Raw genomic sequence first — 57671 nt, forward strand, 5'->3', positions numbered from 1 at the left:
TGATGCGCATACAAGGCGTCAACGCCAACATCATGTCGCTGGGCGGCATCGCGATCGCCGTCGGGGCTATGGTCGATGCTGCCGTGGTCATGATCGAGAACGCGCACAAACATATCGAGCGATGGGAGCACGACCATCCCGATGAACGGCTGGCCGGTGAGGCCCGCTGGCGGGTGATTACCGAGGCGGCGGCGGAGGTGGGGCCGGCGCTATTTCTGAGCCTGGTGATCATCACCCTGTCGTTCATTCCGGTCTTTACGCTGCAGGCCCAGGAGGGGCGGCTGTTCGCGCCGCTGGCCTTCACCAAGAGCTACGCCATGGCGGCGGCGGCGATCCTGTCGATCACCCTGGTGCCGGTCCTGATGGGCTATCTGATCCGCGGGCGCATTCCGGCCGAGCAGAGCAATCCGATCAACCGCTGGCTGACGCATATCTACCGTCCACCGCTCGACTGGGTCCTGCGTCGCCCGCGCGCGACCCTGTTGATCGCCCTGGTCGTGTTCGCCAGCTCGGCCTGGCCGATCAGCCAGCTGGGCGGCGAGTTTATGCCACCAATGGATGAGGGCGACCTGCTCTATATGCCGTCGGCCCTGCCGGGCCTGTCGGCGGCCAAGGCGTCCGAACTTCTGCAACAGACGGACCGGATGATCCGCACCGTGCCCGAAGTCGAGACTGTGTTCGGCAAGGCCGGTCGCGCGGATACGGCGACCGATCCTGCGCCGCTGGTGATGTTCGAAACGATCATCCGCTTCAAGCCGCGTGACCAGTGGCGGCCCGGCATGACGCCGGACAAGCTGATCGAGGAACTGGATGCGGCAGTGCGCGTGCCCGGACTGGCCAATGTCTGGGTGCCGCCGATCCGCAACCGTATCGACATGCTGGCCACCGGCATCAAGAGCCCGATCGGGGTCAAGGTGTCCGGTGCCGATCTTCAGGCCCTCGACCGGATCGCCGCCCAGGTCGCCGAGGTGGCCAAGACCGTCCCGGGCGTCAGCTCGGCCCTGGCCGAACGGCTGACGGGGGGGCGCTATGTCAATGTCGACATCGATCGACAGGCGGCCGGGCGCTTCGGCCTGAATATCGCGGACGTTCAGAGCATCGTCTCCGGGGCCGTCGGGGGTGAGACCATTGGCCAGACGGTCGAGGGTCTGGCCCGCTATCCGATCAGTGTCCGTTATCCCCGCGAGATGCGTGACAGCCTGGCGGAGCTTCGCGCCCTGCCGGTCCTGACGCCATCGGGCCAGCAGATCACCCTCGGGACGGTCGCGACCCTTCAGGTCGCGGATGGTCCGCCAATGCTGAAATCCGAGAACGGGCGCCCGACGACCTGGGTCTATATCGATGTCCGCGGCCGCGATCTGGCCTCGGTCGTCGGCGATCTGCAGCAGGCGGTGGCCGATCAGGTCCAGCTGACCCCGGGGGTGACCATCGCCTACTCCGGGCAGTTCGAATATCTGACCCGCGCGGCCGAGCGCTTGAAGATTGTGGTTCCGGCGACCCTGCTGATCATCTTCTTCCTGCTGTATCTGACCTTCGGACGCTTCGACGAGGCGGCCCTGATCATGGCCACCCTGCCGTTCGCCCTGACCGGTGGGGTGTGGCTGCTGTATCTGCTGGGCTATCACCAGTCGGTCGCCACCGGCGTCGGCTTCATCGCCCTGGCCGGGCTGTCGGCCGAGTTCGGGGTGGTCATGCTGATCTATCTGAAGACCGCGCTCAACGAGCGGGGACCGAACCCGGAACCGGCGGCGGTCGAGACCGCCGTCCGCGAGGGTGCCCTGTTGCGGGTGCGACCCAAGGCCATGACCGTGGCGGTGATTCTTGCCGGTCTATTCCCCATCCTGATCGGCCACGGGGCCGGTTCAGAGGTGATGAGCCGCATTGCCGCCCCGGTCATCGGCGGCATGCTGACGGCACCTTTGCTGTCCATGCTCGTTATCCCTGCAGGCTATCTGCTGCTGCGGCGTCGCAGACGCCGCGTCCTGACATCGACCCAAGGAGAAACACCATGAACCATGCCCTGATCCTGTCGGCCGTCGCCGCCCTCGGCCTGAGCGCCTGCGGCCAGCCCGAAACAGCGCCTGCGGCCGATCCGACGTCCGCTTCTGAAATGCCGATGGCGTCGAACATGTCCGGCATGCCGATGGAGGGCCGTCAGGCCGCCATGATGGGAGCCGGCTCAGGCGTGATTACGGCGGTCGACGCCTCGGCCGGCACCGTCACCATCGATCATGGCGCGATCCCGGCCGTGGATTGGCCCGCCATGGCCATGACCTTCACCGCGCCGGCGGCTGTGCTGGCGGACGCCAGGGTTGGAGACCGGGTCGCCTTTGAAGTCTCGGTCCACGACGGGGTCAATGAGGTCACCGCCTTGCGCCCGCAATAGTCGGGCACCCGACGGACGCCAGCCGCAGCAGGATCGCGGGCCTGCCAGGCAACCAGAACCGCCGGGCGCACAGGTTCGGCTGTCAGGGTTGGCGTCAGCGCTCGAACCCTTGTTCCCCGCGCCTTGGGTCGGTCGCCTAAGCCATCGCCCGGTCCGGTCTCAGTGATCGGGTGCCGTCTGCGGTGCCAACCAGCGTGACAGATACATCCGTTCAAAGGCGAAGACCGCAGCGATGGCGACGCCTGCATAGAGTACAATGGTTGGATCGCTTTTCAGCTTCATGGCCGTGAAGGCCGCAAGCACCACGGCATCGAACGCAAGCGCAGCCAGGATCACGGCCCCTGTGGCACCGACCTCCTTGCGGCGGAAACGAAACACGCCCCAGTGCACGGTCATGTCCATGACCAGATAGAAAAAGGCCCCCAGTGAGGCGATCCGGCCGAGGTCAAAAAAGATCGCCAGGATCGAGGCGATGACCACGGTGTAGACCAGTGTGTGACGTTGAATGTTGCTGGGCATGCCGAAATGCCGATGCGGGATCATCTTCATCTCGGTCAGCATCGCCAGCATGCGCGACACCGCGAAAACGCTGGCCAGCACACCGGAAGCCGTCGCGACCGCAGCCAGAACGACCGTCAGATAAAAGCCCGTCTGGCCGAGCGCCGGCCGGGCCGCTTCCGCCAGGGAATAGTCCCGGGCGGTGACGATCTGGTCGATGGTCAGGCTCGATCCCACGCCGAAGGCCACGAGCAGATAAACGAGGACACAGAGCGCGATCGAAATCATGATCGCCCGGCCGACATTTTTGTGCGGGTCAGTGACCTCGGCTCCGCTGTTGGTGATGGTGGTGAAGCCCTTGAAGGCAAGGATCGCCAGCGCCATCGATGCGATGAAGCCCACCGGCGTCGCGTCCGGCATGGTCTCTGATGCCGCGGCGAACTGGAAGCCGCTGGCCCAGAGGGCGGTGATGCCGAACAGCGCGATGCCGCCGACCTTGATGGCCGCCATGACCAACGAGAAGCGTCCGACCGACTGGTTGCCTGCGATGTTGACGAGGAAGGCGAACATGATCACGGCGACGGCGAGGATCGGCACCAGTGGACCGCCGACGATATCGAAGGGCCGCAGGACATAGGTGGCGAAGGTCCGGGCCACGAGGCTCTCGGCGATGATCATGCTGAGCGCCATCAACAGCGCCGCGCCGGCGGCGACCGCGCCTGGGCCGTAGCATTTCTGCAGGATCGTCGCGATCCCGCCTGCCGAGGGCCAGGCGTTCGACATCTTGACGTAGCTGTAGGCACTGAAACTGGTGACGATCGCGCCCGCGATGAAGGCGAGCGGAAAGAGCGGCCCGGCCAGCTGCGCGACCTGGCCCGTCAGAGCAAAGATGCCGGCCCCTATCATCACGCCGGTGCCCATCGCCACCGCACCACCCAAGGTGATCGAGCCCTTTTTGTAGGTGCTGCCCTCTTGATAATGCTGCATGTCGTCTTGCCTTTGGTCGGTGTCGTTTTGCTACTACGGGGCTGGTCGGATCGCACCCCGTCGCGATCTGATAAATGCAAGCTAACATTCGCTTGCAGCCGGATTGCTATTTTTGGGCCTGGTGGAGCGGCGAAAGCCGCGCAAACGCCCCTATTCAGGCGTTACCGGGTCCAGCCGAAAGTCATCGGGCGGAGGCTCGGAGGTCTGGTCGCAAGCGGGCGCTGGTGGCGGGGGGGGGTGTTTACATGAGCCGGGATATTTTTATCTTTATCAGAAATGCAACTGAGGTCGCAATAATCACTCCTAATAGGAGTAATAGGGCAATACCGAAGGTGTGCCTGAAAAGCCGTTGTTGCAAGTTGGCTTTGATTCTTGAATATGACTGTTGTAAGCTCGCCAATCCCTGCGAAGTATTGGCTTCGATGGGGCGTTTTATCGATGCGGTGGCGCCGCTTGCCTCTTTCGTGCTGTTTAGCCGGTAGGCTTCACTGCTGTTGGCGGCAACCATGCTGTACCACTTGTGCACCCGCACGTGGTCCTGTGGTACACCATGGCCCATGTCGTAGTGATAGCCGAGGCCATTCAGCCCTGCGGTGTCCCCTTGCTCTGCCGCCTTACGGAACCAACCGGCTGCGGCACCATAGTCTAGAGGCACGCCATGGCCGTTCGCGTACATTACCCCGAGGTTTGTCTGCGCTCTGGCATTTCCTTTATCCGCCAGCGGCATCCATATTCTCAGGGCAGAGGCATAGTCGCCACGATCATGGGCTTGGTGTGCAGCATGCAGTTGCTCGGCGGAAATTTCCGTGGGTTGTGGTGTCCCAGCATTTGGGGTCTGTGCCCTTATACTCTCTGCAGAACCAAGGGTGAGGGCCATAGTCAAAACAAGCAATCGGCGGATCATGAGTCCCTCATTTTTCCGGCAGCGCCCACTCGATCTCTTGGACGTCGCCCATGATCGTGGTGCCGGCTTGTCCCTCGATGATCGAAGCGAGGTCTGCAAGCGCACCGATTGCGGCCTTCCGGCCTGTTACGGCTACAAACTGACATGCCGCAGCGACCTTCGGCCCCATCGATCCTGCCGCGAACGAGTATCGGGTAAATAAATCTGGGGACGCGCTCCGGATGGCGCGCTGGGTTGGCATCCCCCAATCAACAAATACAGCGGGAACGTCGGTAACCATGACAAGTAGATCGGCATCAAGCTCTCGAGCAAGAAATTCGCTAGCATAATCCTTGTCGATCACCGCCTCAACGCCGTGCAAGAGCCCGTGGTCGTCAAATGCGGTCGGTATCCCACCACCTCCGGTACAGATAACCAGTACGCCGCGTTCCATGAGCCACCTGATCGGCTGTATTTCAAATATCCGTTTGGGAAGTGGGGAGGCGACTACGCGACGCCAGTGCTTGCCGTCCTGCTTTACGGTCCAGCCTTTCTCGCGCGTCAGGCGTTGCGCCTCTTCTTTTACATAAACGGGTCCGACAAATTTTGATGGATCGGCAAAGGCAGGGTCGGCAGGGTCCACTTCGATCATCGTAAGAATGGTCGCCAAGGACTTTTCCTTCGGCAATAGATTGCCGAGTTCCTGTTCAATCATATAGCCGATCATACCTTCGGTTTCGGCACCGAGTACGTCCAAGGGGAAAGCCTCTTCCGGCTTGTATGCCGCACCCTGGAGGGCAAGCAATCCGACCTGCGGACCGTTGCCATGCGAGATGATCAGTTCATGATGATCGGCGAGCGGTGCTAGCGCGCGCGCCGCGATAGCGATGTTTGCTCGCTGGTTTTCCGAGGTCAGAGGTTCGCCTCGTTGCAGGAGCGCATTGCCTCCAAGCGCCACGACGATCCGCATCGCTCAACGCCCGATCGTGGCGACAAGAATCGCCTTGATCGTGTGCAGCCTGTTTTCTGCCTGGTCGAATTGGATGCCTGCCGGAGATTCGAAAACCTCATCGGTAACCTCCATCTCCGAGATGCCGAACTTCTCAGAGATCTTGCGGCCGACCTCAGTCTCGGCGTTGTGAAATGCGGGTAGACAGTGCATGAATTTTACCAACGGGTTGCCAGACGCCGCGAGCAGGTCGGCATTGACCTGATAGGGTTTCAGCAGCCGGATCCGCTCTTCCCAAACCTCGTCCGGCTCCCCCATTGAAACCCATACGTCCGTGCTTATGAAATCGCAGCCTTTAACAGCTTCGGCGGGGTCTTCTGTAATGGTCAAGGTCGCGCCATATCGGGCGGCCAGGTCGCGAGCTGGGCCGATGAATTCATCACTGGGCCAATTGGTCTTGGGAGCGCCAATCCTTACATCCATGCCCATCAGACAGCCGGCGATCATGAGGGAGTGACCCACGTTGCTGCGGCCGTCGCCGACGAAGGCGTAGGAAATTTTCTGTAAGGGCTTGTCCGCATGTTCGCGCATTGTCATCAGGTCAGCCAGCATCTGCGTCGGATGAAATTCGTCGGTCAGCCCATTGAACACCGGAACGCCGGCATACGATGCCAACTCCTCGACAACGGTTTGACCAAAACCGCGATACTCGATCGCATCGTACATGCGCCCGAGAACTCGCGCGGTGTCCTTCATGGACTCCTTGTGACCAATCTGTGTGCCCGACGGGCCGAGATAACTGTAACCCGCACCCTGATCCATCGCTGCCACTTCAAAGGCGCACATTGTGCGCGTGGAGGACTTTTCGAAGATCAGGCAAATATTCCTGCCCTTCAGATGCTGTTGCTCCGTACCGGCGTATTTGGCGCGTTTGAGATCGCGCGAAAGCTCAAGCAGGTGTCGTACCGCCTGCTGGTCGAAATCCAGCAGCTTCAGAAAGCTGCGCCCGTTTAGATTATAAGCCAACTGTCGTCTCCTTGCCGGCATTTGCTGTAATTAGTGTACTTAAAAGGCGACCGGATCGCGCCAGACTGGACAGGTCATGCAGTGTCCGCCACCGCGGCCGCGGCCAAGTTCCGAGCCCCGAATTGTGATGACTTCGATGCCCGCCTTGCGGAGCTGCGTGTTGGTCGAGGTGTTGCGGTCATAGGCGACCACCACTCCGGGCTCTAGAGCGACAACATTGTTGCCGTCGTCCCACTGTTCACGCTCCTGTTGATAGACGTCGCCGCCAGTCTCAACGACGTGAAGTTTTTTCAGCCCCAAGGCTTCAGCTGCGATGACGAAGAGGTGCTTGTCTTCTTTCCTCACATCGATCTGGTTCGGTGCGTCGCCCGGCCGAAGACTGTAACCCTGAATCTGGTCGCAAACCTCGGTAAACGCCGTAACGATGTCTCGGTCACAGTGAGAAAAAACAGTATCAAGATGCATTGCGCTACGAGCCCGGGGCATCTGACACGCCACGACGTGCTTGGCGGCACCGTTCTTGAAAAGCTCTCGGGCGACCTGGCCTACTGCCTGGGGGGTCGTTCGTTCACCCATACCGATGAGTACGGTGCCGTTACCCCATGGCATCACGTCGCCACCCTCGAGCGTGGCGGGTCCATGATCCGTATCGGGATCTCCCCACCACACCTTGTAGTCGCCGCCGGCGAATTCGGGATGGAACCTATAGACTGCCGCAACAAGCAGGGTCTCGGGGCGCCGCGCCGGCCAGTACATTGGATTTAGGGTTAGGCCTTGTCCGATCCAGCAGCTGTTGTCTCTCGGGAATTGCGTATTGGGCAAGGGTGGCAAGACGAAGCCGTGTACACCAAGATAGCTGCCAAACATGCTTCCGGTGGAGAACGGCAGGTCATGTACGGCGATCCCCCCGATGAGAAAGTTGGCAAGCTGATCGGGCGCGAGCTCGTCGAGCCAGCCGCGCAGTTCGTCCAACATGCCGATACCGACGTTGTCTTCGGTGACACGTCTGTCCAGGATCCATGCTCTGCCTTCCTTCTTGGCCACGACAGCACCGAGCAGGTCCTGAAATTCGTAAACCTTGACGCCGCGATTGCTCATCTTCATGCGAAAATCCGCATGGTCGGTGCGAGCCTCCTGCACCCATAGAACGTCGTCATACAGAAGCCGTTCGGCATTCGCAGGCGTCAGGCGAGCATGTGCAAGTCCCGGCTGACAGGTGATTACTTTGCGTAATTTGCCAATTTCAGAATGGACACCGAACTCGGTCATGAGAAAACTCCTTTTCTAGAAACGGGCTGTTGGAAACGGGTAGTGGGTTCACCGAGATCGGCGAGCCCCCGGAGGGAGGCGACTACCCCAAAAGCACTGCGACGCTCAGTCCGGCCATGATCAACACAGCGAGGGCGAGCAGAAGCGGCCACATGAAACGAATCCAGCGTTGATAGGGCACCCCTCCGATGGCGAGCGCTCCCATCACGACCGCAAAGGTCGGATTAATCAGGTTCACGAGGCCATTGGCGGATTGATAGGCGGTGACAACCAACGACCGTTCGACGCCCGCAAAGTCCGCCAGTGGTGCCATGATCGGCATGCTGAGGACGGCAAGACCTGACGAAGACGGCACAAAGAATGACATGGCGAGCTCAATGCCGAATGCGACGTTGACAAAGCCTAACGGCGGCAGTCCACCTAGTGCACCCTCTCCCGCGAAGAGCACCGTATCTGTGATGCGGCCGGCATCCATGATGACGACAATGCCACGGGCTATGCCGATGATAAGGGCCACTCCGAGGAGATTGCGGGCACCGTCGATGAAGGCGTCAACAAAGCCTTCCTCGCCCATCCAACCGACCAGCCCGACAAGCAGCGAGGCCCCCAGGAAAAGCGCCGACATCCGGTCCATCCACCAGCCTTGCGAGGACACCCCCCAAATCATCACGGCAAAGGTCAGAGCAAAGATGAGCAGTACTACTCCCTGGGCGCGCGTTAGCGGGCCATCATCAACAACTTCTGAGGTTCGCGCGAATTTGGCGACAATTTCCGCGTGCTTATCGGCGACGATTGACTTGGCGGGGTCTCGCTTGACCATTGAAGCATAGCGCATGACATAGGCCGTGCATGCAAACCAGCCGGTTCCCAGCAAGATTAGCCGCAGTGTGAGACCGTTGGTAAAGGGGATGCCTGCGGCGTCGGAGGCGATCACGGTTGCGAAGGGATTGATGGTCGAGCCGAGCACGCCGATCCCCGCACCAAGCAGAATGATAGCGACGGCGACGACTGCGTCATATCCTGCGGCGATCATGACTGGGATAAGTAGTGCGTAGAAGGCGAGCGATTCCTCAGCCATGCCATAAGTCGTCCCGCCGAAGGCGAATAGCGCCATCAGAATTGGGATCATCAAGTATTCATGGCCTTTGAGGCGTCGCATGGCGCGGGAGATTCCCTTGTCGATCGCGCCGGTTTTGGCGATTACGCCCAGAAAACCGCCGATTACCAATACGAAAAGGGCAACGTCGATGGCACGCGCTTCAGAGCTCTCGGGGTCATAAAATCCTGCAATCGGGGCGACAAGTACGTCCCCCAAGCCCTGCGGGTTAGAGTCCACGCGCTGATAGGTGCCGGGCACGGGCACATCCTTACCAATCGCTGCATTCTCGACCCGGTCATATTGGCCTGCGGGAACGATCCAGCTCGCGGCTGCGACCAGGGCGATCAGTGCAAACAGGATGCTATAGGCGGTCGGAAATTTGAATGACTTGCGGGCTGCGGGACTGTCTTTGGGATTTGTCATATCTCGGCCCATTCCTAGAACGAAAAGCTGGCGTAAAGCATGAGGTGGGCCCAGGTGTTGTTGCCTCCGGTGAACTCCCTGGCGGCTGCACCGGGGACCAACACGGCGACCGCGGCAGACAGGAAGAGCTGCTCGCTCGCCTCCCAATCCAGGATCACGTTGAACTCATTGCCGAAGTCGTCGTCTTCGACGCCCAATTGGCGGGGATCGTCGAGCGCGACATCAAGCCAGATCGACGTGATCGACACGGCTTGCGAGAGTGACGCGGTCCCCTTGACCAGATGTGTCTTCTGATTCGAGTTGCCGAAGATCCAGTTGCCAGTCAGTTCGCCCTGGTACCATTGAGCATAATCTGTGAATCCATAGGCAAGCGGAACAAATGCCTCGTTCTGCGACGTGCTCGGATCGTCTCCGGTAACAACCGCATAGCGATAGCTCAGCGTAGGTTCCAAAGGCAGGTCGGCGAACTTGTACGTAGCTTGTGCGTACCATCCGTCGCCTTCGTAGTGTTCTGCGCCGGTCTGCCGCGCATATTCGCCAGAAAATGTCAGCCGATCGGTAACAGAGACCGCTCCCCTGACGTCGTAGGTTTTCAACTGCTCGGCGACGCTCCATGAGACAAGGTCGTCGAAATGCGCGACCTCGATATAGGTCGCACCAATCGATGCCCGCTCAGAGAAGGTATATTCGGCATTGATGCCGCGAACATGCGCCTTGATACCGCCGCGCCCCGGATTGTTGCCGAGCCAAAACCCTTCCAGCAGAAGATTGCCCTTTTGGAGCCGCGCGAGCGCACTTCCGCGTGAGGCCGATCGCGCGCCAAGATAAAAGCCGCCCCGGTTTCCGCCGTCGCGGCCGCCATCCTTGATCAGGAAACCCGTGCCAATCTGATAGTCAAAATCGCCGCCCATTATCTCAACGAAATCATCGGCACCAAAGTTGGCTTTCCAACCAACGTAGAGTTTCTCAAGAGTTGCGGCACCCGGATCGTCGATTCCTGCCGCAAAACCTTCTGCGCTTTCGCCAAAAGTCTGCGAGGCAACTGCGGAAATTCCGGCGGTCAGCTCTCCGCCTAAAACATCCTTTATCGTCAGGTAAAGCTGCGGCTCGATCGCAAACTCGTTCCATGTGCCGCTTTCGACCCCGATGTTGGCCTGCGCCTCGCCGAACCAGGAATCGCGTTGAAAGAAGACGACGCTCGCTGCATCAAGACCGGCCTCGACTCGCACGCGGTCTGTTTCATAGATCACCTCCTGTGCAGCCGCTGCTGTCGCCAGCATAGACAGCGGTATCGCCAGAAGCGGCCACAGACGGAAGGCTGAACATTTGAGGTGTCTTGATCGTCCCGCACGGTAGTCAGGCGATTCGGGTGCGGTTTCCGAAGGGGGCATAAAACCAACTCTCAAGAAGATGCTGAAATGGCCACTGCCGATGTACGAACGCGCTGACATCGCTGGCGGGGTGATACCGACCCAGACGCACAGGCAGCTCAGCCATTACAGATCGGAAATTTCTTTCGTATCGCGCGATGGGCGGTTGGGAGAGCCAGACCTGTCGCGGGACTTGCAACGGCCGCTGAGCCAAACCCAGCCTTTTCCTACCGCCGCCTGGCCGCAGCCACGTGCCTGCGTCGGACCTGATGTGGACGCGGCAGGCTGAGCGTAGAGCTCCTCCAGCCTGAACTTGACGGCCAGGAGCCGGGATGGATCCGATAAAATTCAATGTCATTGGTGCCCTGGAGCCGCAATCTCCAGGAAGTTCGGCTCAAACGATCACCACTTAACGACAGGCTGAACCCTGGGCGGCGAGGATGCGGGCATGACGAGCTCGTGCCATGTGAGACAACCGTTTCGTCGAGCCCTGGAAGCTCTTGATCGGGGTTGAGAGTACTCCCGGCCCGCCTGCCGACCCGCGCTGATCAGGGCGTGATCGCAACCTTCAGAACACCATCTCTCTGGTCGGAAAACAGATCGTATGCGCGTTCGATATCGTCCAGCTTGAAGCGGTGGGTTACCATCATGCTCAGGTCGACCCGCCCGGACTCAATCACCGCGAGCAGTCGACGCATACGCTCCTTACCACCAGGGCAGAGAGTGGTAATGATCTTGTGATCGCCCAGGCCGGCCGCGAACGCGCTGAGCGGGATCGTCAAGTCGGTGGAATAGACGCCAAGGCTTGAGAGCACGCCCCCTGGGCGAAGCACTCGCAAGGCCGCCTCGAAGGTCGCCTGGGTTCCCAGAGCCTCGATCGCGACGTCTACGCCGCGACCATCGGTCAGCCGCATGATCTCCGCAACCGGGTCGACCTTGCTGGCGTCAATGATGTGATCTGCGCCCAGTCTGCGCGAAATCGCCAGTCGTTCAGGCAGGCGATCGACCGCGATGATGGTGGTGGCACCCATCAATCTTGCCCCCACTGTGGCGCAGAGACCAATGGGCCCCTGAGCGAGGATGGCCACCGCATCACCGATTTGTACGCCGCCGCTCTGCGCCCCGCTCAGGCCCGTGGACATGATGTCAGGACACATCAGGACCTGTTCGTCCGTAAGACCCTCGGGAACAACGGTCAGATTGGTCATCGCGTCCGGCACGAGGACATATTCGGCCTGGCAGCCGTCAATGGTGTTGCCCAACCTCCAGCCGCCCGCAGGTTTCCACCCGTGGCCGAACGCCCCACCATCCTGGGAATGATGGCCGCAGAGGCAGGCATTGCTGTAGCCACCGGGCGTGATCGCGCCTGCGATCACACGCTGCCCTTCGCTGAAGCCCTGGACGGCGGATCCCAGCTTGTCGATGATGCCGACCGGCTCGTGACCGATGATCAAACCTCTTTCGACCGGATACTCGCCTTTCAGGATGTGGACGTCTGTGCCGCAGATCGTGGTGGTGGTGATGCGCACGAGGGCATCCAGCGGGCCGACGTCGGGAACAGGCTTGTCATCCAGAACAATCCTGCCGGGTTCGACAAACACTGCCGCTTTCATCATGGCCATTGACGCGTTCCATTCTCAGATTGTGTCGGGGCGAGCCAGCCCAACCTAAGACGCGGGCGGCGGGCATGGCTTACATGCGAGCGGCCGCTGACGATCGGTGTAGCGCTGCCACGACGCCAGTCGTCAGAGCGAGCCTTGGCCTGGCTGCAAATCCCGCGGGACCTGCTTCGAGACGATCAAGGTTTCCGCGAAGTCTGCGCGGACCGCCGGACCGGCTCGCGACTCTGTAAGTTTTCGGATGGCCCGGCGTCATAACCAAAGCGCGCTGCGAGCCTTCGGGCCGTATGCGTCGAGGAGCGACTATGACCGAATACAATATGGCGACCGCGTGACCCGCCTCCGCGCCTGCCGCGTGGCAAGCACCGGCGCATTCGGCACGGTCGGGCTCTTCGGCCCCGGCTGGGCATGGCCGGCGTTCAACATTTCAGGCGCTGAGGCTTCCTTGGGACTGTTCAACACCCAGCCGGCCGGCTCCGGTAGCCGCTCTGGAGATCGACGGCCTGTGCGCCTCCCTCGTGGAACTTTCAACTCAATGACAAGCCGCATGTGCCCCGCCATTTTGATCGCGCCGACTTTTGAGGGGCCGCAATGCAGCTAGGCATCGTCGGATTGGGCCGCATGGGTGCCAATATCGCGCGCCGCCTGATGGCCGACGGCCACCAATGCGTCGTGCATGATCTTGATCCCTCAGCCATCGCTGTCTTGACCGAACAGGGTGCCATCGGGGCCGAAAGCCTGGCGGATCTGGTGCGCCAGCTCCCCCCTCCGCGACACGTGTGGATCATGCTTCCTGCCGGAGCGCCGACGGAGTCGGTGGTTGAGGCTCTGGCATCGGTTATGGCCCCTGGCGACACCATGATTGATGGCGGAAACACCTACTACCGAGATGATATTCGCCGCGCCAAGGCGCTGCGTGCCCGAGGTCTGAACTACATCGACGTCGGCACGTCGGGTGGCGTCTGGGGTCTGGCCCGCGGTTATTGCCTGATGGTGGGCGGTGATCGGAACGCGGTCGCGGCGCTCGATCCGGTCCTGCAATCGCTGGCGCCCGGACCCGGTGAGATATTGCCAACCCGGCGGCTTGAGGGTGCGGACCCGCGCCCCGGGCAGGGCTATGTTCACGCCGGACCGGTCGGCGCGGGCCATTTTGTCAAGATGGTCCACAACGGCATCGAATACGGGCTGATGCAGTCCTATGCTGAAGGCTTCAACATCCTCCAGGGAAGGGCCTCCGCCGACCTGCCCGAAGCGGAACGGTTCGACCTGAACCTGGCCGACATCGCGGAAGTCTGGCGGCGGGGCAGTGTGGTCTCCTCCTGGTTGCTGGATCTCGCCGCGCAGGCGCTGGCCGACCATCCGGCCCTGGACGGCTTCACAGGGGAGGTGGCGGATAGCGGTGAAGGCCGCTGGGTCGTCGAGGCCGCGATCGAGGAAGCTGTGCCGGCGGACGTACTGGCCACCGCACTGTTTGCCCGCTTCCGATCGCGAGAACAGCACACCTTCGGTGAGAAGCTCCTGTCGGCGATGCGCTTGGGGTTCGGCGGCCATCTTGAACCAGACCGGAACGCTGAACTGATGGAGGGGGCTCCTGAAGCTCCGAGTGGAATCCCCCTCCGGTCGCAGACATGATCGGCACCCCGAAATAGACGCGCGGCAACCCGCCCCTCAACACCAGCAGGTCAGCGTCCGGGCGAGGGGACCGCGTCGGGGCCGTCCTGTGAAATGCGACCCATCGCGGCCAGGGCCAAGGTGGGAATCAAGACCCATTGCAGCAGTGGCGACAGTCCCGTGCCGATCAGGGGTAAGGTCGGCATGAGATCGGAGTAGGCCCAGGTGCCCTTTATTCCAGTGTTAAACCATTCACTGAAGATCGTGTAGATCAAGCCGCCGAACACAGTCGGTCCGGCTACTCTCAGACGACCCCGGAACGGCCAGTCCCGATCGCCGATCAAGGCCAGGCTGCCCATGAGGGTGGCGAGGGCGATCAGGAGATCGCCGGCGGTGCAATGCAGGACCGCGAACGCCAGTTCGCGGGGGCTGGCGGTCGACCAGATGGTGTAGAGCGGAAGCTGGATTATTTCCCAGGTCAGATGGCTGATCAGGGTGATCACGAGATAGGTCCGCAGGGCACCAAGCCACCCTGAGGGCCGGTGGAATGGAAGCGGGGCCTGCAGATACCTAGGCGGCCTCATACGACCCGCCCGCGATGGGTATAGCTTGAACCTGGCCGGATAGCGGTTCCGTCGATCCGCGGTGGCCGAGCTGGCAACGTCGACCCGGCGAGGCCACCTGTAGCGCGCTGGGTCGGTCGAAGATGTAGAAGCCCCGATTGACCAGAGCTTTCGGAAGGTCGTCCGGGCACAGCGCGTCGCGAGTGACATGTTGCTCAGGCATCGCAGGAGTGATGACCTCGGTCATGGAATTTCCGTTCTGGTGCAAGTGTTGAGGAGTCCGCCTGTTTCTCCCCGCCGACATTGATCTCGATCAATGCAGGGTGCCCCATCCAAGGTCAGGCATGGTCCATGCCCGGCTTGGAGGACGTTTTGCGTTTAATCGCGATTACAGGCGCAATGGCGCTGATGGGATGCACGGCCGGTCCGGCATATCGTGAAGCTCCGGGCACTGCCGAAGCCGCCCGATACTATCCGGAAGAAGTAGTGGACGAGGCCGCCGTGGCGCGAGGCAGGGCGCTCGTGGACAACCGCTGCGCGGCGTGTCACGCCGTCGGCCCGACGGGCGACAGTCCGCGCCCAACAGCTCCCCCGCTGCGTCACCTCGGTGTCCGCTATCCCGTGACGGACCTTCAGGAAGCCTTTGCCGAAGGCATAACCAACGGACATCGGGAGATGCCGCAAATCACCCTGGAGGGGGAAGAGATCGCGGATCTAATCGCCTACCTGCGCGATGTTCAGAACCATTCGCGGCCCTAGCAGACTTGCCAGTCCGTCGGCCTGCGCGTGCCGTCTGCTGATCCGGTTCCGCAACATTGCGTTCGACGGCAGTCAGGCTGCCGTGGGCTAGACCCCCTCCGCAAGAGCCGAACGCCAGCCCCGGTAACGGTTTCCTGAAGAACGGCAACGCTTCTGATCGTCTGACCGGGATGAAGTCAGTCACCCGGATCGATGCCAGGACGGCAGTCCAAAGGGATGCGACCCTCAAGACATGTTGAGTCTCCAGCTGAGAAGCGCGGCTGAAACCTCGAGAGAGGCCGTGCGGTCATGGCCGGGACGATCCGAATCCCAGACACGAGCGCAATGCCTCGAAGCGCCCCCCAGCCGTGGTTCTTCGGAGGCCTTTCTGTCCTGCCACAACACCTTGGTCGAGCCCGCCAGCGGCGGCGTCCGGCGTGACCGCCTGGACTGACGGTGGGGCCTCATCAGCCTCGGGTGGGCTCGCGCCGCCCTCGTTGTCCCATCTCGACAGGGCCGTTCGGCGAAGCCACGAGCGGTCGCGGGGGAGTGGTCGAGGATCAGTCATTACGGTCGGGGAAGCAATCCGCGGCGGTGTCGGTCGTGTGAGCCACACCAGCGGCGTCGAAAGCGGCGACGCCGAGGACAACCTCCTCAATCCTGTCGCCGTGGAGCGCGGAGACCTGATGTTGGGCGGCGTCATCGCCATCGGTCACGCCCGCGCCGAAGGTTCTCCCAGCGACGGGGGGCGTCAGCACGACGAGGGGCAACGGGCACTCGATCCGGAGGCGGCGCGGCAGATCGACCGCAGAGCCGACGGTCTTGCGGTTGATGGTGTCGGCAAACTCCATTGGGCCGGCTCCGGCGCGGCATGGGACCCAAACGGTCGCATCCAACCTTGAAGCAGAAGTGTAGTCATATCGTCGATCCACGACGTTGACATGGATCAATGTCCGATGGGCGTGTGCTTTGGGCCCGGTAACGTGCTGCCGTTGAGGAACGGGCCAGGTCATCTCGCACACGGCCGTCGCACCGGCGGCACCGACCCGCGACCGGCCCTTGCTCATGACCCGGTCGTGAACTCACACCGAACCATTGGACGGGCCTGGAAATCTTCCTGTATCGGCGCAGAGTTGTTACACGCCGCCCGGCCCTACCGATCCGGCGGCTTCTGTGCGGCGGCGAGGGCGGCTCGTAATGTCGTCGCTGACGCCAACAAGCCCCTGGTTTCCTCCGCACTGAGGTCGGGAGACAGGACACGCTCGACGCCGATGGCTCCGAGCACGCACGGCAAGCTCAGGCAAACATCGGTGATGCCATACTGGCCGGTCAGCAGCGTCGAGACGGGCAAGACGGCATGCTCGTCGCGCAGGATGGCTTCGCAGATACGCACGATCGCCGTCGAGATGCCAAAAGAAGTGTACCCCTTGCCCTGGACAATCCGGTAGCCGGCCTCCCGGACCTCCCTCGCGATCTGGAGCCGTTCCAGGTCCTGATCCGTCGCGCAGAACCGGTCGAGCGTCAGTCCTCCGACGCGAACGGTTGAAAAGGCCGCAACTTCGCTGTCTCCGTGTTCACCCAGAACCAGGCCGTCAATCGAACCGGGGGCGACACCGAGGCGGATCGCGAGGGTCTGCTGGAGCCGGGCCGTGTCGAGTAGGGAGCCTGTGCCGATGACCCGGTTGGCCGCGAGCCGGGAGCGGCGCAGCGCCAGAAGCGTCATCAGATCCACTGGATTGGCGGCGACGATGAGGATGCCGGAAAACCCAGCGTCGATCAGTTGGTCCACGCAGGAGGTGACGATCGCGGCGCTGCGGGACACCACCGACAACCGGCTTTCCGCCCCATGGGTCGCCGCGCCGGCAGTGAGAACTGCGATCTGAGCAGCGGCCGCGTCCTCATAGGTTCCGGCCCAGATGCGGGCGGGCCGGACAAGCGCGTTGGCGTCCGACAGGTCGGCCGCTTCCGCCGCCGCCAGGGTCGGGTCGCTGTCGATCAGCACGATCTCGCGACAGAGGGCCCTGAGCATCAGCGTATACGCGGCGGTGGCACCGACGTGGCCGGCACCGACGATAGCGACCCGCTTCTGTTCGACGCTCCCCATGGTTCAGGCCTGGGCGCGGATTTGAGGGGCGTGGGACGGGAAGGGCGAAGCAGGGAAGCGGTGGACGCTCGTGCCGCACAGCTTGCTGCCGAAACGGTGGTTGACGTCGCGATGATGGGCCGCATGCGCCCGCACCGCCATGGAAGCTCTAGACGCTTTGTTCTGGACACCAGCCCGGATCGACACGGAGACACGGGAGTTCGCGGTCCTTCTGACGAGCTTGTGACTTTTGCATCCCGTCGCGGAAAGCAGGCTGAGCCCGACGTTGACGTATTCAACGGTGGACGTTTGCGGCCGACCGTCCCGCCGGTGATCGGCAATTGGCATCAACTGTTCACGGACGAGCACCACGATGACCGTGTTCACGGCCCGATCGTTCATGAACGGGCAGATAGGCGTGATCGCATCAGTCGACATCTCGGGCGCTCCTTGAAGGCGTTGGATGTCACCTCGTGAAGTTGATCACCTTGATCTGCCTCAAGGGCGTCGGGTCACGGTTCGCCCTCCGCGAGCGCTCGCAGCAGATCAGGCCGTTCGACGAGAATATCAGTTTGCGACACCAGGCGGATCACCCCCTGGGTCTTGAGCCGGGTTATGGATCGGCTGACGGTTTCGATGGTCAGGCCGAGATAGTCGGCGATTTCGCCGCGGGTCATGGGCAATCGCACATGACCCGCTCCGGCCGGCCTGGACAGGTCGTGGTTCGGAAGATCGAGCAGGAAGGAGGCCAGCCGCTCGATCGCCGTCTTGCGCCCGAGCAGCAACATCTGGTTTTGGGCCGCGGCGAGTTCGTGGGATGTGCGGTTGAGCAGGGCGTGCTCCAGCGGCGGATCGTCCTGTACCAGAGCCCGGAACGCTGCCTTTCTGAACCGGCAGACCGATGAGGGTTCCATCGCTTCTGCGGTGAACACATAGGCGTCGCCGATCGCCAGACCGAGAAAGTCTCCCCGGAAAAGGAAGCCGATGATCTGGCGACGACCATTGGGAAGGCGCTTGAAGACCCGGACCGATCCCGAGGTGATATTAAAGATGTGGGGGGCTTCGTCGCCCTCACGGATGAGAACGGCACCGGCGTCAAGCAAGATCGGTTCGGCCAAGGCCTCGAGTCGCGCCAGGGACGCATCCGCCGTGCTGCCACAGACCCGCATCGCCACGGCACCGCAGCTCGGACAGGCCTGCTCCAGCCGTCGACCTGCGCAGCCCAATGGCAGCGAGAGCAAGGCCAGCAAGGGTATCTTCCTGGCACCCATGATGAAGGCGGGGACCCGATTTCAGTTTGGAGTTGAGTTGAATCAATGCGCCGTCGGTATGAGGGTTCCAAGTTCATGCCATGACAGCCGTGGTCGTAACCCCCCTAAGCCGCACTGCAATCGACGAAACCTTCACGCTCGCCCGGCTGGGATTTCCCGACCTGACCATGGCGGGCTGGCGGTCGATCACTCTGCACCATTTGGACCATCCGGCATCGACCGCCGGGATTCTTTTAGCCCGGGACGCGGCGCAGAGGCTGAAGGGGTTGCTGATCTATTCGTTATCGATCTGCATTGCGGCCGGCCCCTCGGTGCAGATCGAGCGTCTGATCAGTTTTGATGCCTCCAACCCACGGTCCGTCGCAGCCGCCCTGGTCGCAGAAGTGCTGAGGCTCGGTTCCAGCCATGGCTGTGACAGCATCAGCCTTGTTCGGCCTCTGGATTCGCCGGAAACTGCTTCAGCCATGGTTCTGGCTTCGGACACGGCGGTTCTGTGCCAGATGTTTTGAATCTCCATCGTCGAGCTCTCCGGAACGACGTCACGCGCCAGCAGCTATCCGGTGGCAACCTACTGCGGCGAGAGGGGGGCACCGGTGAGCGGCAAACGAATGCTGCAGCCGACACCGGAGGCGGCATAGGACGAAATCGCCGTTCCGCCATGGACTCCCAGGCTGCGAGCGATCAACTCGCTGCCAAACCCGCGTCTCGTCGGCGGGGCGACGAGGGGGCCGTTGCGTTCCTGCCAGGTCACATCAAGCAGAGGCGGCGCGCCTACCGGAACTTTCCAGTCCACGTTTAGCCGCCCGGCAGACGTCGAAAGCGCGCCATACTTCGCCGCGTTTGTCGCGAGTTCATGCAGGACCAGCGCCAGGGCGACAGCGCCCTGTCCGTCAAGACCGATGTCTGGTCCGGTGAGCGTAATCTTGCTGTCATCGTCGCGGTAGGGTGCTAATTCCGACTCCAGCAAAAGTCGAAAGCTCACTTCCGTCAACGAACCGCTGACCAGCGCATCGTTCGTCCTTGAGATGGCTTCGAAACGCCCCAGGACTGCCTCCTTGAATTCAATGACAGAGGCCGTCCGTCGGGCGCTCAGGGTCACGATCGAATTGACGACCGTCATTGTATTCCGTAGCCGATGCGCAACCTCGCTCGCTACTAATTGGCGGTGCCTCTCCGCTGTCTTTCTAGCGCTGACGTCCCGGATGACCACTGTGACGATGTGCTGTCCGCCGATCATCTGCCGCGAAAGCGTTGCTTCTATCGAGAGTTCTTCACCGTTCTTGCGTCGGCCCAGGACCTCGCGCCCTTCCCCCATGAATCTGCGCAATGGCGCGTTGGACGAACAGAAGCGGTTCACGTCTTCGCGGTGCCGATCATGAAAGCGCGTCGGGACCAGTGCATCGATCGAGCCACCCAGAACTTCGTCGCTGGTGTACCCAAATATCTCTTCGGCTGCTCTGTTGAACAGAATAATGCGACCGGTGTGATCGGTGCTCACGACGCCGTCGCCGATCAGTGACAGGATCGATTGAAAATCCGCACCGAAGGGAAACTCCGTCATGTCTTGCGCCTGCACAAGATGTTCATTCTGTTCCATACTGCTTTCATTCGCGCTAGTCCCCATGGAGTGAAAAGAACCCCCTGTCCAGTTGCGGATGAAAGACTGATCTGCTCCGCGGAAAACTCCAGCTTCGAGTGTTCCAGAGAATGGGAACGGATCCCTAAGGGCCGGGACTCAGGTCGCCGCTGGATGAAACCTCAGAGGCAGGTCAGCTCTTTTTTTGACGCTGCCCGCTCCCAAGGCCAACAACCGTCGAGCTCCACGTCGATGGAAAAACTGAGAAAGGTTCGGATTGTCACCAGCGCGGCGAGGACACCAACGTTGGTCAATGAGGGCTCGAGCACGAGCGAACGCAAGATATCGGCTGCTACCAAGAGCTCGAGCGCGACCAAGGTGCTGCGGCCAAGTTCACGTCGAAATGACGGGTAGTAGTCTATTGAGGCGTTGCGGAGGTATGCGAGAACTGACTTTGTGATGCTCCATACAAAACCTCCGCCGACCGTAAGCAGGGCGGCGAGCTCCAAGCCCGTAATGGTCCAGGTAACCAGCTTCTCGGTTATATCCGTGATCATAGGACGAAAGACGCCGAACCTGCCTCATCCTTACGGTCGTCGCATGGTGCGGTGGACAAAATCTAACATCCGCAATCGTAAAGCCCATGCTTTGGGCATGCTGACCGTCCCCTGCAAAAGCGGATGGTGTTAAGCGCGCACTGCGTTCGGCCTCGGCGGGGCTGATATAGCCCAGTGACGAATGCAGGCGACAGTGGTTGTAGAAGCCCTCGAAGTATCCGAACAGATCCCGCAGCGCATGGTCTCTGGTAGCGTAGACGCGGTATTGGACATGAGGGTGTGGAAGAAGCTCTCCATGGGCGGGTTGTCCAAGCAGTCGCCCGTGCGGCTCATAGGGACGGGGTGATGCTGGATCGGGCCCCGGCGGAGCGATTAGTTTCGGCGACATACTGGGCGGATCCCAAGGGCGGAGTCGTGGATCAGACCGAACGCGATCTGGGTTTGCGGGGTCTGGCGCATGGACCGGCCGACGATCTTGCGGGTGTGCATGTAGAGAATGGCGGCGAGGTAGGGCCAGCCATCGCCGGTTGGGATGTAGGTGAGGTCGGCGAGCCATATCTGATTGGGGCCGCCGCCTCGAAGTTGCGGGCCAGCCTGTCGGGCACGATAGGATAGCTGTGGCGGCTGTCGGTCGTCCTGGCCCGTCGCGGCAGGGCTGCCAGACCCCGAAGACCGGCCCGGCGCATCAGCCGCTCGACGCGGGATAGGCCGACCCGACGGCCATGCTGGCGCAGGGCGTCGTGGACGCAGGGCGAGGCGTAGCAGTCGCCGCACTCGGCATAGTTCAGGCGGTTGTCTTCGGTCAGGGTGCGGTTGGCGCTTGACCTCGGGCTCTCAGGCCGGCCGTGCCAAGCGTAGTAGCCGCTGGCCGACAGTCCGAGGACCGCGCACATCACGCCAACCGGTCAGACCTGGAGATGCCCTTCGACGAACCCGAACTTCATCGGGAGGTCGCTCCGACCCGAAGGGCGGCGAAGCCAAGATGAGTGCGGCTTTTTCTTAGGATGTCCCGCTCTATCCGTAACTGACCGTTCTCCCGCCGCAGCCGCGGCCAGATCCGACGGCGACGGCGACGGGGACGACGCCTGCGTTGTGGTGCACCGCGACGTCCCCGTCGCCTGCATCCCGAACTGCGTCATCCATCGACGCAGCACCGGCTCGTGTGGCCCCAGTTCCCTGGCCGCCGCTCCGGCGGTCGGCCCGCTGTTGGCGACCCGATCAACGACCTCCCGCTTGAACGATTCCGGAAACACCCGGCGTGGAAAAGTCATCAGACACGCCTCTTCAGTTCCGAAACGCTAGAATGGTGTCCACTGAAACGAGGGAGGATCAACTTGCGCGATCTTCACGAGCGTTCAAGGGGGTGACGTGTCATTTTGGAGCCGGTCCTCCGAGGTCGGCGACAAGTGCCTGGTCGAGACTGAGCTTGTGCGCTCGCCCGTGGAGCGTAAGAATCATCGGCTCGCCCGCTTGTAGAGTCGCGTGGAGACGATGGTCGGCCTGGCTGATGTTGATAGTCAGCTGCCGGCCTCGCCAATCCATACTGAAATCCAGGCTGGACCAGTTCCGCGGCAGGTGCGGTGCCAGGGCGACGCCGTCGCTTCGCAGCGACAGCCCCGCGAACCCAAAAACCGTCATCATCCACAAGCCGCCCTGGGCCGCGATATGAATGCCGCCGCCGATCGCCACCTTGGTGTCGGCTAAATCGATCGCTGCCGTCCTGTGGAAATAGTCCAGGGCCATCTCGGTATCGCCGAGACGGGCGGCGACCAGGCCGTGCATCGCTGTGCTCAGTGAACTGCCGTGACCGCAACGGGGCTCGTAGTACCGGAAGTTCGCCGCTCCCGTCTTGCCCGGGAATTCCTCAGGCAGAAGGGCCAAAAGGGCCACGACATCGGCCTGTTTGATGACCTGCGACCTCTGGGTCCTTTCCCGGCCAAGAACGACGTCCATCGGAACGGAGCGACCCGCATAGGCCGACAGGTCCACGTCCTCGAGATCGAAATAGCCCGTGAACTGCTCGAACAGACCCGTGTCCGAATCCAGACCGGTCGCCATGGCGTCCGCTACGCTGCGCCAATGTTCCAGTTCGACCTCGACCAGCCCGAGGCGGCCGGAGAGGGCGGCCCACTGATCCGGCCACCGCTCGCGCAGCAAGGCGGTGACTTCAAGCGCCCTGCGAATGTTCCTGCGGGCCATGACATTGGTGAAGGCATTGTCATCGATGGTCTCATGATACTCGTCCGGGCCGATGACGCCGCGAATATGGTGAAGGCCGTCCGCTTCGAGCTGGGCCCGGCTCGACCAGAAGCGACCGGTCTCAAGAAGGATTTCGGCACCGGCGGCGATCAGGAACTCATCGTCGCCTGTCGCCTGCCAATATTGCCAGACGGCATAGGCGACGTCAGCGCTGATATGCTGTTCCTGGGCGCCGGTGAGAATGTCGACGATCTGCCGGTCCGGACCGACGACCTGTTCGGGTGTCGTCTCCAGGCCGGTATCCGTGGATTCCCAGGCGTAAAAGGCCCCCCGCCAGCCCCGGTCAGCGGCCTTGGCCCTCGCACCGTCCAGGGTATGGAAGCGGAACATCAGCAGCGACCGGGCCGCCTCCGGCCAGGTCAGGATATAGAAGGGCAGCAGGAAGATTTCGGTGTCCCAGAATACATGCCCCCGGTAATCGGCTCCGGTCAGGGCCCGGGCACCGATCGAGACCCGCGGATCTTCCGGGTTGGCTGCGCTGTTCAGATGGTAGACCGCGAAGCGAAGCGCCTTTTGCGCGGTGCCGTCACCTTCCACCTTGACGTCGCTGCGCGACCAGCGGTTTGACCAGGCCGTTTCGTGTTTCTGGACAACGCTACGCCAGCTCTTTTCCCGAGCGCCGTCGAGATCATCCCGCGCACGCTCGCCGGGGTCCTGGTCGCGAGCGTCACTTCGAGACAGGGCGACGATCCGGTCAAAGCAGACGACCTGTCCCGGTCGCGTTTTCCAGGTCCAGGTCCATCTGAACGGGGCGAGTGAGGTCGGAGGAATATTCTGGCCGTCGATCCGCAGGGCAACAGCGGCGGCCATGGCGAGGCCTTTTCCAGAAAGATGGGTGCGCCACACGCCGAACTCGTTCTCAAGACGCTCGGACGTGAGATCGCTATCGAACCCGTCCATGGAGGCTTCGAGTGTGATTTCTGCCTCGCCTTTTTCGGTCTCCAGGTGAAGGAGTTGCAGACCAAGCGACCGCTGGTCCTGTGAGGCCAGTCGCAGCAGGCGCAGGCGGAGGCTCACGGCGGCCCCTTCCACCAGGCGACATTCGGTGAGCAACAGGCCTCGCCGCATATCGAGCGTCAACGGGTGTGACGGCCCGGGGCCAAAATGCTGGACAAGCTGTCCTCCCGGCAGGGAAACCCGGACCTGCACCCAGTCCGGCCCGGGGATCAGTTCCGGCACCGGGCGCTCGGTATCGCGCGTGTCGAACAGCCCGGCGACATAGGTGCTCGGCGGCGCGGTGCGCTGCTGTGATTGATTGATCGCTCGGGAGGCCCTGGTAGCGAGGAAACCGTTGCTGACGGTGAAGCGGGTTTCGCGATCGCTCTCCCGGAGCGCGTCGCAGCCGTCGTCAACAAGAACCCATGCACCGTCCGCCGTTGGCTCAAGCGCCTGTTCCATGGTGGCTGGGTCCTTCACGGTGTTCGAGCCTTGAGCCGGCCTTGCGCAAGTTCGACCAGCGCGATTTCGTCCAGGGTTTCAACCACCAGATGCGAACCTGCGGCCCGGAGCTGATCTGCGTCGCCCAGCCGAGCCACGCCGAGCGCCGTCATGTCGCCCGCGCGAGCGGCCTGAATGCCGGCCGGAGCGTCTTCGACAACCAGACACCGGGTCGGCGACACGCCGAGTTCGGCGGCCGCGATCAGGAACAGCTCCGGGTCCGGCTTGCCGTGTTTCACCTCTCGACCGGAGACATTGACTTGGAAGACATCGAGCAGGCTTTGGTCGGTGCTCAGGCGGATCGACCGCATCATTTCGGTGGCGTTCCTGGAGGATGAGGCGGCAGCCATGGACCAGCCGAGCGCGGCGACCCTCTCGATGAAACGCAAGGCGTCCGGGAAGGCTGCGATCGCGTCGGTCCGCATCAGCTCTTCAAGCCGCGCCTGTTTGCGTTCGGCATAGGCACCGGCGTGGCGCACGGCATTGTTCACACCCAGGGCCTCAAGCGCCGCTCGAGCACCGTCGAGTCGTGGCTTGCCCGCGATCTGGGACTGATACATCGCCGTCGTGAAGCGCTCTGTTTCGGCTAAGCCGGCAAGCGCCTCACGCCACGCGCGTTCATGAGGCGATGCGAGCAGGACGCCATCGACGTCGAAGATGGCCGCGGTCAACACCCGCGACGATCCATCCACGATGTCGTGTCTTTGATCGTATGCGTCGGACATTCCGTCTCATCCATCATTGCAGACTTGCATGCGTCGGCGCAGCCACGCCTTGATGTGCATCAAGGCGTGGCTGCTTCATCTCCTGTTCTGTGAACTCACAGAAGATGAAGTCGCCATGACCAGACCAAGCCGGGTCGCCGTGAACGGATACGGCGTCATCGGCAAACGGGTCACTGATGCGGTCCGGGCCCAGAAGGACAGGGCCCTGGTGGGGGGGCGCTGACGTCGCGACGGACTGGCGCACTCATGGGCGCTGTCAGTTCAACGCTAACTTGTCTCCACCGGGCACAATTAGGGCAGGGAGCTCATCGTCAGGCCGCGAGCGTGTTCCATTCGGCAAAGGTGGCCGTGCTTCGGGCTTTGAAATCGTCTCGGCTGATGAGGTGGCGGTCCTGGTTGAAGTGGTTGTAGAAGGCGTCGTGGACGGAGCTGAACTTTGCAGCGGTTTCATCCGCCGGAAGCGGAGCATGGCCCGTTCTCGTCGTCGAAACGGCAGATGTGAGTTCTCTGCCCTGTTGCTGAGCCGACGGCCGAGCACCTGCTTTTCAGCGTTGCCCAGCGGCTTCATCGCGACCTTGTATGAGCGCAGCCTGTCGATGACGACGACCTTGGGTCGGCCGTGACGTTTCATGGCTTTCTTGATGAATTTCAGCGCTGCGGGTTTGTCTCTGGTCCGCGTGACAAAGGATTCCATCACCTCGTCCTCGCGATCCACGTTTCGCAGCGACTGCGGGTACTTCACGTACATCAGCACCATGAGGCGGATCACCTCGGGCGAACTGTCAAACCAGCGGAACGAGTTGGTCAATTTGGCCATGCCATGAGCCTGGCGCGAGCCGTCTTACCGGGCGGATAAAGTTTGGGCTGACAGGGCCGACCGCGGCAATCGCTGACGAACTGATGGGCGCGCGCCAGAGCAGAAAACGGACCCGCCACTAACCCGAAGGCCGGCGGCGGGCGCTGGCCTCAGTGCTGTTGGGCCGGTTCGGCCGCGGCGGCTGGGGCCGGGTGGTTCGCATCGTGGTCCATACCCGCCATACCGTCGGCACAGGCCGCCATCATGGCCTCGTGCTTCGCCTTCATCGCCGCATGCTCTTCGCTCGACATGTTGGAATGGTCCATGCCGGCCATCATGGTCTGATGTCGTTCCATCATCGCGGCTCGCTGCTCGGGGGTCATGGCCGAATGATCCATGCCCGCCATGCCTGCCATACCGGCTCCATCGGTCGAGGCCGCGCCATGGGTGGCCATCATGGTTTGACGACGTTCCATCATCGCGGCCCGCTGCTCGGGGGTCATGGACGAATGATCCATACCCGCCATGCCTGCCATACCGGCTCCATCGGCCGAGGCCGCGCCATGGGTGGCCATCATGGTCTGATGTCGTTCCATCATCGCGGCCCGTTGCTCGCTCGTCATGGACGAATGATCCATGCCGGCCATGCTGTGACAGGCCGACATGTTCGTCGCCGGCGGTTCAGGTGCCGTCTGGGCCGCTGCGGCGTGGGCGGCATGGGCGTTGGCCGCCGGAGGCGCGGTCTGGGCGGCCACGGGACCGGACGCCAGCGCAGCCAGCAGACCGGCGATGGCGAGCGACGAAATTCGGGTTCTGGTCATGAGGTGTCTCCAATGATCACCGCCGGATGGCCATGCCATCGGGCACGGTTTCGACCGATCAGTTTTCTCTAGATTCTACGCACCGCCGGCCGTCTGCCCCCAAGGATAGCCGGCACTGCGGCCGCATGCCGCAGTGCCGGTGCAAATGATCTGTTATCCCTTCAGCCGCCAGGTTGCGCCGCCGGGGCTGTCCATCGCCACCACGTTCAGGGCGTTGAGCCTGTCGCCGAACGGCTTGCCGAGCGACTAAAGTTTGGGCTGACAGGACCTCCAGGGACGACTAAGCCGATCCAGAAACTGCTTGCATCAATTAGAGAACCTACATCAGCATCACGAGGCGGATCACCTCGGGCGAACTGTCAAACCAGCGGAACGGGTTGGTCGATTTTGCCATGCCATAAGCCTGACGCGGAACGGCTTACCGGGCAGATAAAGCTTGGGCTGGCAGAGCCATCACAATCGTTCAGGTCATAGGTTCCCGATTCCGTGTCACATGACCAACAGATCGAGCCGTTGAAGTTTCCCGACCGGTGCGGCATATGCGTGGGGAAGCGGTTGTTGAATGATTAGCGCGGTGTAGGGTCTTTCATGACTGACTAAATCTTCTCGACCCGGCTATTTCCTTGGCGGATGTCGTGGATGTGCTGGCCCGTGTCACACTGACAGTCTAGGTAACCGTGCTCCGGACAGGTCAGGCAGACATCCTCCAGGCGAGTCTTGAGCGCCCGGCGGGCGCGGTGGAGTTTGACATTGACGTTGTTCAAGTTGAGTCCAACGCTCACGGCGACCTGATCGCGCGGCTCACCAAGCAGATCGATGCGCCAAATAAGGTCGCTATAATCCGCCTTGATCGTCGGCAGGAGTCGATAGAGACAGTGGCAAACGGCCGCGTCAATTTCGTCGTCGGGTTCGCCGACAAAATCTTCCATCTCACTGGGTTCGCGGAGCGTTTCTTTGCGGCGCGAAGTCCGACGATAATGGTCAATGAGCGTGGTGGCTAGAACCCGGCTCAACCAGCCACGCAAGGACTGGATGTCTCGCAGGTCGCCGGCGCGCCTCAGCGCACGCTCCATGAAGTCCTGCAGAACTTCCTCGGCGTCCGCTTGATTGCTGACGCGCCGGCGCAGGAACATCAGAAAAGCGCGATGGCATTCGACCAATTCTTGTCGCACAGCGGCGTCGGTGACATTGGCCACATCTTTGGCGTCCTCCAACGAAGAATCTGACTCGTCACTCGGCATTGTCTTCCACAATTCTCGTGCCACCTGCACACTGACGCACTGCCAAGCTTACTGGTGCGCCCTTTCTCGCGAAAGGGGCAAACCTCCTCAATGGAAAAATCTTCGATCCTTTTGTCTAGCCAAAGGAACCAGGAAGGCCAGCGGCTTCCGGGCGGCGAGCAAGTTGCAGCGCGGTCTTAACTGCCGTCTCGAAATCTCGCTCCACTAGCGCCTGAGCAATGTGCGTTCGAAGGTGATCGGCCCAGCGGAATTCGCTAAAAAGGCCTGCGGACTTGCTAAATCCACCCCGGTGGCGGAGGACGCTGGCCAGGCTTCGAAAAGGATCATCACCAAGGTCCATCAAGCGTTCTGGCATGTGGCGGAAATCGCGCCGTTGGCCGTTGGCATCATAAGGTCGGCACCAACCAAGGTGATCCAGCCGTCGCCAAAAAGCAGCGTGAGGCAGGTGCTGCAGGTCCTCAACAATATGAACCGCTGCGACCGTTTCGCCCTGCTGTTGTCGGGCGCACAAACTATGGTGGCAGTCCAGGACATAGGCGCTGCCCTTGGGGCCGATCACTGCCGGGGCGCTCCTTGCCGCGGTTCCGAGGCCTCGCCGGCGCTTTTCGGCAACTTCGCGCCAGCCGACAGTCATTTGGGTCGGCCGAAGTAGCGCGAGGGGCCAAAGATATCGGTCCGCGCCGAGCCGCACGGGGCGCGCGAGCGAACTGGACAGCGCCAGCGACTCGGCTGGCTTTAGAGCACAGGATGGCACGAGCGCCGTCTTACTTGGCCAGCCCGTCGGGGTCGTGATAGTTCGAGATGACCATAGGATCGGCCGGCGGGCTGTCCTTTCCCTCGAACTCGAAGCGCGAGACCAAGTCGCGAATGAGCGCCACCCGTACGGCGCGCTTGTCATCGGCCCTGACGATGGTCCAGGGCGAGATAAGCGAATTGGTGCGGGCCAGCATGACGTCGCGCGCGGCGGTGTAGTCGTCCCATCGCTTGATCGCGACACGATCAATGTCGCTCTTCTTCCACTGGCTCAAGGGATCCTCCGCCCGCGCGCGTAGGCGTTGGCGTTCTTCATCCTTGGAGACGTCCAGATAGTATTTGATGAGTTTGACGCCGCAATGGTCGAGGAGGTTCTCGAACAACGGTGTGGTGATCAGGAATTCTTCGTATTCCTCGTCGGTGCAAAAACCCATGACGTGTTCGACGCCGGCGCGGTTGTACCAACTGCGGTTGAACAGGGCCATCTCGCCCGACACTGGCAGGTGCGCCACATATCTCTGGAAATACCAGGCGCGCCGCTCACGATCAGAAGGGGGATCGAGCGCAACCACCCGGGTTTCGCGAGGGCTGAGATGGCGGATGATCCGTTTGATCGCCCCATCCTTTCCTGAGGCGTCCCGGCCTTCCAGCACTACCAGCACCTTCAGGCCGTCCCGGATGATCTGGTTCTGCAGGCGGGTCAGCTGAATTTGAGCCGCCTTTAGGTCTGCCTTGTAGGTGGATTTTTCAGATACTTCCGTCTTCGTCTTCGTCTTCGTACTCATGGCAATGGGCCCCAATCGGTCATTTGGCTGGCACCAGCGCGCTGCCTGAAGGGTAAGACGCCTGCGAACCGGCAGGCTTACACTCGGTCGTCGGCTGGAGCGTAGGCCTTCTGTTGAGGGAGGCATGCTCGGGCTGCCCGTCGAGCCCGGAGCCACCTTAATCCTGCTCGTTTGGTGTCTCTTAGCGAGCCAACGTGTTGATGCGGCGAATCCTATAACTGACTGTTGCAGCAGCTTTCAGTCGTCTGCCTGCTTGATCCTCGGTACATTTGAACTGCCGCGCCAATGCCGATCGCATTGAACCTTCGAGGAGCGCTCGGTTAGCGTTCTGGCGTAGGCCGTCGAGGTCAATCATCCGAGCTCCGAGTGCTCGAGGTCGGGGTGGATCATCTGCTCCCCGGCCTCTAGCGCCGAGTGGAGGACGTTCTCAGGGGCAGGTCAGGTTCCCAAAGGACTGATCGTTTACAAGCTGTTCGAATACGGTCGGCGAATCCTCTTCAAAAAGAGGACGGGGTGTTCCTGTCGGACAGCCAACAATTGAGAGCCGAAAAGTCCACGGCATCGTAGGTTGCGAAATGGCCCAGGCCGCCTGAATGCCCAGGACCGTTTGCGACTCGCCCCGCGATTTCGCTCCAACGATTTTTGCATACCGCGACTGTAATGCACCGGTGAGTCCGCCGTCTGATTAGTGAAATCCCGTCGCCGATCCGACAGTCAAGGAGAGACCACCTGATGCTGAAAAGAGCCCTGCGCGCTGTTTTGCCAGATCGGGCTGCCTTCACTGTGCTGGCCCAGGTGCTGGAACGGGCGGTTCAATACGGTACGCTCGTCGTCGTCGATCCTTGGGATGGGCGCCATGTGTTCGGTACGGGCGAGGCACCCTTCGCGACCGTGCGGCTGACCAATCCCGACGAACCGGCCCGATTGCTCGCCAACCCCAGTCTTCGGACGGGCGAAGCTTATATGGACGGCGGCCTCCTCGTGCAGGAAGGCACGTTGCGCGACTTTCTCCTTATCGCGGTCGCCGCGGCCGAGACATTGACCAAAGAGGCTCAGACGGTTCGCGCTTTCGCCGCGCCGGTCCAGAAGCTTCAGCGCCGCAATCCGGTCGAGCGCGCGCGCGTCAATGTCGCTCATCACTACGACCTGTCGAAAGAGCTCTACAAACTCTTCCTCGACGACGACCTTCAGTATTCCTGCGCCTATTTCCAGACTGGCGATGAAACCCTCGACGAGGCGCAGTTCAAGAAGAAGCGGCACATCGCTGCGAAGCTCTGCCTCGAACCTGGTGCTCGCGTTCTCGACATCGGTTCGGGATGGGGAGGGCTCGCGCTCGACCTTGCGCGGCGTCATGGGGTCGAGGTCGATGGACTCACCCTGTCGCAGGAGCAACTGGCTGTTGCGCAAGAGCGCGTACACGACGAGGGAATGGATGATCGCGTGCGATTTCACCTGCAAGACTATCGACATTCTTCAGGCACTTTTGATCGAATTGTCTCCGTCGGCATGTTCGAACATGTCGGGGAACCGCATTTCAGCGAATTTTTCGACGTGATCCGTTGCCGGCTCGCGCCGGATGGCTTGGCCGTGATCCACGCGATCGGCCACCGCAATCCACCGGGCGACGCCGACCCCTGGCTCGACAAGTACATTTTCCCGGGCGGCTATTGCCCATCGCTGTCTGAGGTATTGGCCAGTGTTGAGAAGAGCGATCTGTGGGTGACTGACGTGGAGATTCTGCGGCTGCATTATGCCGAGACCCTGCAGCGCTGGTCCGAACGCTTCCAGGCCCGGCGCGCACAAGCCGCCGCCCTCTATGACGAGCGGTTTTGCCGGATGTGGGAATATTATCTCGCCGTCTGCGAAGCTGCGTTCCGCGTCGGTGGCCTAATGGTGTTCCAGATTCAGTTGGCGCGGCGAGTGTCCGCCGCTCCCCTTACACGAGACTATATGTTTGATGCGGAGCAATTCCACACCTCCAAATCAACTGGCCAAAAAACCAATACTGCCCCATCCAGCGCCACCTTGAAGCAAGTCGATCCATGAGGGCACTTGAACAGATCCGAGTAAGCGTCATCGAATTCGACGTGTTTCGCAAATATGTAGTATACACTATAGCGCCCCCAAGGGAGGCGCTCCGGAAAGACTTTGCGAACTTGAGCGCTGAATTGCGACTTAAGATGACCGCAGTCAGAATCCGCAGATCTCTAGCCATGATGTGGTGTCTTCGATCATATGCGTCGGACATCCCGTCCCATCCGACATCGTTCCAGACTTTCATGCGCTGGCGCGGCTACGCCTTGATGTGCATCAATGCGCGGCCGGTTCGTCGCCTGTTTTGTGATCGAACTGGAGAGGTGTTGCCATGACCAGACCAACCCGGGTCGCCGTGAATGGATACGGCGTAATCGGCAAACGGGTCGCCGATGCGGTCCGGGCCCAGAAGGACATGACCCTGGTGGGGGTCGCAGACGTCACGACCGACTGGCGCACCCGTGTCCTTCAGGATTCGGGCGTGCCGCTGTTCGCCGCCACAGCCCAGGCGCTGGATGAGCTCCACGTGGCGGGCGCGCCGACTGCCGGCCGCCTGGACGATCTGTTGGACGAGGTCGATGTCATCGTCGACTGCACCCCCAAGCGGGTGGCGGCCGAAAACGTCCCGCTCTACCGGAGCCGGGGACTGAAGTTCGTCCTGCAGGGCGGAGAGAAGCACGCGGTCACCGGCCATTCCTTCGTCGCGGAGGCCAATTTCGAGACGGCGGTCGGGCGCCAGTCGACCCGGGTGGTCTCCTGCAACACCACAGCGACGGTGCGGACGCTGGGTGCCCTCAAGCGCGCGGGATTGCTCCTCCGGGCCCGCGGCGTCCTGCTTCGACGCGCGACTGATCCGTGGGAAAGCCACCTGGGCGGCATCATGAATACCCTCGTTCCGGAGCCCGAAATCCCCAGTCACCAGGGCCCCGACGCCCAGACCGTCGATCCGGACCTTGATGTGGTGACTATGGCCGTCAAGGTTCCGGAGACGATCGCCCATCTGCACTACTGGTCGATCCAGATGACCCGACCGGCGGACAAGGAAGAAGTGCTGGATGCCCTGCGATCTTCGTCCCGCATTCTGCTGATGAAGGACGAGTACGGTCTGGACGCCCTCAACGCCGTCAAGGAGTTGATGGGGGATCGGGGCCGATCTCGCAGCGACCTCTATGAGGTGGCGCTCTGGGCCGACATGCTCAAGGTACAGGGCGATGAACTCTTCTACGCCTATATGGTCGACAATCAGGCGATCGTGGTGCCGGAAACGATCGACGCCATAAGGGCGCTCGACGGTCGCGAGACATCGGGCCGCCTTTCAATCGCCGCAACAGATCTGGCCATGGGCATCGAAGGCGGCCTGTTCGCCGAGGCCGGGGCCCGGACAAACTAGAAGCCTGCCCCAGGTTGGACGTAACGATCCCTGGGCCGTGACGTCCAAGGAAAGGCGCACAGACAATTGCTCGGGGCATCCTTCGGATGCTCCGTCACCGGACGGAACTCAGTCATGACCACCCGCACCCTCGACGTCGGCAATCTGTTCTCGGTCCTCGGGGCGGCAGGGATCGAGCGACAACTGGGCCGTATCGACGGGGTCGGCCGTGTGTCGGTGAACCCGGTTTCCGGCTCCACGACGGTCGCCTACGACGCCTCCAGGACCAGCCTGTCCGCGATCAGGACCGCCATCGAGGCATGCGGCTTTCACTGCGACGGCGAATCCCTGCCCAAACATGTCTGCCAGGACCACCCCGCGCCGGCCAAGGGCGGCCCGGAGCGTGTCGGGCCCGCGACTGCCGACGCGCATGGGGGTCATGGGGGGAGCACAACCTCTGCCGCCAAGCAGGCGACGACGAAGGGGAAGGACGCGGCCCAGGGCAAGGCGCAGAAAGACGCCATGGCCCACGAAATGGGCCACGGGTCCGGCAAGGACATGCAGTCGATGGTGCGCGACATGCGCAACCGGTTCTGGATCGCGCTGGGGTTCAGCGTGCCCATCTTCGTTTTCTCGCCGATGGGCATGGACTTCATCCGGATTCCGCCGCCGTTCGGCCTCAGGCTGGACCTCGTCCTGTTTATCCTGGCCAGCGGTGCCATCCTCTATCCAGTCTGGCCCTTCGTGGTCGCGGCCTGGCGATCGTTGCGGAACGGCGTCGCCAACATGGCGGTGCTCGTCGTCCTGAGCGTGGGCACGGGCTATTTCTTTAGCGTCGGCTCCACCTTCATCTACGGCGGCCAGCAGTTCTATGAGGCGTCAGCCATCCTGCTGGTCTTCATCCTGCTCGGTCACTGGCTCGAGATGCGCGCTCGGGCAGGGGCCTCCGAGGCCATCCGCGCCCTGATGGACCTGACACCGCCGATGGCGACCGTCCTGCGCGACGGCAAGGAACTGGAAGTGCCGACCGCCGAGGTCGTGTCCGGCGATACGGTGGTGATCCGCCCGGGAAACAAGATTCCGGTCGATGGAACGGTGCTTGAAGGCGCCTCGCTGGTCGATGAATCGATGCTGACCGGCGAGTCCATGCCAGTGGAGAAGTCCGTTGGTGACACTGTCATCGGCGCGACGATCAACAAGAGCGGTACGTTCCAGTATAGCGCCACCAAGGTCGGCGCGGACACCGCTCTGGCCCAGATCGTCAAGCTGGTTCAGGAAGCCCAGAACTCCAAGGCGCCGTCGCAACTGCTGGCCGATCGGGCGGCGCAATGGCTGGTCTGGGCCGCGATCCTGTTTGGACTGCTGACCTTCGTGGTCTGGTTCTGGGTCATCGGCCAGCCCCTGCTGTTCGCCGTCAGCCTGACCATTACCGTCTTCGTCATCGCCTGTCCCGACGCGCTGGGCCTGGCGACACCCATGGCGATCATGGTCGGCACCGGCCTCGGCGCCCGGAACGGCATTCTGTTCAAGAATGCATCGGCGCTGGAGGAGGCCACCAAGCTGGACGTCATCATCTTCGACAAAACCGGCACGCTGACGATGGGACAGCCCGAGGTGGTCGATCTGGTTACGGCCCCGGGCGCGACTGAAGACCAGCTGTTGGCCGCGGCCGCGGCCGTGGAGGCCGGATCGGATCATCCGCTGGCCCAAGCGATCCTGCGCCGGGCCGCCGAGGTAAAGGCGCCCAAGGCGACCGACTTCACCAACATCGAAGGAAAGGGTGCCCAGGCAAAGGTCGGCGGCAAGATGGCGTTGCTCGGCAACAAGCGGTTGATGACCGAGAACAGGATCGACCTCGGCGATCTCGGCGCGAAGTCCCAAGCCTTGCAGGGCGCGGGCCGGACCGTCGTTCATCTCGCTGTGGGTGGTAAACTGGTGGGTCTCATCGCCATCGCCGACGCGGTGAGGCCGACGGCGATCGAGGCCGTCAAGGCGCTGCGCGCGCGCGGCGTGGAGGTGATCATGTTGACCGGGGACAACCAGGGTACGGCCGAACGGATCGCCAAGGGGCTCGGTATCGACCGCGTGTTCGCCGATGTCCTGCCCGGCGACAAGGCGAGCAAGGTCAAGGAACTTCAGGCGCAAGGCAAGAAGGTCGGGATGGTCGGTGACGGCGTCAACGACGCCCCGGCCCTGACCCAGGCCGACGTCGGCTTCGCCATCGGCGCAGGCACCGATGTCGCCATGGAGAGTGCTGACATCGTGCTGATGAAGAGCGACCCGTTCGACGTCGTGGGTGCCATCGAACTGTCGCGGGCCACGCTCAGGAAGATGCATCAGAACCTGTGGTGGGCGGTCGGCTACAATGTCATCGCCTTCCCGCTGGCCGCCGGCGTCCTCTATCCCTTCCTGCTCGGCCCCAGCATTGCCGCCATCGCCATGTCCGGAAGTTCGGCGCTTGTGGCGATCAACGCCTTGATGTTGAAGCGGACCAAGCTGACCGGCATCCACCGCCCGGGCGAGGCTCCCGCAGCCTCCACGTCTGCGACGGCGGGGGCGACGGCGGCCGCATGAAAGACCTCGCTCCGTCGGGCATACCGACCGCGACGATGGCCGTCCTCATGGCAGCGGTCTTTACCGTGTCTATGGGCTTCGGCGTTCTTCTTCCGCTGCTGCCGTTCATCATCGAGCGGCTGCTGGGCGCCGGGGCGGAGGCCGGGGAGATCTCCCGGTCAACCGGCTTGTTGACCGGCCTCTACATGCTGTCTCTGTTTCTCTTCGCGTCGATGTGGGGCCGCCTGTCCGACAGATATGGTCGCCGGGTGATCCTGCTGACCGGGCTTGTGGGTTTCGGCGCCACCATGCTGGTCTTCGCCTTCGTTGAGAGCCTCGTCGCCGTTTACGCGGAACGGGTGCTAAGCGGTCTGTTCGCGGCGGCGGTTACACCGGTTGCGTTGGCCACCATCGGCGATCTGGCGGCGACCGAGGAGGCGCGGGCGCGCCGCCTGACATTCGTCAGCCTGTCGGGCATCTCGGGATTCCTGCTGGGGCCAATGCTGGGCGTGTTCATCGCTAGCGCTGCCGCGGACCTGGTCTCGAGTAGCGATCCGATGGGGTCGCTGGCGTTTCCGCTGGGCGCGACCGCCGTTCTCGCCTTTGCCGTGGCCAGCGCCGCCGTCTTCGTCTTGCCGCGAACCCGGCACCGGGAACAGGCGAGCAGGCCTGACCCGACCGCGGCGCCTGCAAGTCGCTGGCTGATTCCCAAACTGCTGATTCTGGCGTTCATCGTCGCCGCCGGGGTTGGGGTATTCGAGGTCGGTCTGTCGCTTCGAGGCAAACAGGAACTGGGCATGAGCACGACCCAGATCGCTCTTATGTTCACGGAGTGCAGCGTGGTGATGATCGTGGTGCAAGCCATGGTGTTCTCGCCCTGGGTCAGACCTTCAACCACCCGTTGGATGATCGCGCCGGCCCTGGTCGTCCTGACGATCGGGCTGCTTTTGCTGCCTCATGCCGCCAACTTCAGCTGGATGCTCGCGGTGATTGGGGCGGTCGCGGCAAGCGCCGGCATACTGACGCCGATCCTGGTCTACTGGATATCCAGCCGGGCCGGCAGGGCGCAGGGGGCCCAACTCGGCCGGCAAACCGCCGCGGCAAGCCTGGGGGCGGCCGTCGGTTCGGCCGCGGGAGGCCTGTTATACGATGTCGCCTGGTTGCCCGGTGCGTCGTTCGTCATCATGTCGACATTGACCGGGATTGGCGTCGTGCTCAGCCTCGGCCTGCCCCGGATGCTAGGCCCACCCTGTCCCCGTTCGACCGCAAGCGCGCTTTGACAGCTGAACTGAACCAAGCACGCCGGTGTTCGTTGAACAGAAGCCGCCGCGATCCGGACGTCACGTCCTGTTGGCAGGTGGCGCGATCCAAAGGATCCACCTCCATGTTTAAAGTCACTCAACGCTCGGTCAGGCGGCCTGCGGTCGCCTTGTCGATTCTTTCCCTCCTCGGTGCCGCCGGGTGCGCCGCCACCGCCGCGGACTCCGGAACGGCGATGCCGGATCGGCCGATGGCCGGGATGAGCATGCCACACGCCGGCGACGGTCACGGCATGATGGGCCAGGATCATGCCATGCCCCCGGGGATGAACATGCCCCGGACGGCCTTCTCTGAGGCTGAGATGGGCATGCACCGCGCCATGATGATGGCGACCGATGTGAACATCCAACGGATCTGGGCGCGCAAGATGATCGCCCACCACCAGGGCGGCATCGCGATGTCGCGGGCTCTTCTGGCGAGCGATGCGACAGATGTGGAAGCCCGCCGTATGGCGCAGGCCGTCATTGACGCACAGACACGGGAAGTCGCGGAACTGGAATCCTGGCTTGAGCGCCATCCGGGTTGATTGTTCGCGGGCGGGACGGCGGAGCCGCGATGCGCGCCGTCCGTCGCCGTCCGACGTTCCTGACAATCTGTAAACTCGGGCGGAGGGGACTGATTATGTCCAACTCTCAGCCAGCCACGTATCCCACTTTGGCAGAAGTGCACGGAGACCGTTGGCCGCATGTCACGCCCGCCCGTGACTCATGGGTGTTCGCGACCGTCACGATTCATTTTGCGGGTCGTCACTCTGTGAGGATGTAAGCGATCCCCTGGGAGGGCGTCATATCGGGAGCGGGCGGGATGGCCGCCTGTTTGTGGCAGGGCGTGATGATGTCGGACACCAGGGACGATATGTGGAAATCCGGGTATGGGCCGCTGACGCGACGTGCTGAAACCGTCGCCCGGGTCGAAGACATGGCGCAGCGCCTCGTCCGCCGCGGCCTCTGGCATGACGAGGAGTCGGTTTATCGCTTGGTGGCCGCCGCCGATCGGTTAGCGAGCGCCGGCATGTGGCTTGTGGCACACATGACCTATGCACGCCGGGTCGACCTGTCGGGAGCCCCCTTGCCGTCGGAGGCTTTCAAGGATCCTCCGGAGGGGCATACCGGCGGATCACTGAACATGGTCACCGCCTTCGTCGGCTATCTGCTGGCGAACACCCTGTCCGGGACCACGCGGTCGTGGATCATGGGCCAGGGGCACTGCGTGGCCGCCATTGAGGCGGTCAATGCCCTCACCGGCGATGTGTCACCGCGGCAGAAGGGTCGTTACAGCCGTTCGGACGCCGGCCTGTCCCAGCTCGTTTCGGACTTCTACAGCTATGCCATAGGAGCCGACGGTCGACCCGCCACGCCGCTCGGCAGCCACGCCGGGCCGGACACCGCCGGGGCCATCTCGGAGGGCGGCTACCTCGGGTTCGCCGAGCTCGAATACGTCCACATCCCGCTGCCCGGCGAGAGTCTGGTCGCCTTTCTCAGCGACGGTGCTTTCGAGGAGCAGCGTGGGTCAGACTGGTCGCCGCGCTGGTGGCGGGCGGAGGACAGCGGTCTGGCGACGCCGATCATGATCCTCAACGGGCGCCGCATCGAGGAACGCACGGAGATCGCCCAGGACGGCGGCGCGTGCTGGCTCGAACGGCACCTGCGGCTGAACGGTTTCGACCCGGTCCAGATCGACGGACACGATCCAGCCGCGGTGGCGTGGGCCATCCTCGACTCCGAAGAGCGGATGACGCGCTTCAAGGCGGATCCGGACCGGGTCTATCCAGCGCCGTTGCCCTATGTGATCGCCCGGGCGGTCAAGGGGTTCGGCTTTCCCGGGGCCGGTACGAACCGGGCGCATAACCTGCCGCTGGAGGGCGACCCCCGAACCAGCGAGCAGGCGCGGGCCGCGTTCAACGCGGCGGCGGCGGCGCTGTTCGTGCAGGAAAGCGAACTCGACGCCGCCCTTGGGGCTCTCACAACCCACAGTCTGCAGCGCCGCCCTTTGGAAAGCAGCCATCCGGCCGCGCGGCGGGTGCCGCCAGCGCCCATGAGGCCCGTTCCGGATTGGTCGGACGGGCCGAGGCCGCCGATGGAGGCGATCGACAACTGGTTCGTGGAACTCGTCGACGCCAACCCGGACCTGCGCGTGCGCCTGGGCAATCCCGACGAGCTTCGAAGCAACGGCATGGGGCGCACGCTAGACCGGCTTCGCCACAGGGTGAACCGACCCGAAGCCGGCGTCGCCGAGGCGATCGACGGGTCCGTGATCACCGCTCTCAATGAAGAGGCGGTCGCGGGTGCCGCGCTTGGTAACAAGGGCGGTCTCAATCTCATCGTGAGCTACGAAGCGTTTGCCGTGAAAATGCTGGGTCTTCTGCGCCAGGAGATCATTTTCGCACGCCATCAGCGCGAGGGCGGCCAGGTTCCGGAATGGATCGCCGTCCCGCTCCTGGCCACATCCCACACCTGGGAGAATGGCAAGAACGAACAGTCGCACCAGGATCCCACGCTTGCCGAAGCCCTGTTCGGAGAGATGTCGGACACCGCCCGGGTGCTGTTCCCTGTCGACGCCAACAGCGCCGTTGCCGCGCTTAGCGGGGTCTACAGTCGGCGCGGCGAGGTCGCCTGTCTGATCACGCCCAAACGGCTTTTGCCCCAGGCATTCAGCGGGGAGGGGGCTCTGGATCTTTGGGAACGCGGCGCAGCCCTGATCGAGGGGGATCTCGACAGTGCCGAAATTCAGATCGTTGCGGTCGGCGCCTACCAGGCGCGAGAGGCGCTGGCGGCAGCTGCGCGACTCAATCAGAACGGTCGCCGCGCCTGTGTCACGGTCCTGCTCGAGCCCGGACGGTTCCGGGCCCCGAGGGACGAGATCGAAGCTGCGCATGCAGCCTCGGACGAGGAACTCGAAGCACTCTTTCCCCGGCGTCTTCCCCGTCTGATCCTCACCCACACCCGCCCGGAACCGATGCTTGGCCTGTTGCGCCGCCTCGACGGAGGGCCGGAATGCACCCGGGCGCTCGGCTATCTGAGCCGCGGCGGAACGCTCGACACGGCCGGCCTGCTATTCGCCAACCGCTGCACCTGGGCGCACGCGGTCGCCGCTGCGGCTGAACTGCTGGGCATTGACCAGCACGAGGTCCTCACGCTCGAGGAGGCCGCTGCCGTGGCCGGCAAGGCTCATCCCCGCATCCTGCAACCCGCATGACATACCAAGGAGCAACATCGTGATCACCTTCACAAGTCTCGGCGGCGCAGGCACAGTCACCGGTTCCAAGCATCTGCTGGAATCGGATGGCCGCCGTATCCTCGTCGATTGCGGTCTCTTTCAGGGTCTGAAGAAGCTCCGCGAGCAGAACTGGGATCCGTTCCCGATCAAGCCCTCCAGCATCGACGCCGTCGTCCTCACCCACGCCCACCTTGACCATTCGGGCTATTTGCCGAAATTGGTCAAGGACGGTTTTCGGGGACCGATCCTGGCCAGCGCGGCGACGCGGGACGTCGCCGAGATCATCCTGCGGGACAGCGGTCATATCCAGGAAAAGGACGCCGAGAACGCCAACCGGTATGGCTATGCAAAGCACAAGCCTGCGCTACCCCTCTATGGCGTGCACGATGCAGAGCGCGCCGTGGAGCGTTTCTCTTCCACGGCCTTCCAGCAAGAGGTCCGTTTGCCGGGCGGTGCCACCCTCATGCTGCGTCGGGCCGGGCACATTCTCGGGGCCGCGACGGCCGAGGTGACCTGGAACGGAACGAGGATTCTGTTCTCCGGGGATCTCGGCCGGTACGGCGACGCCACCATGGTCGATCCGGAGCCGGTGACGGAGGCGGACTACGTCGTGGTCGAGTCGACCTACGGGGACCGCCTCCACGATCCGCACGACCCCACTCAGGCCCTGGGAGACGTCATCGAGCGAACCACCGCGCGGGGCGGCACAGTTGTCATCCCGACCTTCGCCGTCGGTCGCGCCCAGTCGCTGCTGTACCATCTCTGGCAACTGAAGGAGGCGGGCCGCATCGGCCTGGTGCCGATCTACATGGACAGCCCCATGGCGATCAACGCGACCGACCTCCTCTGCGCGCACCTGGGGGATCATCGCATGCCACGCGACGTCTGCGAGGCCGTGTGCGGGATCGCGACCTATGTGCGGGATGTCGAGGCGTCGAAGAAGATCACCGTCAGTCCCATGCCGAAAGTGATCCTGGCGGCCAGCGGGATGGCGACGGGCGGCCGGGTGTTGCACCACATCAAGGCCTTCGGTCCGGATCGCCGCAACACCATACTCTTCTCAGGCTACCAGGCGGCCGGCACCCGCGGTCGGTCGATGGTCGAAGGTGCCAAGGACGTGAAAATCCATGGCCAGTGGGTTCCGATCAACGCGGAGGTGGCTACCCTGCCGATGCTTTCGGCCCACGCTGATTACGAGGAAATCCTGCGCTGGCTGGCCGGGATCAAGCGGCCGCCACGCAAGACTTTCATCGTCCATGGCGAGCCCCATGCGTCCGACGCCTTGCGGGTCCGGATCCAGGACCGGCTCGGATGGGATTGCGTTATCCCCGAGATGATGGAGCGTCACGAACTGTGAGCGACATGGTCAAAACCGCCCCCGAGACGGCAGCGCCCTTGAAGGCGCGCCGCTTCGGCCTCCATGCCCAGCGCGAATCGATCGTACTGATGCATCGGGATTGCCCCGCCTGCCGCTCGGAGGGTTTGTCGGCCCGGTCGCAGGTCGTGCTGAAGTCAGGTGACCGTGAGGTCTATGCTACCCTCTACCAGATGGACGGCGAGGTGGTCGCTCCGGACGAGGCCGCGCTCTCTGAGGAAGCCTGGCGAGCGTTGGGGGTAAAGACCGGTGACCCGGTCACCGTGCGGCACGCGCCGGCGATCGAATCCATGTCCAGCGTGCGACGTCGCATCTATGGCGCCAGGCTGGATGACACAGCGATAGACGGCATCATCCGGGACGTTGCCGCGGGCCAGTACACCCCCATCCATCTCGCCGCCTTTCTCACCGCGACTTCGGTCCTGCCGCTGGATGACGCCGAGACCGTAGCCCTCACACGCGCCATGGTCGGGGCGGGAGAGCAGCTCGACTGGGCGTCCGACGTCGTCATGGACAAGCACTGCGTCGGCGGACTTCCGGGCAACCGCACGACGCCGATCGTGGTGGCCATCCTTTCCGCCTGCGGCCTGCTTACCCCCAAGACCTCCTCGAGGGCCATCACGTCGCCGGCCGGCACAGCCGACACCATGGAAACTCTGGCGCCGGTCGATCTTGATCTGCCCGCCATGCGTCGCGTGGTGGAAGCCGAGGGGGGGTGCGTCGTCTGGGGCGGGGCCGTGAGGCTGAGCCCTGTCGATGATATCTTCATCCGGGTCGAGCGCGTTCTGGATGTGGACACCGAAGGTCAGCTGATCGCCTCGGTCCTGTCCAAGAAGATTGCGGCAGGTTCCACCCATGTCGTGCTGGACATTCCCGTCGGCGCCACCGCCAAGGTGCGTACGACTGAGGCGGCCGTGAAGCTTTCGCGGCGACTCATCGAGATCGCAGCCCGGTTCGACCTGAAGGCGCGATGCCTTCAGACTGACGGGAGTCAGCCGGTCGGCATCGGCATCGGGCCGGCCCTGGAGGCGTTTGATGTCCTGGCGGTGCTGCAGAACCGACCTGATGCCCCGCAGGATCTTCGCCAACGCGCCTGCCTTCTGGCGGGGGCTGCCCTCGAACTCGCCGGCGCGGCGGAGGCCGGACTGGGGGCCGCCACTGCCGAAGCGGTCATTGCCGACGGTCGCGCTTGGGTCAGGTTTCAGCGGATCTGCGAGGCGCAAGGGGGCATGCGGACGCCGCCCGTCGCGGCCCAGCGGGCACCCATTCATGCGACCCGCTCCGGTCGCGTCATCCTGATCAACAACCGGCAGATCGCCACCCTGGCCAAGCTGGCGGGAGCGCCTGAACGGAAGGCCGCCGGCATCGAGATGCATGTGCGCCTGGGGGCGGAGGTCGCGACCGGCCAGCCACTGCTGACAGTGCACGCCGAGACGGCGGGCGAAATGGCCTATGCGCTGGACTATGCCGCTTCCCATGACGACATGATCGAGATCGAGGGCTGACGTGCAGGCCCGACGACTGGTCTCCGCCGTGCCGCGAGAGTACGGAATTCGGAACAGGCGTCGCAGCGCCCCTGCTTCACCCGCCGCGGCTGCGCGCGGCTGCGGTCGAGGCCTGACCCGCCGGGCCGACGGATGGCCTCCACCGTGCCGCAAGAACGCAGGGTTCGGAGCAGGAGTCGCAGCGCACCTCCATCGCCCGACGCAGCGCAGCGCGGGCGCGGTGGACCCGAACGCCGACATTGTTGGCGGTCAGCTGCATCTCACGGGCGATCACCTTGAGAGGGGTCTGCTGGAGCTCCGCGCGCCGCAGGAGTTGGGCGGTCTCCGGTCTGAGGTCGCCCAGGGCTTCGGACAGGCACTGCAACGCCCGGTCCAGACCCTCCGGCGCATCGTCTCCGGCGGGTACGGGAACCTCCGACAGCATGGCCTCGTTCAGCCGGGCACGGCTCGCATTGCGACGGTAACGATCGAACAGGGCATTGCGCAGGGCGGTGCCGAGCCATGCATCGATCTTGCCGGGATTGGTCAGGTGTCGTGCGCCTTGCGTGGCCTTCAGGGCGAACTCCTGCAGAACGTCTTCGGCGTCTTCTCTGGACCGAAGGCGTCCCCTCAGAAAACGCAAATGGCCAGCCCGACCGTATCGAAGGCTCGATTCCACGAGGCGTACAATTTCTTCCGGACGGGCCAATGCCGGCGCCAGGCCAATCGACGGGGGCACTGAAGCCGGTGCATCTGATGCGGAGGCTCGTTGCAGATTCATCTGGCAAATCCTGTCCATCTATTGGAAATCAGGATCGGGCCGAAGAGCGCACGCGCCATTGCGACAGATCAAAATGTCAGATCAACACTATTTGTATCCGAAATTCTGAGGGATTGTCGACCGCGGTGCGTATTGAACTGGCTGATCGATTAAGGAGAATGTTGAGGTTGAACTCAGGTTGAGCGCCGCCTTGAGCGAATACGTTGCTGCCTGCCGAGCATTCACGTATGCGCCCGGTGAGAGCGCAAGGTTCCTGCAAGCCCCGGGTCGAGTGACAGTTCAGGGACGCGAAGGCGTCGCGCTATCCGTTCGGCGCAGTCGCGGAACGAAGGCGGGTGTGGCCAGCCTGTAGATCGCGTATTCCGGGCTGAAGCGCGCCTCGATCTCGCGTTCCTCGCTCCTGGTGAGCCGCCAATACATGAAGACCAGCACCGGGAACATCGCCAGGGTGAGCGCGGTCGGCCACTGTATCAGAAAGCCGAACATCACCAGTACGAAGCCGACGTACTGCGGATGACGGATGGATCGATATGGACCGCTGACGGCCAACATTCCATTCTTCTGGGCGCGATAGAGTACCGGCCAGGCTGCGGAGATCAGCCAGAAGCCGCCGCCGATAAAGGCGAAGCTGAGGATATGAAAAGGCCCGAAATGGGGGTTCGCCCTCCAGCCGAACATCGTCTCGAGGAGGTGTCCGGCGTCGTGCGACCACCAGTCGACGCCGGGGAAGCGCGTCTGCAGCCATCCGGACAGGAAATAGAGTGTGAGCGGAAAACCGTACATCTCGGTGAAGAGCGCCACCAGGAAGGCGCTGAAGGCGCTGAATGAGCGCCAGTCCCGGCCCGTCCTCGGTTTGAAGAAGGTGAAGGCGAAAAAGATGAACAGGACCGAGTTCAGGATGACCAGGGACCAGAGTCCGTAGGCTTGCGGTTCGGGCACGGGAACCTCGCTCAGGATTGGTGCGGATGGGAGGAATCGGCGGCCGAAGGGCCCGGCGGTCCCTGACGATGCCCGCGACCGTGACCGCCGTGCATGGTCATGTGCAGCAGCGGACAGAGCAGGAGCAGCAGGAACGGTAGCCAGCCGAGGAGGTGGACCCGATGTTCCCCGATGAGCAGATAGGTCAGACCCGCGCCGAAAGCGGCGAGCGTGAGGAATTTCAGCATGCGTCCTGACGGTTGGTTCGAAGCCATTGGGCCGAATCCTTTCGCGAGAAACTGAACATCGCTGCCTATCTGACGCCGCCGGCGGCAGAGCATTACGCCGCGCCCGGTTCACGGGCGAGGTGGATGAGGCGGCCGGCGCGGGCGGGTCCGTAAGGGGTGAGGGTTGGCCGCGTCAGGAAATGATCGGCACGCCCGGCGTGCGCCAATCAGGGATCGTCGCCAGGATGCCGTCCGTCCTCGCTGTCAACACCGGCTCGTCCACGGTCAAATTCGGCGCGTTCGAGACCGCCGGGGGCACTCTCGCACCGGTGTTGCGGGGCCGGATCGAGTCCCACGGCCCGGGCCGACGGGTCTTGAGCCTGGACACGGACGGAGTTGTCCTGACTGAGGCCCCTTGGGTGGACAGGGGCAGAGACACGGCACCGGATCTGTTGCGGTGGGTGGAGGCGCGACTGGCGGGGCCCGTGGCCGGGGTTGGACATCGCATTGTGCACGGCGGTCCGGACTTCAGCCAGGCCGTCGCGGCCACCGAGCCGGTCCTGAAGGCCCTCGACGCCCTTGCTCCGCTCGCCCCGCTCCACCAGCAGCAAGGACTTGCGGGAGCCTGGGCGCTTCGGAAGTCGCATCCCGATCTACCTCAGGTCCTGACGTTCGATACCGCCTTCCATGGCGGTCACGAGCCGGTGGCGGATCGATTGGGCCTGCCCAGGGTCTGGGAAGCCAGGGGGCTTCGACGATACGGCTTTCATGGTCTGTCCTACGAGTCTGTGGCCGAGCAACTCGCGCTGCTTGATCCGTCGACGGCGACCGGACGCGTGGTCACGGCCCATCTTGGCTCGGGCGCGAGCCTCTGCGCACTGAGGAACGGTCGCAGCGTCGATTCCACCATGGGTGCTACCCCGCTCGACGGCATGGTCATGGGAACGCGCTGCGGGAGCCTGGACCCTGGGGTGGTGCTCTACCTGCAGCAGATCGCGGGGCTCGACGCCGCAGAACTCGTCGATCTGCTTTACCGGCGCTCCGGCCTGCTGGGCGTCTCGGGGCTCAGCGGCGACATGCGCGTCCTGTTGGAAAGCGACGACCTGGCCGCGCGCGAGGCGGTTGATTTGTTCGTCTACCGGGCGGCGCGCGAGGTCGCGACCCTGGCGGGGAGCGTGGAGGGGCTCGACGGTCTGGTCTTCACCGCCGGCATCGGCGAGAATTCACCGCGGATCCGTGCGGAGATCTGTGCACGGCTCGCCTGGCTGGGTGTCGAGCTCGACCCGGCCGCCAATAGCCGCGGGACTGGACAGTTGAGCGCAGCCGGCAGTCCCGTCACCGGCTGGATGATCCGCACCGACGAAGAACGGATGATCGCACGCCATGCTTCCCGGCTGCTTGGCCTTGACCGGTGACTCGACGCGGAGCAAGCCGGTCGCCACCCAGAAGGAGGCTCGTTCATTGATGTCTGATCTGTCGCCCTTGGCCGGCTCCATACGCGCAGACCAGCTGAACGGCGGCTGCTTTTGCGTGGGGGTGGATCAGGCAGCCCTCGCGGCCGCACTCGATCGCGAGACGGAGATCCCCGGGTTCGCCGGGGACCTCGCTAAAACCCATCCCTGGCTGTTCGCGCGGTCCCCCGTTTTCCTGCCCGCAGAGACGCTCGGCCGGATGATGGACGTGGTGGCGGCGGCTGAGACGGCTGTCGTGTTGCCCGCCTATCGCGAAGCGGCCCTGGCCTGGACCCCGCCGCTCGCGCGTCGGGATCCGGGTCCGCTGGGTGCCTTCATGGGTTACGACTTCCACGTGACACCCGTCGGCCCCAAGCTCATCGAGATCAACACCAACGCCGGAGGTGCCTTCCTGAACGCCGTTCTCGCCCGGTCGCAGCAGGCGTGCTGCGCGGGGGTCGTCGCCGGCGTTGACGCTCCCGAGCCGGCAACGTTTCAGCAGCACATCGGAGAGATGTTCCGCAATGAGTGGCGGCTGCAGAACGGGAGTGGGACGCCGGCAACGGTTGCCATCCTGGATGACGATCCCATGGCGCAGGCGCTGTATCCAGAGTTCAGGCTCGCCCAGGCCCAGCTGCGGGCGGTCGGACTCGAGGTCCTGATCGGCGATCCTCGCGATCTGAAGCTCGAAGGTGATGCGCTGACGCTCGGCGGCGTTCGTGTGGACATCGTCTACAATCGTCTGGTCGATTTTCTGCTGGAGGAGCCGGCCCACGCGGTCCTCAGGCAGGCCTATGAGCGAGACCTGGTCGTGGTCACGCCCAACCCGCATATCTATAGCCGCCTCGCCGACAAGCAGAACCTTACCCTACTGTCCGATCCCGAAAGACTAGACCGCTGGGGGCTGGGAGCGGACCATGCCGCCGTTCTTGCGGCGACCGTTCCCCGGACCGTCCTCGTGCGACCGGAAAACGCCGCAGAGCTTTGGGCAGACCGGCGCAACTGGTTCTTCAAGCCGGTCCGGGGCCACGCCAGCAAGGCGGCCTACCGCGGGGCCAAACTCACTCGACGGGTCTGGGAAGAGATCAAGACCGCCGCCTACGTCGCGCAAGCCTACGCCGCTCCCGGAGAACGACGCATCCAGCCCGACGACGAGCCGGTCAGTCTGAAGGTCGACGTGCGCCTTTACACCTACGGGGGGCGGATGCTGCTCGCGGCGGCCCGCCTCTACCAGGGGCAGACCACCAATATGCGCACGCCGGGCGGTGGTTTCGCACCGGTCCTCGTTCTGCCGGCAGTCGCGGTGAACACCGATCCGTGCGCCGGCGGCGGGGTGCCCGAGCACGGCACGGCCTGTCAGGATCGCTTGTAGGCGAAGGCGGCCCTGACCGGATCGTCGCGCCGACCGGGGCGAGCCACATGGAAGATCAGCAGGTACCGTCCGGGATGTTGAAGCGAGACATAGCCGCCGTAGGTGGTGGAGCCGTCCAGATGCATGGGGTCCAGTCGCCCGGCTCCGGGGCCGGCGTTACGCGGCCCTTCGATACTCAGCGACACCTGGGCGTCATTTATGCGCTGGTTTGTTGTGGCGTCGAACACGGCGAGCGTGACGTGATCGGTCCCCGGCGGCGGCCCGTCGTGCATCCGGGACTCAGGGTGGGACCGCGGGTGATCGCCCACTTTCTCACTGGCGATGACGCCGTACACAAGTCGAAGACCATCGACGGTCTGCGACTGACCTTCGACGGGCTTGGCCTGGCAGGAAGCGAGCGCCAGGGCGACGACGGCGGCCAACAGAAGCGGGTGCGCCCAGTGGCGCATTGGGTGGGCGACAGACATGTTCCGGTCTCTCCGCGAGGGGCTGAACTCGACCCGTGTCGACAATGACGCATGTCTTCGACCGGGTACTACAGCGCCTCCGTCCCCGACGGTCGGGTCTTCCCCCGCCTTGCGTAGAGTTGCCCAGAGGGCCGATCGGTACGTGGAGGCGAAGGCACGTTGTAAGAACTGGCAGACCGCAGCGTCTGAACGGGCATCCTGCCATCCGGGAGCCAGTGCGTCGGGCTCTCCGGGACTACTCTTGGCCCTGGTTCCCAACCCTCGTTTCGGGAGTTTACCATGCGATTGATCCTGCCCCTCCCGGGAAATGAGGCGTTCGCCGAGCGAATCGCCGAGGCGGGCGGGTTTGAGCTGGGGCAGCTTGAAACCCGCCACTTTCCGGATGGCGAAAGCTACGTCCGGTTGGTCTCAGACGTAGCGGGACGCCCTGTTGACCTGGTCTGTAGTCTGGCGCGTCCGGATCCAGGGTTTCTGAGCCTGATCTTTGCCGCTGACGCAGCCCGGGATCTCGGAGCGGCGGAGGTGACCTTGGTCGCGCCCTATCTCGCCTATATGCGCCAGGACCGGCGCTTCACGCCCGGTGAGGCCGTAACCTCGCGTGCGTTTTCCCGGCTCATCTCGAGCAGCTTTGACCGACTCGTCACTGTCGATCCGCATCTGCACCGCTATTCGGCGCTGGCCGCTCTGTACGACATTCCGGCGCGCACGCTGCATGCCGCGCCCTTGCTGGCCGATTGGATCGCCGCTGAAGTCCCCCATCCGTTGATAATCGGACCCGATGAAGAAAGTGAGCAGTGGGTCCAGGCGGTCGCTGCAGCAGTTGGTGCGCCCCACGTCGTGCTGAGAAAAATTCGGCACGGAGATCGGGAGGTCGAGATCACATTTCCGGACCTCACGCCCTGGCAAGACCGCCGCCCGGTCCTGCTTGATGACATTGCGTCCTCCGGACGGACACTCATTGAGGCGGCCCATCAGTTGCAGAGACAAGGCTTGCCACCGCCCGTCTGCGTCGTCGTCCATGGAATCTTCGCGGGGGAGGCCTTCGCGGAACTCTCCCGGCTCTCCGAAAGGGTCGTGTCCAGCGACAGCGTCCCACATGCAAGCAATGCCATCACGCTCGCGCCGCTCATAGCGGCGGCGCTACAGACCTGGGAGGCGGATGGCCCTACGCGACGTCGACGCCGTCCCGGGCTTGCCGGAAGTTCTGGCTGACGCCACTTGCTCCAGCACCTTTTGCCGCTCCGCGCGGTTGCGAGCTTCCGCCTGTGCCGTTGCCGGTCATGATGGCTTCATCATCCCATAGCCCCCCCGGGCTCTAACCCCGCCCCCAGCGCCGGTTCAGCCAGTTGTAGACCGGGCAAAAAACCAATCCGGCGTAAGCTCCGTAGAGAAAGCTTTCTGCAAATCCCAACAGGAATCCGGGCCAGGTTAGCCACGTGAAGCCAGGCAACAACTGCTCCAACATAGCCGGTGCATGCAGGTTCTCAGGCGCGATCAGTCCGTAGACCACGCAAATGAGAAACGTTACGGAAGCCCAAATTCCAAGAGTCCAGCTTACAATTTTCGTGTCTATCATGGGTCGGCTCCGCCGGGATTTCTGTAAAGCTGCCGAAGTGGCTCGCTCAGTGCTCATGGGGTGGTTTCAGGTCGCCCTTTCGTGAGCGAGCGCTGTCGCTACCCTTTGTGGATCGATGCGACCCATGACCGCCGTTGCCGCCATGACCCACAAGGTGCAGTCCCACAAAGGCTGCCCCGATCAAAAGCCAGGGCCAGTTCTCCACCATCCAATTCATCAGTCTCTCCTAGATCTTCGTTGGAGCGTATTGTCCGCGCGCCGGCCTGGTCACCGATTGCCGGGGCGCGCCCACAGAGCTATGACGCGGTAAGTCAAAATTCCTTACAGATCAGCCTCGGCTCGTCCCAATTCTCTCTCGGCGGATCCGTCGATGAAGTCGCATGCCCAAGAAGGTGTCGCTCGGACAAAGCGTAATTCAGAGTGTCCGGCTGGCCCCAATGCCGACTGAAGATTGATGACCACCAGCTTCGGCTCGGAAATTCGGTGGGCAGGTGCCAGTCTACTGCTGTAAACCAACCCCTGAGTCTGTTGAGATCCGAGGATTTACGATCGCATGTGCTTTTCCGCTACAGCCAGTTTGACCGCCGGGGCCGCGCTAATGATCGTCGGGGCGGTGACGGTTCGCCGCGCACGGCGGCGCGTCGAGCTGCCCTTCGCATTGATCCCCGTCCTGTTCGGTATTCAGCAGCTGATTGAGGGAACCATCTGGCTAACGTTTCCCGACAAGGCACCGATGATGAATACCGTGCTTACGCTCGTCTATTCGCTCTTCTCGCACGTCCTTTGGCCGATCTATGTACCAATCGCGATTCTGTTGATCGAGCCGGTGCTCTGGCGTCGCCGGGTATTGCTTGCCATCGCGTTGGTCGGGGCCGCGGTGGGCCTCTACCTCCTGTATTTTTTGGTAAGTTTGCCGATCGTTTCACAGGTGCAGGGACGGCATATCGCCTACGTCTCCACGCATTTCTATATCGTCGTTGTGATGTTGCTGTATGTCCTCAGCACTTGTGTCAGCATGCTCTTCTCCAGTCACACGAAGGTCAGGCTGTTTGGTCTCGCGGCCTTTGTGGCATTCGTTGCGGCCTACGTTTTTTATTCCGTGTGGCTTATCTCCGTGTGGTGCTTTTTCGCAGCAGTGCTCAGCGTCATCGTGCTGCTGTACTTTCCTCCACGATCGAAAAAGCCGTCCGGGCAACCGCCGACTTCAGAGCTTCAGTCGCCGGCAATGTGACTGTGCGTCAGGGTTCGAGCGGGCAAGGCATCGGGTGCCTCGCAACGCTTGGCTCTCGAAGGGCCGCGCAACATGGCTTGCGGATCAATCCAGGACGGCGAAGCTCTTCTGTTCGCGCACTGCGGCCACGGAGCTGTTCGTCAGTGTCCTGGCAAAGGGCCGTCGCGCCGACATATCCGCATAAACGTCCAGATACCGGCGAGCCATGGCGGTGGCCGAGAACCGCCGGTCGAAGCGGGCCCGGATCGCTGCGCGGTCCAGCAGATGCGCCCGGCCGGCGGCGGCGACCGCCTGTTCTACGGTGTCGACCAGGTAGCCGGTTTCGCCATCCTCGATAATTTCGGGGGTGGAGCCGCAGCGGAAGGCCACCACCGGCGTGCCGCAGGCCATGGCCTCGATCATCACCAGACCGAACGGTTCGGGCCAGTCGATCGGAAACAGCAGGGCCTCGGCCCCGCCGAGGAAGGCGGACTTCTGGTGATCGCCGATCTCACCGACGAATTCGATGAGAGGATTGTCGTCGATCAGCGGCTTTATGACGGTCTCCCAGTAAACCTTGTCAGCGGCGTCGATCTTGGCCGCTATCTTTAGTGGCCTGTTGAGTCTGGTGGCGATCTCGATGGCCCGATCCGGTCGCTTCTCGGGCGAGATGCGGCCGAGGAAGGCCAGATAGCCCTCCGGTTTCGGGCAGTAGCGGTAAAGCTCGGCCGGCATGCCGTGATGGACGGTCGCCTTCCAATTGGCGTGGGGCAGGGGCCGACGCTGGTTGTCGGAGATCGACACCAGACCGAACTCGGGCCAGCGTTCGTAGACGCCGCCGATATCCTTCATGTCCAGCCGACCGTGCAACGTCGTCAGCGTACGGTTGGCATACCGTTCGAACATCGGAAACTGGATCATATCGGTGTGGAAATGGATCACGTCGAAATCGTTGGCGCGCTTCAGCACCTCGGCCAACATGATCATGTGGGCCGCGAGGTCCGACTTGAACGGTGCCGGATCCAGTCGCATGGCCTGATCGCGCACCGGGATCAGCTGCGCGCGCGTCGTCGCATCGGCGCTGGCGAACAGGGTGACGTCATGGCCCAGCTCAACCAGGGCGTCGGTCAGGTGGGCCACCACCCGTTCCGTGCCGCCGTACAGCTTCGGGGGCACGGCCTCATACAGCGGCGTGACTTGTGCGATCTTCATGAGCGGAGTTCCGGAATTTGGGGGGAGGCGAGGCAGTTCGCCGACAAACAGGACAGTGAGGACACTCGTCGCTTTTCGATCCCAACCGCCTCGGCGTGCATTGAAGCTTGCGCGGTTCGGGTAAAATCCTTCGTGCTCAGGCCGGGACTGATTGATTCCAGGAACGAAACAGTGATGACCCCTGCCCGTTTTGGAAGGCCTCCGACACCCCAGAATCGCCCCGAATCCAGGACAACAGGAAGAGTCGGGACGCCCAGCGCCTTGTAAAGAAATTCGACGCCGCGCCGGAATACGATCGGTTCACCGACCGCCTTTCGGGTGCCTTCAGGAAAGATCAGTACCGGGCGTCCGGCGGCAAGAGCCGCTCGACTTTGCAACGTCATCTCTCGGAGCGCTGCGGATGCCGATGTTCGATCGATCAGGATCATGGGCGAGTTCGTTAGATACCAGCCCATCACCGGAATATGCAGGAGTTCCTGTTTGGCGACGATCGCGACATCCGGAAACATGACGAGTGCCGCCAAGGTTTCCCAGGTCGATTGGTGGTTGGAAACAATCAGGCCAGGCGTACGGGAAACGTGCTCCCGACCCCGTTCCCGGTGCCGCAAGCCAACGATGCCGACCAGCATGGACAGAACGCCACGGGCCCAGACCCGCGACAACATTCGCACCGTTGAGGGCTTCGTCCTGGAGATCCATAAAAACGGGATCGCCAAACCAAACAGCACCGTCCAAAGGCCCCACAGGGCACCAAGAATGAGCGAACGCAGCGTAGACACCTGACCCTCCGTGCGGGCGACGACCAGAAGGGCCGCTTCAGTCATTAAACGGACGATGCAGTCTCCGTTTCATTACATTCAGGCGCCGTCGCCACGTCCGACTCCAAGATGTCATAGCGTCGGCAAGGGTCTCGACGTTAGGATCGGAGACTTCACGCTTCTTGTAAGGCCTGCTTCTTTCCCGCGTCTCACCTTGCGACCTCTGTCCCTGAAGGTGATACCGATGATGAAAGAAGCGCTCCGTTCGATTCTACCCGAACGCACCTCCTTCAAGCTTCTTGCCAAGGCGCTTGGGCGCGCTGTTCAGCAAGGGTCGCTCGTGGTTGTCGATCCCTGGGGTCAGCGCCACGTCTTCGGCACCGACGACACTCCAACGGCAAGCATTCGGCTCACTGATCCCCGCACCTCGGCCCGGGTGCTGGCCGACCCCATGCTGGGTGTAGGTGAGGCCTATATGGACGGGACGCTTATCCTGGAGGGTGGATCGCTGCGCGACTTCCTGATGATCGGCGTTTCCATCGCCAATGATTTCGCCAAATCGCCACTCGCGGCGGGTGAGTTCGCCGGACCTTTCCGGAAGCGCCAACGACGCCATCCAATCGCCCGGGCTCGCGCCAATGTCGCCCATCATTATGACTTGTCCGAAGACCTCTATCGCCTGTTTCTTGACCCTGACCCGCAATACTCGTGCGCATATTTTCAGGACGGCGATGAGAGCCTTGAGGTCGCCCAGGCCAAGAAGAAGCGTCATATCGCGGCGAAACTGCGCCTGGAGACGGGTGCCCGTGTGCTCGATATTGGAAGTGGCTGGGGTGGCCTGGCGCTCGAACTGGCAAGCCGGCATGGCGTCGAAGTCGATGGCCTTACCCTATCCGACGAACAATTGCGGGTCGCCTCTGCTCGTGTGTCAGCCAGCGGATTGGAGCCGCACGTACGCTTTCATCTTCGCGACTACCGCCATGAGACTGGAACCTACGACCGCATCGTGTCGGTCGGGAGTTTGAACACGTCGGCCAACCGCACTACCGGGAGTTCTTCAATATCGTGCACCGACTACTGGCGCCGGACGGGCTCGCCGTCATCCATGCGATCGGACGAGCGGGTCCGCCAGCCGAAAACGACCCATGGATCGAGAAGTATATCTTTCCCGGCGGATACTGCCCGTCATTGTCGGAAGTGTTCACGGCGGTCGAACATAGCGGATTACGGGTGACTGACGTTGAGCTCTTGCCGCTCCACTACGCTGAAACCCTTCGGTGCTGGTCGGAACGATTCCGCGCTAATCGGGCCCGCGCCGCCGAGATCTACGATGAGCGCTTCTGCCGCATGTGGGAGTTCTATCTTGCGGCCTGCGAAACCGCGTTCAGGGTCGGAAGTATGACCGTCTTCCAGATCCAGCTTACCCGAGACATCAAGGCTTCTCCGGCCACTCGGGACTATATGATCGACGAGGAACGGTGTTTGCTTGTCTCCGAGCCCAGCCCGATCAACGGGCTGTTGCCTTGTGACGATTTATCCTGAGGCGGCAGCGAACCCCTGACGGTCTTCTCATCGATGAGGCGAAGACCTCGAACGCGCGCGCGGAACCGGTGCGAGAACCGACGAGATCATCACGCCGGACGCCGGCGGGGTGCAACGCGACCTCCCTTCGACGATTGGGCAGGCACCGCTCGTGATACGCCGCGTCCTTGTGTTCGAGTTCGCATCATGGAGCTGAGGTGCTGACAATGATGATCCGGGCAGTCGAGCCTCGCTGGGATCGGCTCGGGCGAGGGCTGCGGTCCGCATGACCGCGGCGCTGATCAGAAGTCGTTCCACCGGCTCAAGGTGGCGGACCGCCGGCCAAGCCGCGGGTCTGTCACAAGTCTAACCAGGGAGAGAAAGGAAGGCCGGGCGGCGGGTGCTCCGTGGTGGAGCGGAGAAGGAGACCGCCATGAGACCGATTCCGACCCGGGCCCTGGGCCCGTGCCCGAACGAACGCCTGCCTGCAGGGCCGACCCTGGTTCATGCGGTGCTGGATGATCAGGCCCTGCTGAGTTTGATGTTGAGGCGAACCGGTAATGGCCCGGGTGCCAACACGGATCGGCTTGCCGGTATCCTGCTGGAGCGGTTTGCGGGCCTGGGTGCTGTCGTCGCTGCCGAGCCCGGCGAACTCGGGCGCACGCCTGGCCTCGACCCTCTTGCCCTTTCGGATATCAAGCTTCTGCGTGAACTGGCGATCCGTCTGGCGCGCGATGAAACCTGCCGTCGCCCCGTGATCGCCTCCTGGACGGCGCTCGTCGCCTATGTCCGGACGGCGCTTGCGCATGAGCCCCGCGAACAGTTCAGGACCCTGTTTCTGGACCGGCGCAACAACCTGCTCCGGGACGAACTGGTCGCGCACGGCACCGTGGACCACGCCCCGGTCTATCCCCGCGAAGTGGTTCGCCGCGCCCTTGAGCTTTCGGCCTCGGCCCTGATCCTGGTCCACAATCATCCCTCCGGCGATCCGACGCCGTCGCAGGCCGATATCCAGATGACGCGCCAGATCGTCGACGCGGCGCGGGTCTTCAATCTCCAGGTCCATGACCACCTGGTTGTCGGCCGGGAAGGGACGGCCAGTTTCAAGGCCCTGGGCCTGATCTGAGACGGCCATGACCTTGCACCGCATCGTCGCCGCCCTGGGCGGCGACCTCTATGCGAATGGACAGCGGGCCAACATCCGGGCACCCGGACATAGCGCCCGGGACCGTTCCGTTTCGCTGTTGTTGACGGACGATCGGGTCGTCATTCACGGATTCGGCAGCTCGGATTGGCGAACCGTTCGGGATCATCTGCGGGAGCGGGGTCTGATCGATGACGCTGGTCGTTTGAGTAGCGGCGATCGAACGGTTCCGGCGGCTCCGCGGCCCGACGCCAGTGTTCGCCTGCGAACCGCTTCAGATCTTTGGGCCGGCTGTCGTCCCATCCAAATCGGCGATGCCGCAGATCGCTACCTGCATCTTCGCGCCGTCCAGGGCGTTGGCGGTGCTTTGAGCCTGGGATTTCATCCGCAGGCACCGATTTCTGTCTATCGCCCGCCCGGAGGCACCCGTCCGGCCCTTGTCGCGCGGATCAGTGATGGAACGGATCGCCTGACGGCGGTTGAGGTGACCTATCTCGATACGAACGGCCTTTTGGCCTCGGGTATCCGGCTGACGCGCAAGATGGTCGGTCAGGTTCCGGCCGGTGCCGCGGTTCGTCTGGCCCCGGCGGCCCGGGAGATGCTCGTCGGGGAGGGGGTCGTGACGACCCTGTCCGCGATGGATCGCTTCAAGCTTCCAGGCTGGGCCCTGACGGCCGCCAACAACCTCGCTGGCTGGACACCACCGCCGTCCGTGCGCCGCCTGCTGATCGCGGCCGACCGCGGAACGGCCGGCGAACGGGCGGCGGTGCGGCTTGGACGTCGCGTTGCGGCCCTCGGTGTCGTGGCCCGAATACAGATTCCCGACCCGCCGTTCGGGGACTGGAACGAGGTGGCCGTCGCTGCGGCCAAAGGAAAGGAGTGAGGGCGCTGACGGGTGTCGGAGCGACGGGGATGGTCCCCGTAGCCCGGCGGGAGAGCCCTCATGACCGACCTTGTCCTTGATACGACTCCAGCTGTGATCCCTGATCGTGACGAGCGAACCGTGCGTCTCGGTGACATCGGCATCGCGCACGAGAATCTGCGGTTCAACGAACCGCCGGATGACGACATCCCGACCCTGGCCGCCACATTGAAGGCCGCCGGTCAGCTGCAGCGCCTCACCGTCCGGCCCGGGCGGGGCAGGAAGGAGCAGCCCTGGATGGCGTTGGACGGCCGCCGCCGCCGCCTCGCCCTGGGTGTCTTGCTGGATGCCGGCGAGATCGACGCGGACTACCCCGTCACCGTCTGTGTCGAGACCGATCCCGCCCGTCAGGCCGCCGCCGCCCTGCTCACCAACACTGCCGTGCCTGTCCATGTCGCTGACATCATCGCCGCCATCGGCCGGATGCTGAAATCGAAGCTGACCGTGCCTGTGATCGCCCGGGCCCTCGGCTACGCCGAGATCGACATCAAGCGGCTGGCCGCCCTGGCCGGGCTGCCTGAGGCCGCTCTCCTGGCCTTGAAGTCCGGACGGATGACCCTGAAACAGGCCAGACTGCTGGCCCGGTTGCCCGACAAGGCCGAACAGGCCGAACTCGCCGAGGCGGCGCTTGACGGGCATGGGTTCCAGGACTGGCGCATCACGGAGCGGCTGGACGAAGGGCGGGTCACCAGTCGGGATCGACGGTGCACCCTCGTCGACGCGCTCAGCTATGGCGAGGCGGGCGGGCGCACCGAGGCGGATCTGTTCGGGGAACTCGCGCCCGTATTGCTCGATCCGGAGATTCTGACCGACCTGTGGATGCGTCGGGCGCGCGCTATCGCCGCCGTGTTCGAGGCCGAAGGAATCGCCGTGCATGTCACCGCCGGACCCGAACCGGACCTCCCGGACGACCTTGAGGCGCTGGGCTATGTCTATGGCGCTCAGCTCCCGGCCGACGACATGGCGCGCTACCGCGCCGAACGGGAGGCGTTCAACGCGCGGGCGGAGGCGGTCCGGCAGACCCTGGCCGAGGCCT

The 57671-nt window shown here is 63.1% G+C and carries 49 protein-coding genes and 2 pseudogenes (2 of these 51 cut by a window edge); 21 read left to right on the plus strand and 30 right to left on the minus strand.

The window, feature by feature from the left end; translation table 11 throughout:
* A protein-coding gene (locus AAC050_RS00550; RefSeq protein WP_339913099.1) for an efflux RND transporter permease subunit crosses the window boundary here: on the plus strand, positions 1-2012 show its 3' portion. Its footprint begins 1138 nt before the window's first position; only the last 2012 of its 3150 coding nucleotides appear in the window; its start codon lies off the left edge, out of view; its stop codon occupies positions 2010-2012.
* Positions 2009-2386: a copper-binding protein gene (locus AAC050_RS00555; protein ID WP_300443915.1), complete on the plus strand. Its 378-nt coding sequence runs from the start codon at positions 2009-2011 to the stop codon at positions 2384-2386. Before AAC050_RS00550 ends, AAC050_RS00555 begins: the two co-directional genes overlap by 4 nt.
* 159 nt (positions 2387-2545) lie before the next feature.
* Here AAC050_RS00555 and AAC050_RS00560 read toward each other — a convergent pair whose 3' ends face one another.
* The 8 genes from AAC050_RS00560 to AAC050_RS00595 all read right to left on the minus strand — a co-directional run bounded on the left by AAC050_RS00560 (position 2546) and on the right by AAC050_RS00595 (position 12512).
* Entirely contained in the window at positions 2546-3871 is a 1326-nt protein-coding gene (locus AAC050_RS00560; protein ID WP_339913100.1) for an APC family permease, read from the minus strand.
* A gap of 241 nt (positions 3872-4112) precedes the next feature.
* Entirely contained in the window at positions 4113-4775 is a 663-nt protein-coding gene (locus AAC050_RS00565; protein WP_339913101.1) for a tetratricopeptide repeat protein, read from the minus strand.
* A 7-nt stretch (positions 4776-4782) separates the two neighbouring features.
* Complete coding sequence (gene arcC, locus AAC050_RS00570) at positions 4783-5724, minus strand: carbamate kinase (RefSeq protein WP_339913102.1); 942 nt, start codon at positions 5722-5724, stop codon at positions 4783-4785.
* 3 nt (positions 5725-5727) lie between these two features.
* Positions 5728-6729, minus strand: coding sequence for an ornithine carbamoyltransferase (gene argF / locus AAC050_RS00575; protein WP_339913103.1), 1002 nt, complete (start codon positions 6727-6729; stop codon positions 5728-5730).
* A gap of 39 nt (positions 6730-6768) precedes the next feature.
* Positions 6769-7998 (minus strand): arginine deiminase, encoded by a 1230-nt coding sequence (locus AAC050_RS00580; protein ID WP_339913104.1) that lies wholly within the window; start codon positions 7996-7998, stop codon positions 6769-6771.
* An 82-nt stretch (positions 7999-8080) separates the two neighbouring features.
* Complete coding sequence (locus AAC050_RS00585; RefSeq protein WP_339913105.1) at positions 8081-9520, minus strand: YfcC family protein; 1440 nt, start codon at positions 9518-9520, stop codon at positions 8081-8083.
* A 14-nt stretch (positions 9521-9534) separates the two neighbouring features.
* Positions 9535-10800, minus strand: a complete 1266-nt coding sequence (locus tag AAC050_RS00590; RefSeq protein ID WP_339913106.1) for an alginate export family protein — start codon at positions 10798-10800, stop codon at positions 9535-9537.
* A gap of 638 nt (positions 10801-11438) precedes the next feature.
* Positions 11439-12512, minus strand: coding sequence for an NAD(P)-dependent alcohol dehydrogenase (locus AAC050_RS00595; RefSeq protein ID WP_339913107.1), 1074 nt, complete (start codon positions 12510-12512; stop codon positions 11439-11441).
* Between the two features lie 588 nt (positions 12513-13100).
* Between AAC050_RS00595 and gnd the strand changes: the two genes are divergently transcribed.
* Positions 13101-14141, plus strand: a complete 1041-nt coding sequence (gnd, locus tag AAC050_RS00600) for a phosphogluconate dehydrogenase (NAD(+)-dependent, decarboxylating) (protein WP_339913108.1) — start codon at positions 13101-13103, stop codon at positions 14139-14141.
* Positions 14142-14191: 50 nt separating this feature from the next.
* Here gnd and AAC050_RS00605 read toward each other — a convergent pair whose 3' ends face one another.
* The gene (locus tag AAC050_RS00605; protein ID WP_339913109.1) at positions 14192-14623 is read right to left on the minus strand and encodes a hypothetical protein; all 432 of its coding nucleotides are present in this window, start codon (positions 14621-14623) and stop codon (positions 14192-14194) included.
* 411 nt (positions 14624-15034) lie between these two features.
* On the opposite strand from AAC050_RS00605, the gene AAC050_RS00610 reads away from it, so the two are divergent.
* Complete coding sequence (locus AAC050_RS00610) at positions 15035-15442, plus strand: cytochrome c (RefSeq protein ID WP_339913110.1); 408 nt, start codon at positions 15035-15037, stop codon at positions 15440-15442.
* 539 nt (positions 15443-15981) lie between these two features.
* Here the strand turns inward: AAC050_RS00610 and AAC050_RS00615 are convergent.
* From AAC050_RS00615 to AAC050_RS00630, 4 genes are all read right to left on the minus strand, one after another.
* Complete coding sequence (locus tag AAC050_RS00615; RefSeq protein ID WP_339913111.1) at positions 15982-16272, minus strand: hypothetical protein; 291 nt, start codon at positions 16270-16272, stop codon at positions 15982-15984.
* 302 nt (positions 16273-16574) lie between these two features.
* Positions 16575-17525: an L-lactate dehydrogenase gene (locus AAC050_RS00620; RefSeq protein ID WP_339913112.1), complete on the minus strand. Its 951-nt coding sequence runs from the start codon at positions 17523-17525 to the stop codon at positions 16575-16577.
* 3 nt (positions 17526-17528) lie between these two features.
* Complete coding sequence (locus tag AAC050_RS00625) at positions 17529-17942, minus strand: hypothetical protein (RefSeq protein WP_339913113.1); 414 nt, start codon at positions 17940-17942, stop codon at positions 17529-17531.
* A gap of 74 nt (positions 17943-18016) precedes the next feature.
* Positions 18017-18754 carry a cyclic nucleotide-binding domain-containing protein gene (locus AAC050_RS00630; protein ID WP_339913114.1) on the minus strand — a complete coding sequence of 246 codons (738 nt, stop codon included), beginning with the start codon at positions 18752-18754 and terminating at the stop codon, positions 18017-18019.
* Positions 18755-18855: 101 nt separating this feature from the next.
* On the opposite strand from AAC050_RS00630, the gene AAC050_RS00635 reads away from it, so the two are divergent.
* Positions 18856-19284 (plus strand): hypothetical protein, encoded by a 429-nt coding sequence (locus AAC050_RS00635; protein ID WP_339913115.1) that lies wholly within the window; start codon positions 18856-18858, stop codon positions 19282-19284.
* Positions 19285-19343: 59 nt separating this feature from the next.
* On the opposite strand, the gene AAC050_RS00640 is transcribed toward AAC050_RS00635, so the two are convergent.
* The 10 genes and pseudogenes from AAC050_RS00640 to ppk2 form a co-directional block, all read right to left on the minus strand.
* Positions 19344-20372, minus strand: coding sequence for a PAS domain S-box protein (locus AAC050_RS00640; protein WP_339913116.1), 1029 nt, complete (start codon positions 20370-20372; stop codon positions 19344-19346).
* A gap of 161 nt (positions 20373-20533) precedes the next feature.
* Positions 20534-20908, minus strand: a complete 375-nt coding sequence (locus tag AAC050_RS00645) for a DUF1622 domain-containing protein (protein WP_339913117.1) — start codon at positions 20906-20908, stop codon at positions 20534-20536.
* Between the two features lie 136 nt (positions 20909-21044).
* Positions 21045-22179, minus strand: a pseudogene (locus AAC050_RS00650) (IS3 family transposase); the annotation flags it as partial.
* A 100-nt stretch (positions 22180-22279) separates the two neighbouring features.
* Positions 22280-24583: a glycosyl hydrolase family 65 protein gene (locus AAC050_RS00655; protein ID WP_339913118.1), complete on the minus strand. Its 2304-nt coding sequence runs from the start codon at positions 24581-24583 to the stop codon at positions 22280-22282.
* Positions 24580-25329 carry an HAD-IA family hydrolase gene (locus AAC050_RS00660; RefSeq protein ID WP_339913119.1) on the minus strand — a complete coding sequence of 250 codons (750 nt, stop codon included), beginning with the start codon at positions 25327-25329 and terminating at the stop codon, positions 24580-24582. The genes AAC050_RS00655 and AAC050_RS00660 overlap by 4 nt, the downstream gene beginning before the upstream one ends.
* A 256-nt stretch (positions 25330-25585) precedes the next feature.
* Positions 25586-26146 carry a DDE-type integrase/transposase/recombinase gene (locus AAC050_RS00665; protein ID WP_339913120.1) on the minus strand — a complete coding sequence of 187 codons (561 nt, stop codon included), beginning with the start codon at positions 26144-26146 and terminating at the stop codon, positions 25586-25588.
* A 149-nt stretch (positions 26147-26295) separates the two neighbouring features.
* On the minus strand, positions 26296-26946 hold the full coding sequence (locus AAC050_RS00670) for a hypothetical protein (RefSeq protein ID WP_339913121.1): 651 nt from the start codon (positions 26944-26946) through the stop codon (positions 26296-26298).
* Positions 26947-27542: 596 nt separating this feature from the next.
* Positions 27543-28160: a sigma-70 family RNA polymerase sigma factor gene (locus tag AAC050_RS00675; protein WP_339913122.1), complete on the minus strand. Its 618-nt coding sequence runs from the start codon at positions 28158-28160 to the stop codon at positions 27543-27545.
* Between the two features lie 142 nt (positions 28161-28302).
* Positions 28303-28941: a ParB-like protein gene (locus AAC050_RS00680; RefSeq protein ID WP_339913123.1), complete on the minus strand. Its 639-nt coding sequence runs from the start codon at positions 28939-28941 to the stop codon at positions 28303-28305.
* 10 nt (positions 28942-28951) lie between these two features.
* Positions 28952-29740, minus strand: a complete 789-nt coding sequence (gene ppk2 / locus AAC050_RS00685; protein ID WP_339913124.1) for a polyphosphate kinase 2 — start codon at positions 29738-29740, stop codon at positions 28952-28954.
* Positions 29741-30457: 717 nt separating this feature from the next.
* Between ppk2 and AAC050_RS00690 the strand changes: the two genes are divergently transcribed.
* The 8 genes from AAC050_RS00690 to AAC050_RS00725 all read left to right on the plus strand — a co-directional run bounded on the left by AAC050_RS00690 (position 30458) and on the right by AAC050_RS00725 (position 43097).
* The gene (locus AAC050_RS00690; protein ID WP_339913125.1) at positions 30458-31771 is read left to right on the plus strand and encodes a cyclopropane-fatty-acyl-phospholipid synthase family protein; all 1314 of its coding nucleotides are present in this window, start codon (positions 30458-30460) and stop codon (positions 31769-31771) included.
* Positions 31772-32090: 319 nt separating this feature from the next.
* Positions 32091-33149, plus strand: a complete 1059-nt coding sequence (locus tag AAC050_RS00695; protein WP_339913126.1) for a type II glyceraldehyde-3-phosphate dehydrogenase — start codon at positions 32091-32093, stop codon at positions 33147-33149.
* 114 nt (positions 33150-33263) lie between these two features.
* Entirely contained in the window at positions 33264-35702 is a 2439-nt protein-coding gene (locus tag AAC050_RS00700; protein ID WP_339913127.1) for a heavy metal translocating P-type ATPase, read from the plus strand.
* Positions 35699-36961 carry an MFS transporter gene (locus AAC050_RS00705; RefSeq protein ID WP_339913128.1) on the plus strand — a complete coding sequence of 421 codons (1263 nt, stop codon included), beginning with the start codon at positions 35699-35701 and terminating at the stop codon, positions 36959-36961. Before AAC050_RS00700 ends, AAC050_RS00705 begins: the two co-directional genes overlap by 4 nt.
* Positions 36962-37191: 230 nt before the next feature.
* Positions 37192-37527: a DUF305 domain-containing protein gene (locus tag AAC050_RS00710; RefSeq protein ID WP_339913129.1), complete on the plus strand. Its 336-nt coding sequence runs from the start codon at positions 37192-37194 to the stop codon at positions 37525-37527.
* A 305-nt stretch (positions 37528-37832) separates the two neighbouring features.
* Complete coding sequence (locus tag AAC050_RS00715; RefSeq protein WP_339913237.1) at positions 37833-40196, plus strand: xylulose 5-phosphate 3-epimerase; 2364 nt, start codon at positions 37833-37835, stop codon at positions 40194-40196.
* A 19-nt stretch (positions 40197-40215) separates the two neighbouring features.
* Entirely contained in the window at positions 40216-41574 is a 1359-nt protein-coding gene (locus AAC050_RS00720; protein ID WP_339913130.1) for an MBL fold metallo-hydrolase, read from the plus strand.
* A gap of 5 nt (positions 41575-41579) precedes the next feature.
* Positions 41580-43097: a thymidine phosphorylase family protein gene (locus AAC050_RS00725; RefSeq protein ID WP_339913131.1), complete on the plus strand. Its 1518-nt coding sequence runs from the start codon at positions 41580-41582 to the stop codon at positions 43095-43097.
* Positions 43098-43173: 76 nt separating this feature from the next.
* On the opposite strand, the gene AAC050_RS00730 is transcribed toward AAC050_RS00725, so the two are convergent.
* The 3 genes from AAC050_RS00730 to AAC050_RS00740 form a co-directional block, all read right to left on the minus strand.
* A complete protein-coding gene (locus AAC050_RS00730; RefSeq protein WP_339913132.1) occupies positions 43174-43719 on the minus strand; it encodes a sigma-70 family RNA polymerase sigma factor in 546 nt (181 codons plus the stop codon).
* A 417-nt stretch (positions 43720-44136) separates the two neighbouring features.
* Positions 44137-44796, minus strand: coding sequence for an isoprenylcysteine carboxylmethyltransferase family protein (locus tag AAC050_RS00735; protein WP_339913133.1), 660 nt, complete (start codon positions 44794-44796; stop codon positions 44137-44139).
* A gap of 11 nt (positions 44797-44807) precedes the next feature.
* Positions 44808-45023 carry a DUF2933 domain-containing protein gene (locus tag AAC050_RS00740; RefSeq protein WP_339913134.1) on the minus strand — a complete coding sequence of 72 codons (216 nt, stop codon included), beginning with the start codon at positions 45021-45023 and terminating at the stop codon, positions 44808-44810.
* A 179-nt stretch (positions 45024-45202) separates the two neighbouring features.
* On the opposite strand from AAC050_RS00740, the gene AAC050_RS00745 reads away from it, so the two are divergent.
* Complete coding sequence (locus AAC050_RS00745) at positions 45203-46417, plus strand: acetate/propionate family kinase (RefSeq protein WP_339913135.1); 1215 nt, start codon at positions 45203-45205, stop codon at positions 46415-46417.
* 49 nt (positions 46418-46466) lie between these two features.
* Positions 46467-47825, plus strand: a complete 1359-nt coding sequence (locus AAC050_RS00750) for a hypothetical protein (RefSeq protein ID WP_339913136.1) — start codon at positions 46467-46469, stop codon at positions 47823-47825.
* On the opposite strand, the gene AAC050_RS00755 is transcribed toward AAC050_RS00750, so the two are convergent.
* Positions 47810-48292, minus strand: coding sequence for a hypothetical protein (locus tag AAC050_RS00755; protein ID WP_339913137.1), 483 nt, complete (start codon positions 48290-48292; stop codon positions 47810-47812). The two genes, AAC050_RS00750 and AAC050_RS00755, sit on opposite strands and share 16 nt — an antisense overlap.
* A gap of 279 nt (positions 48293-48571) precedes the next feature.
* On the opposite strand from AAC050_RS00755, the gene AAC050_RS00760 reads away from it, so the two are divergent.
* Complete coding sequence (locus tag AAC050_RS00760; protein WP_339913138.1) at positions 48572-49504, plus strand: ribose-phosphate pyrophosphokinase; 933 nt, start codon at positions 48572-48574, stop codon at positions 49502-49504.
* A gap of 103 nt (positions 49505-49607) precedes the next feature.
* On the opposite strand, the gene AAC050_RS00765 is transcribed toward AAC050_RS00760, so the two are convergent.
* Complete coding sequence (locus tag AAC050_RS00765; RefSeq protein WP_339913139.1) at positions 49608-49868, minus strand: DUF5676 family membrane protein; 261 nt, start codon at positions 49866-49868, stop codon at positions 49608-49610.
* A gap of 553 nt (positions 49869-50421) precedes the next feature.
* On the opposite strand from AAC050_RS00765, the gene AAC050_RS00770 reads away from it, so the two are divergent.
* The gene (locus tag AAC050_RS00770) at positions 50422-51099 is read left to right on the plus strand and encodes a DUF6629 family protein (protein ID WP_339913140.1); all 678 of its coding nucleotides are present in this window, start codon (positions 50422-50424) and stop codon (positions 51097-51099) included.
* Positions 51100-51183: 84 nt separating this feature from the next.
* Here the strand turns inward: AAC050_RS00770 and AAC050_RS00775 are convergent, their stop codons facing one another.
* Positions 51184-52290, minus strand: coding sequence for a glycosyltransferase family 4 protein (locus AAC050_RS00775; protein WP_339913141.1), 1107 nt, complete (start codon positions 52288-52290; stop codon positions 51184-51186).
* Positions 52287-53114 (minus strand): lysophospholipid acyltransferase family protein, encoded by an 828-nt coding sequence (locus AAC050_RS00780; RefSeq protein WP_339913142.1) that lies wholly within the window; start codon positions 53112-53114, stop codon positions 52287-52289. The genes AAC050_RS00775 and AAC050_RS00780 overlap by 4 nt, the downstream gene beginning before the upstream one ends.
* A 457-nt stretch (positions 53115-53571) precedes the next feature.
* Between AAC050_RS00780 and AAC050_RS00785 the strand changes: the two are divergent.
* The 4 genes and pseudogenes from AAC050_RS00785 to AAC050_RS00800 form a co-directional block, all read left to right on the plus strand.
* Positions 53572-54590: pseudogene (locus tag AAC050_RS00785) on the plus strand (cyclopropane-fatty-acyl-phospholipid synthase family protein).
* Positions 54591-55002: 412 nt separating this feature from the next.
* A complete protein-coding gene (gene radC / locus AAC050_RS00790; RefSeq protein WP_339913143.1) occupies positions 55003-55695 on the plus strand; it encodes a DNA repair protein RadC in 693 nt (230 codons plus the stop codon).
* A gap of 7 nt (positions 55696-55702) precedes the next feature.
* On the plus strand, positions 55703-56596 hold the full coding sequence (locus tag AAC050_RS00795; protein WP_339913144.1) for a toprim domain-containing protein: 894 nt from the start codon (positions 55703-55705) through the stop codon (positions 56594-56596).
* Between the two features lie 60 nt (positions 56597-56656).
* Positions 56657-57671, plus strand: the 5' end (the start) of a protein-coding gene (locus AAC050_RS00800) for a chromosome partitioning protein ParB (protein ID WP_339913145.1). The gene runs 1028 nt beyond the window's last position; 1015 of the gene's 2043 nt are visible here — the first part of the coding sequence; its start codon is at positions 56657-56659; its stop codon lies off the right edge, out of view.

Origin of the sequence: uncultured Brevundimonas sp., assembly GCF_963974615.1 — a bacterium.
In the GTDB taxonomy this organism is placed as follows: Bacteria; Pseudomonadota; Alphaproteobacteria; order Caulobacterales; family Caulobacteraceae; genus Brevundimonas.

Bases quoted from the DNA above. Each gene is read 5' to 3' on its own strand.
- AAC050_RS00555 (WP_300443915.1), top strand. From the start codon at position 2,009: ATGAACCATGCCCTGATCCTGTCGGCCGTCGCCGCCCTCGGCCTGAGC.
- AAC050_RS00670 (WP_339913121.1), bottom strand. From the start codon at position 26,946: ATGACCAGAACCCGAATTTCGTCGCTCGCCATCGCCGGTCTGCTGGCT.
- AAC050_RS00640 (WP_339913116.1), bottom strand. From the start codon at position 20,372: ATGGAACAGAATGAACATCTTGTGCAGGCGCAAGACATGACGGAGTTT.
- gnd (WP_339913108.1), top strand. From the start codon at position 13,101: ATGCAGCTAGGCATCGTCGGATTGGGCCGCATGGGTGCCAATATCGCG.
- AAC050_RS00560 (WP_339913100.1), bottom strand. From the start codon at position 3,871: ATGCAGCATTATCAAGAGGGCAGCACCTACAAAAAGGGCTCGATCACC.
- AAC050_RS00775 (WP_339913141.1), bottom strand. From the start codon at position 52,290: ATGAAGATCGCACAAGTCACGCCGCTGTATGAGGCCGTGCCCCCGAAG.
- radC (WP_339913143.1), top strand. From the start codon at position 55,003: ATGAGACCGATTCCGACCCGGGCCCTGGGCCCGTGCCCGAACGAACGC.
- AAC050_RS00690 (WP_339913125.1), top strand. From the start codon at position 30,458: ATGCTGAAAAGAGCCCTGCGCGCTGTTTTGCCAGATCGGGCTGCCTTC.
- AAC050_RS00695 (WP_339913126.1), top strand. From the start codon at position 32,091: ATGACCAGACCAACCCGGGTCGCCGTGAATGGATACGGCGTAATCGGC.
- AAC050_RS00565 (WP_339913101.1), bottom strand. From the start codon at position 4,775: ATGATCCGCCGATTGCTTGTTTTGACTATGGCCCTCACCCTTGGTTCT.
- AAC050_RS00635 (WP_339913115.1), top strand. From the start codon at position 18,856: ATGACAGCCGTGGTCGTAACCCCCCTAAGCCGCACTGCAATCGACGAA.
- AAC050_RS00715 (WP_339913237.1), top strand. From the start codon at position 37,833: ATGATGTCGGACACCAGGGACGATATGTGGAAATCCGGGTATGGGCCG.
- AAC050_RS00770 (WP_339913140.1), top strand. From the start codon at position 50,422: ATGTGCTTTTCCGCTACAGCCAGTTTGACCGCCGGGGCCGCGCTAATG.
- AAC050_RS00725 (WP_339913131.1), top strand. From the start codon at position 41,580: ATGGTCAAAACCGCCCCCGAGACGGCAGCGCCCTTGAAGGCGCGCCGC.
- AAC050_RS00745 (WP_339913135.1), top strand. From the start codon at position 45,203: ATGATCGGCACGCCCGGCGTGCGCCAATCAGGGATCGTCGCCAGGATG.
- AAC050_RS00700 (WP_339913127.1), top strand. From the start codon at position 33,264: ATGACCACCCGCACCCTCGACGTCGGCAATCTGTTCTCGGTCCTCGGG.
- AAC050_RS00595 (WP_339913107.1), bottom strand. From the start codon at position 12,512: ATGGCCATGATGAAAGCGGCAGTGTTTGTCGAACCCGGCAGGATTGTT.
- AAC050_RS00755 (WP_339913137.1), bottom strand. From the start codon at position 48,292: ATGTCTGTCGCCCACCCAATGCGCCACTGGGCGCACCCGCTTCTGTTG.
- AAC050_RS00765 (WP_339913139.1), bottom strand. From the start codon at position 49,868: ATGATAGACACGAAAATTGTAAGCTGGACTCTTGGAATTTGGGCTTCC.
- AAC050_RS00705 (WP_339913128.1), top strand. From the start codon at position 35,699: ATGAAAGACCTCGCTCCGTCGGGCATACCGACCGCGACGATGGCCGTC.
- AAC050_RS00710 (WP_339913129.1), top strand. From the start codon at position 37,192: ATGGCCGGGATGAGCATGCCACACGCCGGCGACGGTCACGGCATGATG.
- AAC050_RS00625 (WP_339913113.1), bottom strand. From the start codon at position 17,942: ATGTCGACTGATGCGATCACGCCTATCTGCCCGTTCATGAACGATCGG.
- AAC050_RS00780 (WP_339913142.1), bottom strand. From the start codon at position 53,114: ATGACTGAAGCGGCCCTTCTGGTCGTCGCCCGCACGGAGGGTCAGGTG.
- AAC050_RS00665 (WP_339913120.1), bottom strand. From the start codon at position 26,146: ATGGCCAAATTGACCAACTCGTTCCGCTGGTTTGACAGTTCGCCCGAG.
- AAC050_RS00660 (WP_339913119.1), bottom strand. From the start codon at position 25,329: ATGTCCGACGCATACGATCAAAGACACGACATCGTGGATGGATCGTCG.
- AAC050_RS00580 (WP_339913104.1), bottom strand. From the start codon at position 7,998: ATGACCGAGTTCGGTGTCCATTCTGAAATTGGCAAATTACGCAAAGTA.
- AAC050_RS00760 (WP_339913138.1), top strand. From the start codon at position 48,572: ATGCGATTGATCCTGCCCCTCCCGGGAAATGAGGCGTTCGCCGAGCGA.
- arcC (WP_339913102.1), bottom strand. From the start codon at position 5,724: ATGCGGATCGTCGTGGCGCTTGGAGGCAATGCGCTCCTGCAACGAGGC.
- AAC050_RS00615 (WP_339913111.1), bottom strand. From the start codon at position 16,272: ATGGAGTTTGCCGACACCATCAACCGCAAGACCGTCGGCTCTGCGGTC.
- AAC050_RS00740 (WP_339913134.1), bottom strand. From the start codon at position 45,023: ATGCTGAAATTCCTCACGCTCGCCGCTTTCGGCGCGGGTCTGACCTAT.
- AAC050_RS00795 (WP_339913144.1), top strand. From the start codon at position 55,703: ATGACCTTGCACCGCATCGTCGCCGCCCTGGGCGGCGACCTCTATGCG.
- AAC050_RS00750 (WP_339913136.1), top strand. From the start codon at position 46,467: ATGTCTGATCTGTCGCCCTTGGCCGGCTCCATACGCGCAGACCAGCTG.
- AAC050_RS00620 (WP_339913112.1), bottom strand. From the start codon at position 17,525: ATGGGGAGCGTCGAACAGAAGCGGGTCGCTATCGTCGGTGCCGGCCAC.
- AAC050_RS00645 (WP_339913117.1), bottom strand. From the start codon at position 20,908: ATGATCACGGATATAACCGAGAAGCTGGTTACCTGGACCATTACGGGC.
- AAC050_RS00585 (WP_339913105.1), bottom strand. From the start codon at position 9,520: ATGACAAATCCCAAAGACAGTCCCGCAGCCCGCAAGTCATTCAAATTT.
- AAC050_RS00590 (WP_339913106.1), bottom strand. From the start codon at position 10,800: ATGCTGGCGACAGCAGCGGCTGCACAGGAGGTGATCTATGAAACAGAC.
- AAC050_RS00610 (WP_339913110.1), top strand. From the start codon at position 15,035: ATGCCCGGCTTGGAGGACGTTTTGCGTTTAATCGCGATTACAGGCGCA.